General features: G+C 35.8%; 39 protein-coding genes and 3 pseudogenes (1 of these 42 running past the window's edge). 27 read left to right on the plus strand and 15 right to left on the minus strand.

The features are described from left to right. Window positions 1-316 (minus strand): annotated as a pseudogene (locus ACP6PM_RS11445) (hypothetical protein); the annotation flags it as partial. A 575-nt stretch (window positions 317-891) separates the two neighbouring features. Between ACP6PM_RS11445 and ACP6PM_RS11450 the strand changes: the two are divergent. From ACP6PM_RS11450 to ACP6PM_RS11485, 8 genes and pseudogenes are all read left to right on the plus strand, one after another. Then, complete coding sequence (locus ACP6PM_RS11450; RefSeq protein WP_426584691.1) at window positions 892-1,482, plus strand: chromophore lyase CpcT/CpeT; 591 nt, start codon at window positions 892-894, stop codon at window positions 1,480-1,482. A 478-nt stretch (window positions 1,483-1,960) separates the two neighbouring features. Beyond that, window positions 1,961-3,136 carry an NAD-dependent epimerase/dehydratase family protein gene (locus ACP6PM_RS11455; RefSeq protein WP_426584692.1) on the plus strand — a complete coding sequence of 392 codons (1,176 nt, stop codon included), beginning with the start codon at window positions 1,961-1,963 and terminating at the stop codon, window positions 3,134-3,136. Between the two features lie 748 nt (window positions 3,137-3,884). Then, window positions 3,885-4,343: pseudogene (locus ACP6PM_RS11460) on the plus strand (DUF4291 family protein). Window positions 4,344-4,374: 31 nt separating this feature from the next. Further along, on the plus strand, window positions 4,375-4,542 hold the full coding sequence (locus ACP6PM_RS11465) for a hypothetical protein (RefSeq protein WP_426584787.1): 168 nt from the start codon (window positions 4,375-4,377) through the stop codon (window positions 4,540-4,542). Window positions 4,543-4,742: 200 nt separating this feature from the next. Beyond that, window positions 4,743-5,876: a glycosyltransferase family 4 protein gene (locus ACP6PM_RS11470; protein WP_426584694.1), complete on the plus strand. Its 1,134-nt coding sequence runs from the start codon at window positions 4,743-4,745 to the stop codon at window positions 5,874-5,876. A gap of 126 nt (window positions 5,877-6,002) precedes the next feature. Then, entirely contained in the window at window positions 6,003-8,603 is a 2,601-nt protein-coding gene (locus ACP6PM_RS11475) for a GAF domain-containing protein (protein ID WP_426584696.1), read from the plus strand. A gap of 167 nt (window positions 8,604-8,770) precedes the next feature. Continuing rightward, entirely contained in the window at window positions 8,771-9,496 is a 726-nt protein-coding gene (locus tag ACP6PM_RS11480; protein WP_426584698.1) for a pentapeptide repeat-containing protein, read from the plus strand. A 1,123-nt stretch (window positions 9,497-10,619) separates the two neighbouring features. Next, a complete protein-coding gene (locus ACP6PM_RS11485; RefSeq protein WP_426584789.1) occupies window positions 10,620-12,404 on the plus strand; it encodes a hypothetical protein in 1,785 nt (594 codons plus the stop codon). Window positions 12,405-12,733: 329 nt separating this feature from the next. Here the strand turns inward: ACP6PM_RS11485 and ACP6PM_RS11490 are convergent, their stop codons facing one another. Then, entirely contained in the window at window positions 12,734-13,429 is a 696-nt protein-coding gene (locus ACP6PM_RS11490; protein WP_426584700.1) for a PEP-CTERM sorting domain-containing protein, read from the minus strand. A 599-nt stretch (window positions 13,430-14,028) separates the two neighbouring features. Here ACP6PM_RS11490 and ACP6PM_RS11495 point away from each other — a divergent pair. Continuing rightward, a complete protein-coding gene (locus ACP6PM_RS11495) occupies window positions 14,029-14,763 on the plus strand; it encodes a Bax inhibitor-1/YccA family protein (protein ID WP_426584702.1) in 735 nt (244 codons plus the stop codon). Window positions 14,764-15,234: 471 nt separating this feature from the next. Continuing rightward, a protein-coding gene (gene prfB, locus ACP6PM_RS11500; protein ID WP_426584704.1) for a peptide chain release factor 2 occupies window positions 15,235-16,357 on the plus strand; the annotation gives its coding sequence in 2 pieces (ribosomal slippage) (window positions 15,235-15,306 and window positions 15,308-16,357; 1,122 coding nt in all). 462 nt (window positions 16,358-16,819) lie between these two features. Here prfB and ACP6PM_RS11505 read toward each other — a convergent pair. After that, complete coding sequence (locus tag ACP6PM_RS11505) at window positions 16,820-17,659, minus strand: transglutaminase-like domain-containing protein (protein WP_426584706.1); 840 nt, start codon at window positions 17,657-17,659, stop codon at window positions 16,820-16,822. 102 nt (window positions 17,660-17,761) lie between these two features. On the opposite strand from ACP6PM_RS11505, the gene ACP6PM_RS11510 reads away from it, so the two are divergent. Continuing rightward, complete coding sequence (locus ACP6PM_RS11510) at window positions 17,762-18,655, plus strand: YihY/virulence factor BrkB family protein (RefSeq protein ID WP_426584708.1); 894 nt, start codon at window positions 17,762-17,764, stop codon at window positions 18,653-18,655. Window positions 18,656-18,843: 188 nt separating this feature from the next. On the opposite strand, the gene ACP6PM_RS11515 is transcribed toward ACP6PM_RS11510, so the two are convergent. From ACP6PM_RS11515 to ACP6PM_RS11525, 3 genes are all read right to left on the minus strand, one after another. Continuing rightward, window positions 18,844-19,902 (minus strand): MAE_28990/MAE_18760 family HEPN-like nuclease, encoded by a 1,059-nt coding sequence (locus ACP6PM_RS11515; protein WP_426584710.1) that lies wholly within the window; start codon window positions 19,900-19,902, stop codon window positions 18,844-18,846. A 6-nt stretch (window positions 19,903-19,908) separates the two neighbouring features. Then, window positions 19,909-21,072, minus strand: coding sequence for a DUF262 domain-containing protein (locus ACP6PM_RS11520; RefSeq protein ID WP_426584712.1), 1,164 nt, complete (start codon window positions 21,070-21,072; stop codon window positions 19,909-19,911). Window positions 21,073-21,189: 117 nt separating this feature from the next. After that, window positions 21,190-26,805: an alpha-2-macroglobulin family protein gene (locus ACP6PM_RS11525; protein ID WP_426584714.1), complete on the minus strand. Its 5,616-nt coding sequence runs from the start codon at window positions 26,803-26,805 to the stop codon at window positions 21,190-21,192. A 319-nt stretch (window positions 26,806-27,124) separates the two neighbouring features. Here ACP6PM_RS11525 and ACP6PM_RS11530 point away from each other — a divergent pair, with 319 nt between their 5' ends. The 7 genes and pseudogenes from ACP6PM_RS11530 to ACP6PM_RS11560 all read left to right on the plus strand — a co-directional run bounded on the left by ACP6PM_RS11530 (window position 27,125) and on the right by ACP6PM_RS11560 (window position 35,639). Beyond that, window positions 27,125-28,099, plus strand: a complete 975-nt coding sequence (locus tag ACP6PM_RS11530) for an RpnC/YadD family protein (RefSeq protein ID WP_426584716.1) — start codon at window positions 27,125-27,127, stop codon at window positions 28,097-28,099. A gap of 642 nt (window positions 28,100-28,741) precedes the next feature. Next, window positions 28,742-28,921, plus strand: a complete 180-nt coding sequence (locus tag ACP6PM_RS11535; RefSeq protein WP_472847518.1) for a PIN domain-containing protein — start codon at window positions 28,742-28,744, stop codon at window positions 28,919-28,921. A gap of 441 nt (window positions 28,922-29,362) precedes the next feature. Beyond that, window positions 29,363-30,095: pseudogene (locus ACP6PM_RS11540) on the plus strand (IS1 family transposase). 802 nt (window positions 30,096-30,897) lie between these two features. Further along, window positions 30,898-32,277: a nicotinate phosphoribosyltransferase gene (locus ACP6PM_RS11545; protein ID WP_426584718.1), complete on the plus strand. Its 1,380-nt coding sequence runs from the start codon at window positions 30,898-30,900 to the stop codon at window positions 32,275-32,277. Between the two features lie 562 nt (window positions 32,278-32,839). Beyond that, complete coding sequence (locus tag ACP6PM_RS11550; protein WP_426584720.1) at window positions 32,840-33,778, plus strand: ADP-ribosylglycohydrolase family protein; 939 nt, start codon at window positions 32,840-32,842, stop codon at window positions 33,776-33,778. A 575-nt stretch (window positions 33,779-34,353) separates the two neighbouring features. Further along, a complete protein-coding gene (locus tag ACP6PM_RS11555) occupies window positions 34,354-34,944 on the plus strand; it encodes a nicotinate-nucleotide adenylyltransferase (RefSeq protein ID WP_426584722.1) in 591 nt (196 codons plus the stop codon). A gap of 86 nt (window positions 34,945-35,030) precedes the next feature. Continuing rightward, the gene (locus tag ACP6PM_RS11560) at window positions 35,031-35,639 is read left to right on the plus strand and encodes an NUDIX hydrolase (RefSeq protein ID WP_426584724.1); all 609 of its coding nucleotides are present in this window, start codon (window positions 35,031-35,033) and stop codon (window positions 35,637-35,639) included. A 74-nt stretch (window positions 35,640-35,713) separates the two neighbouring features. Here ACP6PM_RS11560 and ACP6PM_RS11565 read toward each other — a convergent pair whose 3' ends face one another. From ACP6PM_RS11565 to ACP6PM_RS11585, 5 genes are all read right to left on the minus strand, one after another. Then, window positions 35,714-36,718: a hypothetical protein gene (locus ACP6PM_RS11565; protein ID WP_426584726.1), complete on the minus strand. Its 1,005-nt coding sequence runs from the start codon at window positions 36,716-36,718 to the stop codon at window positions 35,714-35,716. A gap of 320 nt (window positions 36,719-37,038) precedes the next feature. Then, window positions 37,039-37,329, minus strand: a complete 291-nt coding sequence (locus tag ACP6PM_RS11570; protein ID WP_426584727.1) for a CD225/dispanin family protein — start codon at window positions 37,327-37,329, stop codon at window positions 37,039-37,041. A gap of 18 nt (window positions 37,330-37,347) precedes the next feature. Then, on the minus strand, window positions 37,348-39,258 hold the full coding sequence (locus ACP6PM_RS11575) for a hypothetical protein (protein WP_426584729.1): 1,911 nt from the start codon (window positions 39,256-39,258) through the stop codon (window positions 37,348-37,350). Between the two features lie 39 nt (window positions 39,259-39,297). Then, window positions 39,298-39,501, minus strand: a complete 204-nt coding sequence (locus tag ACP6PM_RS11580) for a hypothetical protein (RefSeq protein WP_426584731.1) — start codon at window positions 39,499-39,501, stop codon at window positions 39,298-39,300. Between the two features lie 24 nt (window positions 39,502-39,525). Then, complete coding sequence (locus ACP6PM_RS11585; protein ID WP_426584732.1) at window positions 39,526-40,488, minus strand: TRAFAC clade GTPase domain-containing protein; 963 nt, start codon at window positions 40,486-40,488, stop codon at window positions 39,526-39,528. Between the two features lie 589 nt (window positions 40,489-41,077). Here ACP6PM_RS11585 and ACP6PM_RS11590 point away from each other — a divergent pair. Further along, the gene (locus ACP6PM_RS11590; protein ID WP_426584734.1) at window positions 41,078-41,926 is read left to right on the plus strand and encodes a phosphodiester glycosidase family protein; all 849 of its coding nucleotides are present in this window, start codon (window positions 41,078-41,080) and stop codon (window positions 41,924-41,926) included. 378 nt (window positions 41,927-42,304) lie between these two features. Then, on the plus strand, window positions 42,305-43,906 hold the full coding sequence (locus tag ACP6PM_RS11595; RefSeq protein ID WP_426584736.1) for an IS200/IS605 family accessory protein TnpB-related protein: 1,602 nt from the start codon (window positions 42,305-42,307) through the stop codon (window positions 43,904-43,906). 66 nt (window positions 43,907-43,972) lie between these two features. On the opposite strand, the gene ACP6PM_RS11600 is transcribed toward ACP6PM_RS11595, so the two are convergent. Together ACP6PM_RS11600 and ACP6PM_RS11605 are read right to left on the minus strand one after the other, a co-directional pair. Next, the gene (locus tag ACP6PM_RS11600; RefSeq protein ID WP_426584738.1) at window positions 43,973-44,413 is read right to left on the minus strand and encodes a hypothetical protein; all 441 of its coding nucleotides are present in this window, start codon (window positions 44,411-44,413) and stop codon (window positions 43,973-43,975) included. Window positions 44,414-44,904: 491 nt separating this feature from the next. Beyond that, on the minus strand, window positions 44,905-45,462 hold the full coding sequence (locus ACP6PM_RS11605; RefSeq protein WP_426584740.1) for a hypothetical protein: 558 nt from the start codon (window positions 45,460-45,462) through the stop codon (window positions 44,905-44,907). Window positions 45,463-45,569: 107 nt separating this feature from the next. On the opposite strand from ACP6PM_RS11605, the gene rpsD reads away from it, so the two are divergent. Further along, window positions 45,570-46,178: a 30S ribosomal protein S4 gene (rpsD, locus tag ACP6PM_RS11610; protein WP_293106130.1), complete on the plus strand. Its 609-nt coding sequence runs from the start codon at window positions 45,570-45,572 to the stop codon at window positions 46,176-46,178. Between the two features lie 351 nt (window positions 46,179-46,529). Here rpsD and moaA read toward each other — a convergent pair whose 3' ends face one another. Continuing rightward, complete coding sequence (moaA, locus tag ACP6PM_RS11615) at window positions 46,530-47,516, minus strand: GTP 3',8-cyclase MoaA (RefSeq protein WP_426584741.1); 987 nt, start codon at window positions 47,514-47,516, stop codon at window positions 46,530-46,532. A gap of 1,269 nt (window positions 47,517-48,785) precedes the next feature. Between moaA and ACP6PM_RS11620 the strand changes: the two genes are divergently transcribed. The 6 genes from ACP6PM_RS11620 (at window position 48,786) to ACP6PM_RS11645 (ending at window position 56,319) form a co-directional block, all read left to right on the plus strand. Next, window positions 48,786-49,928 (plus strand): hypothetical protein, encoded by a 1,143-nt coding sequence (locus ACP6PM_RS11620; RefSeq protein ID WP_426584743.1) that lies wholly within the window; start codon window positions 48,786-48,788, stop codon window positions 49,926-49,928. After that, window positions 49,925-50,785 (plus strand): mechanosensitive ion channel family protein, encoded by an 861-nt coding sequence (locus ACP6PM_RS11625; protein WP_426584745.1) that lies wholly within the window; start codon window positions 49,925-49,927, stop codon window positions 50,783-50,785. The genes ACP6PM_RS11620 and ACP6PM_RS11625 overlap by 4 nt, the downstream gene beginning before the upstream one ends. A gap of 1,040 nt (window positions 50,786-51,825) precedes the next feature. Beyond that, complete coding sequence (locus ACP6PM_RS11630; RefSeq protein ID WP_426584747.1) at window positions 51,826-52,728, plus strand: sulfite exporter TauE/SafE family protein; 903 nt, start codon at window positions 51,826-51,828, stop codon at window positions 52,726-52,728. 196 nt (window positions 52,729-52,924) lie between these two features. Next, a complete protein-coding gene (locus ACP6PM_RS11635; RefSeq protein ID WP_426584749.1) occupies window positions 52,925-54,100 on the plus strand; it encodes an RRXRR domain-containing protein in 1,176 nt (391 codons plus the stop codon). 176 nt (window positions 54,101-54,276) lie between these two features. Beyond that, complete coding sequence (locus tag ACP6PM_RS11640; protein ID WP_426584751.1) at window positions 54,277-55,380, plus strand: DUF4335 domain-containing protein; 1,104 nt, start codon at window positions 54,277-54,279, stop codon at window positions 55,378-55,380. A gap of 75 nt (window positions 55,381-55,455) precedes the next feature. Beyond that, entirely contained in the window at window positions 55,456-56,319 is an 864-nt protein-coding gene (locus ACP6PM_RS11645) for an OmpA family protein (protein WP_426584753.1), read from the plus strand. Between the two features lie 1,052 nt (window positions 56,320-57,371). Here ACP6PM_RS11645 and ACP6PM_RS11650 read toward each other — a convergent pair. Continuing rightward, window positions 57,372-57,671: the 3' portion of a Uma2 family endonuclease gene (locus ACP6PM_RS11650; protein ID WP_426584755.1), read on the minus strand. The gene runs 258 nt beyond the window's last position; the window shows 300 of its 558 coding nt (coding positions 259-558); the start codon falls outside the window, past its right edge; it ends in the stop codon at window positions 57,372-57,374.

Genomic DNA, 57,671 nt, shown 5'->3' on the forward strand with positions numbered 1-57,671 from the left:
CTTCAGGACCTACAGGACCAATGGGACCAGCGGGACCAGGACCCCCAGCCGGACCAGCAGGACCTACAGGACCAGTAGGACCCACAGGACCAGTAGGACCTACAGGACCAGAAGGACCGGGTATTATTGGAATTGGAACTTCAACAAATTGATTAGGAATAATTTCAGGCCCATCAACTAACTCAAAGCCTGGTACAGTTGTTGGTGGTCCAGGTATAAGAGTGTTAATAGGTGAAGGAACGACTAAATTTTGCTCTGGAATTGGAATTTGAGATGCTTCTATACTAAAACCAAGATCTAAACCAAGATCATCCATTTCTTTATCTCAAGAAAGTAATTTTTCCAAGATTATAAGTGAGAATTTCACTTTTGAGAATAAAAATTTTGTGATCTAGCTATCAAAATACTAGGCAAATCTAATGAGTTACAAAATGTTTAAGTGGCCAAATATTTTATATCTCTCAACCTAAATTTTTGGTGAAGCAAAACTTCTAAATCATTCCAATTTAACTGATATTGAAATAGATGCCATATCCAAAAACTCAAAAACTAATTCTGCTCTAAAACCCGCTTTCCATAGTATTTTCCTAAATTCCAACCTATTAGCTTTTATTCCAGCTTATAATTACTCTTAGTCCCAATAGTTTACTTACTATTCACATCAACCCCATCAAATACTATTAACTTTTCTTTATCTAAAAAAATGCAAAATACAAAATTTGAAAAATATGACAAAAAATAACGGTTGAAAAAATATTTAACTAGCAAACAAAATAAAAAATTAAGTATAGAGACGTTAAACTTTTTATAAAGTTCCCTAATGATCAAATAAAAACATTTAATTTAAAATTTTATTTTTAACTTGAAATCCTGAATTTACACTCAATCAAAATGACCCACTCAACAGACATTACTACCTTGGCACGTTGGTTATCCGCCGACTTCAGTAACCAACAACAAGCTTTTGACAACCCACCCCTTTTTGCTCATATTCGCGTCTGTATGCGTCCACTTCCATATCAACTACTCAATGGAATTAGTCTTTATCTAGAGCAAGCTTATGACATTACCCTCAACAAACCCTATCGAGTCCGAATCCTGAAATTAGTCCCTTCAGAAGACCATATTGATATTGAAAACTACGCTATCGATCAAGAAGAAGAATTTTATGGAGGTTCTCGCAACCTTCAATGCCTAGAAACTCTCAAAACAGAACAAATTAAAAAATTACCAGGCTGCACCTTTATTACAAAATGGACAGGTCATAGTTTTAGAGGAGAAGTAGAACCAGGAAAAGGTTGTACCGTAGTCCGTAAAGGGAAAACTACCTATCTAAAAAGTCACTTTGAGATAGATGAACAGAAATTTATTAGCCATGACACAGGATGTGACCCTGAAACAAATAAACAGGTATGGGGAGCGATCGCTGGACCTTTTGAATTTGTTCGTTGGACTAGCTTTGCTGATGAAGTTACGATTTGACATTTCCCTGTCATAGGTTGCTATATCTTGCCCAAAAGTTATCATACCAATTTCATAAAGTTTTTTGCTAGTTATATTTGGAGCCGATCGGTACAAATATCTTAATGATTTGGCATCAAAAGTTTGGTATAACTATATTTTTGTAAAAATGGTATAAAAATATTGTCTAGAGTTGAATAATTAGAGAGAATCAGAAAGCATACTATAAATTTACTGATTGAATCTGAAGGGAGATAATTTCGTAATTTGATTTTAAGACTCCTTGTTTGGCGACCTGACATGAAACCTTTAGCCTGAGGTTATTAAAGCAATAATATGCTGTTAGATCGCTTTCCTGCGGAATGCTGCGCAAACGTCTCAGTTCTAAGGTCGAACCTTCGGTACTCAAAAAACCTTTGATTTAATTCAGAGAGTGTCAAAAAGTTCTAATACCTGGTACATTAACCGAATATCAGTAAGCAAGATTCAAAGTAAATTTATGAAAGTCCTGGTAATTGGTGGCGATGGCTACTGCGGTTGGGCAACCGCTCTTTATCTTTCCAATCAAGGTTATGAAGTAGGTATCCTAGACAATATGGTTAGGCGACACTGGGATATGCAACTTCAAGTCGAAACTCTGACACCTATTGCCCCCATTCAACAACGCATCCAACGTTGGAAAGACCTCAGTGGCAAAAAAATTGACCTATACATAGGAGATATCACCAACTACGACTTCCTGAGTAAAACACTACGTCAGTTTGAACCAGAATCTATAGTCCACTTTGGCGAGCAGCGTTCGGCTCCATTTTCTATGATTGACCGGGAACACGCTGTTATGACTCAGGTTAATAATGTAGTTGGTACTCTCAATATTCTCTATGCAATGAAAGAGGATTTTCCAGACTCCCACTTGGTTAAACTGGGAACTATGGGAGAATATGGTACCCCTAATATAGATATTGAAGAGGGTTACATCACAATTGAACATAATGGGCGTAAAGATACTCTGCCCTATCCTAAACAACCAGGGTCTTTCTATCATCTCAGTAAAGTTCACGACAGCCACAACATTCATTTTGCCTGTAAAATTTGGGGTCTCCGTGCTACAGACCTCAATCAAGGAGTTGTATATGGTGTTGCTCTAACTGGTCTCTTAGATGAAGAGATAATCAAAGATGAACTTTTGATTAACCGTCTCGACTATGATGGAGTTTTTGGTACAGCTCTCAATAGATTTTGTATTCAAGCAGCTATTGGCCATCCACTTACCGTTTATGGTACAGGTGGACAAACTCGTGGCTTCTTAGATATTAGAGATACAGTCCGTTGCATGGAAATAGCGATCGCTAACCCCGCAGAAGCAGGTAAATTCCGAGTTTTTAACCAATTTACGGAAATGTTTAGTGTGGCTGACTTGGCAATGAAAGTCCAAAAAGCCGGTGAATCTATAGGATTAGATGTAAAGATTAGTCACTTGGATAATCCTAGAGTAGAATTAGAGGAACATTATTTCAATGCCAAAAATACGAATTTGCTGGACCTGGGTTTAGATCCTCATTATCTGTCTGATTCTCTCTTAGATTCTCTACTCAACTATGCTATTCAATACAAGCAACGTGTTGATAAAGATCATATTCTACCGAAGGTATCTTGGCATCGAGAAAAAACTTAACAATTAGATTCTGTAAAAAATACATTAATATCCAAAACTCAGGAAAAAAATAAACAATCAGATTCTCTAAAAAGTACATTAGTATCTTAAACTGAATAAAAACTCTATCTTTAACTAGCTATCAGCTTTTAGCATTCAGCTAGCCTCCTGGGTCGGAACTGCCTCTTGCAGAGGAGCTGCCTCTTGCCTCCTCCGGAGAAGCTGCGCTAACAGATGAGCTTCACTAACGCTTTTCATGTCGCGAAGCGAAACGTTAACAACTTTGATCGGCTCAGTTTAAAATCCTCTGCTTCTATAAGCAGGATGGTTTGGGAGGGGTTTAAATTCCCTTAGTTCACGTAAAAAAAATAATCCGACTGATTGCTGAGTGCTGACCGCTTCTTTAATAGATTTATATTCAGTAAATGTAGTAATTTTACTTGTGGTTGGGATTATATATAATGAATTTGATCCTAATTTTAACCTGAGTTTTATCTACATATTCAAGCAAGAGGTAATAGATTTACTTATTACCTCTTGTAATCTTGATAAATTTAATTTAGGTAAATTAAAATATTTTGCTAATATTTGTAGATATTAAAGATGGGGTAATTTAAAATAATTTATATCGCCATATAAAGTGACAAAACTCATGCCTAAAGGTTGACCTAAAAACTAAGTTATTTTTATTGTTTTTTTCTTCAGAATCATTGAGAGATAGTAAAAAAAATTAAGATATAAAATTACTCAAGACTACTACTTAGTTAATATGCAGTTAGTCACAGAAAACTACTTAACTCAAGTTAATAATTGGCCAGAACGAGGCAAACAAATATTAGCGCAATTTAATGAAAACTCTATAGTTGTCTATCAAGCATATAGACCAGAAATAAGTGATTTTGCAGCATCAAAAGGTTATTTTGGTGGTGAGTTTAGCTTGAGTAGAATGAGTTGGATTAAACCTAACTTTTTGTGAATGATGTATCGTTCTGGATGGGGAACAAAAACAGGGCAAGAAGTCATTCTCTCTGTAACTATCAAACGCATAGCATTTGATGAAATTTTAGCAAAAGCAGTACATTAAAAATTTATCCCAGCTATATATAACACTATAGAAGAATGGAAAAAAGCTGTACAGCGATCGCCTGTAAGATTGCAATGGGACCCAGACCATAATCCTATGGGTCAAAAACTGGTAAAGACGAGCAATTCAACTAGGACTGCGTGATGAAATTTTACAAAATTATAGCCGAGATTGGATTATAAAGATAGAAAATATTACAGAATTTGTACAACAGCAGCGCAGTAATAGAGAATCAAATAAATGGATTAACTTAATTACACCGACAGAAAATGTTTATCCAGTAGATAATTCTGAGATAATACACAAACTAAGATTATCAATTCCCGATATGAAGTCTGCTTAAATAGTTGGCATGACAACGGTCAGGAAGCAATCTCTAAAAGCCTAAGAGTACTTCCTTGCACTCCATTCCAAGTCCCTGTAGAGTTGACAATAATTAATATCCAGAATTGATATGACTCAAATAAATAGGTAATAACTAAACCTGTTACAACGCCCAAAAAAAGCAATATTCTGACTAATATTTTCCAAGCTAATATACTTATGAGGATCGCCCTTTTTACCGAAACTTTTCTACCAAAAATAGATGGTATAGTTACCCGTCTGTGTCACACGGTTGAATATCTACAACGTGCTGGCGACCAAGTGCTAATATTTTCTCCAGCAGGAGGACTTACAGAATATAAAGGAGCAAAAATTTGTGGCATTGAGGGTTTTCCCCTACCCCTATACCCAGAATTAAAATTAGCAATACCAACTCCTACGATCAGAGAAGAGCTAGACAAATTTAAGCCAGATATAATTCATGTGGCAAACCCTGCGGTATTAGGTTTAGGTGGCCTTTACTATGCGAAAAAACTGAATATTCCACTCGTGGCATCTTATCATACCCACCTGCCTCAATACCTACATCACTATGGTTTAGGAATGCTCGAAGGCTTACTTTGGGAATTACTTAAATCAGGTCATAACCAAGCCGACCTAAATCTTTGTACCTCTACAGCAATGGTAGAAGAACTAAGCAACCATGGCATTGAACGAGTGGACTTATGGCAGCGGGGAGTAGATACAGAATTATTTCAGCCCCACCATGCAAGTCTGGAAATGCGCGATCGCCTCAGTCGAGGAAATCCCAACAATACAATACTACTATATGTTGGGCGTTTAGGTGCAGAAAAAGAAATTGAGCGTATTAAACCAATTCTAGAGGCCATCCCCAACGCTTGCCTAGCTCTTGTAGGTGATGGCCCGAACAGACAAACCCTAGAACAACATTTTGCCAACACTCCTACTAATTTTGTGGGCTATTTGCGTGGTCAAGAATTAGCCTCTGCTTATGCTTCTGCCGATGCCTTTATCTTTCCTTCTCGTACCGAAACTTTAGGATTGGTACTTTTAGAAGCGATGGCCGCTGGGACTCCAGTAGTAGCGGCCAATTCAGGAGGCATTCCTGATATTGTTACAGATGGAATAAATGGTTATCTATTCGATCCGGCTGATGAAAAAGGAGCCATTACAGCTACTCAAAACCTTTTAGCCGGCTCAGAAGAACGAGAAACGCTACGGAAAAATGCCAGAGCTGAAGCGGAACGTTGGGGATGGTCAGCAGCGACTCAACAGTTAAGAAACTATTATCAAAAAATTATCTCTGCCTATTCTATGCTATCAGCAGCTTAAAAATATCAAAAAAAAAAGGGTTTAAGCCCTTTTTTTTGGTAAACTAATCTTGCCACTTTGGAAAATTTAAGCAAAGCAAAATAAACTTAAGTTGGAGCCATTTAACTTTAAGAAAAAGAAGTCCAAATGACATTCTCTAACACTGCTGGCAGTATTCTCGCAACATTGACTCAAGTTGAGCGTATGGGTCTACTGGCAACTCGTGTCAAAGATTTGCCAGTAGGAGAGTTTGTTTGTCTTCTGGACTTTATTACTGCAGAGTTTCATCAATATCTATGGGCCATCGACTTAATTAATAACGAAGGTATCGAAACTTTATTAGAACAACTTTTAGATGCTTTTACCTTAAAAATTGGTCAAGTCCTGAAAGCAGATCAAACAACTATTTTTCTGGTTAACCAAGAAAAAAAACAACTTTGGTACAAGACAGTTGTAGAAAATACAGCTAAATCTCAAGAGTACCACTTACCAATTAATGTAGGTATTTTAGGTCATGTGGCTACGACAGGAGAAGCACTCAATATTGCCGATGCCAAGAGTCACCCACTCTTTAACCAAGAGGTAGACCAACCCCAAGGCTATGATACTCGCACCATCCTATGTATGCCAATTTTTAGTACCACTAACTCTCATCTACCAGTAGCAGTGGTACGACTACTGAATAAAGAAAATGATGTCCCCTTTGATAGAGAAGATGAGCAACTATTCCGCTCTTTCGCTGACTCAATGGGGATTATTCTTGAAAGTTGTCAATCTTTTTATGCTGCGGCTCGGAATCAGCGAGGGGTATCAGCACTACTAAAAGCTACCACAACTTTAGGTCAAAGTCTAGACCTGGAAAAAACTTTAAGAGCTGTAATGGATCAAGCTCGTAACCTGATGCAAGCAGACCGTAGCACATTGTTTTTACTTAGTAAAGAAACAAATGAACTTTGGACTAAGGTAGCAACAGCAGATAGAAAAAAAATGATGGAAATTAGAATACCAGCAAATCGTGGTATTGCTGGTTATGTTGCTTCTACTGGACAAACTCTGAATATTCCTGATGCTTATATAGATCCTCGTTTTGACCCTAGTACAGACCAAAAAACAGGTTATAAAACAAGAAATATTCTTTGTATGCCTATATACAATGCTAAAGGTGAATTAATTGGAGTAACTCAGTTAATTAATAAAAATCAAGGTAGTTTTACTGCTTCAGATGAACAATTTTTATTAGCTTTTAATGCTCAAGCAGGTATTGCTCTCCAAAATTCTCAATTGTTTGAAAATGTTTTAGTAGAAAAACAATATCAGAAAGATATCCTACAAAGTTTGTCTGATGTTGTAATTTCTACAGATATGCAAGGCAGAATTGTGACTATTAATGAAGCAGCTTTAGAAATGTTGGGTTGCCCTATTAAACATGAAGTAAAAGGTAAAACAAGTGGGCAAATTTGGGAAGAAAAATTGGTTGGTAGATATCTATGGGAAGTTATACCAATTGAAAACTTGAAGTTCCGTTTAGAAGACAGTCTGAATAATGGTACTAGACAATATGTTCCAGAACAAAACTTACGAGTAGGTTCATTTATCAACAAAGATCTGGAAGAGGAAGAAGAACTAATTAACATCCTAGCAGTTCCTGACCCAAAAAATCCCAATATTTATTTTGCTTGGGGAGAAAACGTATCAACAAATATCCAGGAAAATCCGATTCAAAATAATCATAAAAATATTAGCAAATCAATAGATTTATCAGAAATAGATCGAGTCTTGGAACGGAGTGTTAATTTAACAGTTAATCCCTTGACAAATCCTGAAGGTGGCGTGCGTGGTGGGTTGGTAGTTTTAGAAGATATTAGTCAAGAAAAACGCATGAAAAATGCTATGTATCGCTACATGACACCAGGGGTAGCAGAACAAGTAATGGCTTTAGGTGAAGATGCTTTACTAGAAGGAGAACGTAAAGAAGTAACTATTTTATTTTCTGATATTCGAGGTTATACAACTATTACAGAAAATCTAGAAGCGTCTGAAGTAGTTAAACTTTTGAATCAATATTTTGAGACAATGGTAGAGGCAGTATTTGACCATGAAGGTACTCTAGATAAATTTATTGGGGATGCTTTAATGGCAGTTTTTGGGGCACCATTAGCTTTAGAAAATCATGCTTTGATGGCTGTGAAAACTGCTTTGGATATGCGTCACCGTCTCCGGGAATTTAATTTATCTCGTCCTGATGAAACACAATTTAAAATTGGTATTGGTATTAGTTCAGGAGAAGTGGTTTCTGGTAATATTGGTTCCCAAAAAAGAATGGATTATACAGTAATTGGTGATGGTGTAAATTTGAGTTCCCGTTTAGAAGCAATTACTAAACAATATGGCTGTGATATTATTTTGAGTGAGTTTACTTATGAACTTTGTAGAGATCAGATTTTGGTCAGAGAGTTAGATAAAGTTAAAGTTAAAGGTAAACAAAAAGCTGTGAGTATTTATGAATTAATTAGTGCAATTTCTCAACCTATTGACTTGGAAACAGAAGAGTTCTTAGAACTTTATATTAAAGCTAGACAAGCTTATACAGAAAAGAAATTTGCTGAGGCAATTAATTATTTTGAGACAGCACAAAAAATTAGACCTGAAGATGAAGCAGTTGCGATACATATTGAGCGATCGCTTGACTATATAAAAACTCCTCCACCCAATGATTGGGATGGCAGTTATACTATGACAACTAAATAATTAATAATGGATAATTAATAATGGATAATGGATAATGGATAATGGATAATTGATAATGAAAACTATCTATAATTATCACTGTTTTTCCAACTATTCCCTATTCCCTATTCCCTATTCCCTATTCCCTAGCGCGTAGCGCTATAACTGAATTACCTCAAATACAAAATATGAAACTAACAATATTGGCAATTATTATTATTTTATCCCAAGTTGGCTGGATAAATTCAGCAAAAGCAGCTAACCGAGCAGCCATCAGAAGACTATTAGAAACTAATGAATGTCCAGGATGTGACCTCCGTAGAGCCAACTTATCTAATGCTAACTTGATTGGAGCTGACCTAGCAGGAGCAAATCTCGAAGGAGCAAATTTGTCTGGTGCTAACCTGGCGGTAACTATTCTTTCTGATGCTAATCTATCTAATACTAACCTTTCTAGAGCAACAATGAATGATGCGGATCTTCGAGGTGCAGATTTAACAGATGCTTATTTAGGTCATGCCAATTTATCTAGAGCTTATCTAACAAAGGCAAATTTAGAAAATGCTAATCTATTTGAAGCAAATTTGATTGAATCTCTTGCTAGTGGAGCTAATTTATCTAATGCAAATTTACGTCAATCATATTGGTTTAGAGCTAACTTAGAAAATGCTGATTTGAGTGAATCCGATCTTTTTAATGCTAATATGCATCAAGCAAATTTGAAGGATGCAGATTTTTCTAATGCTAACCTGACTAAAGCTAAATTAATGGAAACAAATATCACTCTTGCTAATCTCAGTGGAGCTAATTTAGAAGGAGTTAACTTGCGTGGTACAAGTATAGGTCCAACTGTATGTTTAATCAATAATTTTATAGAATGTGCCGCGCCAAAAGTAATTCCTGAAATCCAATAAAAATTCTGGCGTTGCTCAAACGCGGGTATGATTTTCAATCTTTGGAGGTAGGGAGCAGGGAGTAGGGAGTAGTTTTAATCAATCTCAGTCAGGGATGACTTCTGAATTCTGACTTCTGAGCTGCGCGTAGCGCTGTATATGCTCAACTGAAAAAAGTAGAAATGATTTATATGATGTCCGGATCATAAGCGATAAAAAAGTTTTTTTTGTAGTAGGACTTGAGCAACATGAAATATCTATCTTTTTGCTCAAGCCCTACTACGAAGCTTTAATTATAACTATTTAACCGGACATGATATTACTTATAATTCCTACTTTTGATCGCCCTGATAATTTTTACTTTTTCTTTGAACCATGCGATAGTATCAAATTCAGATGATTAGTTATTGTAGTCATTGCAACTGGAACGGAGTCGAAGCAAGCAATATCATGGGTGGCGCGAGATTGCTTCTATTTTGTCGCTGGGGACGACTTTTCAACCTGATTCTATATCACCAACAAATATTTATGATCGGCTCCCAATTTAAGAGAATTTTCAAAGGTTACTAAAATAAAGTGATATAATACCATTTCTCAAAAAGAATGCTATACTTGATACTGCTATCACACATATATAAAAAAATTACTACTTATATATGCGATACTGCTGACGCAACGCTCCGCGAACGCCAAAACTATGCAGAGCATTATTGCCAACTTGTTTACCCAGCCGGAGCAGACCAATGAAAATTTTTAAGTATACCTACTTTTTTTAAAGCCTCAATGATGAACTGCCATCCTGTTAATGAAGCTACAAAATCCTGGTTAATATTTAGTAGAATTTTGTCAAGAAATTCTCTTAAGTCTGATAAATCTCTAAATATTATCCAATATGCGTTTTTGTTTGATGGCTAACCATAGCCACTAAGCTCGGATTAATTTCTCGACTATAACTTGGTTGAAATATGAGAATAATATTATCAGGAATTGTTAAGTTCAATGATTGATGACATCCGGCATTTCTCAAGCGAATTATATGTAAATCATCTGGGTAATTCTCTGAAAATATCTCCCAAAATTTTTCAAAGCATATTGTATCTAAATTACTAAACTCATAAAAAAAGCTTTCTCCTGAATTGAGATTATCACTGGCTATGAACAGGCAAAGACAGCTGGTGATAATGTGATGTATGGATTTGCAGGCAACGATGAGTTTTTTGGTGGAAATGGTCATGACCGTATTTATGGTGGTCCTGATGACGATACATCCCACTATAGCGACGATGACACTCCAAAAGGCATTATAGTTGACTTAAGCAATAGAGAACCAGTCTTTGATAAAGATAAGAAGATAATTGGTTACTCTGTTGAAATCGAAGACGACGGATTCGGTACCCAAGACACGTTATTCGATATTGAGAATATCGTTGGTAGTAAGCATGACGATCTGATTGTTGGAGACGATGAGGATAACGTTTTAGCTCCTTTACGAGGAAACGATACTTTAACTGGTAATGGTGGTAAGGATACTTTCATCCTCTCTCCATATGGTGGTACTACACCAACACTTCCAGCAGGTGATTTCGGAACAAAAACCATTACAGACTTCAATCCTGCTGAAGATAAGATTCAGATTGATGTGAAAGCATATTACGACTATTACAACCACGCAGACTTCAAGCCTACTTATAATGTAAGTAATAATACTCTCAATATTTCTGTTTATAGTCACCATCTTGCTACTCTAGAAAATATTACTCAAAATCAACTAGCAGATGTCTTACAACAAATTGAGTTTACTGGAGAAGATGAAAAGCTCATACAAACTTTTGATAATCTTATCCAAAAGACACAGATAAAGATAGTGTCAAAGATTTTAACAGGTACTGCTGGTGCTGATACCTTTGATTTAAATGAGCCATCGTTTTCTGGAAGTGCCTTAATTAAGGACTATACTGCTGCTCAAGGAGATGTGATTTATATCGATCCAAGTGCCTATGGTATTAGCGATATTGATGATGTTACCTTTAATTCCTCAACTAATGAATTGTCAGTCAAAGACGCTGTAATTGCCAATCTGGAAAATCAATCTGGCTTTAGTGTTGAGAGTAGTGTTGTTCTGACAAAGTCAAATTTCGTCGGTACTGACTCTAATGAAAATATCATAGGAGACGATGAAGCTAATATTTTAGTTGCTGGAAAAGGGAATTATAATCTAACTGGTAATGGTGGTCAAGATACTTTTGTCCTCTCTAGTGGAGAAAAGACAATCACAGATTTCAATCCTGACGAAGATCGGATTCAGATTGATATTAACGATTATTATAATGCCTCTAATAATCAGGCAAGTTTTGATGTTAGTCACTCTAATGATACTCTGACTATTTCTGTGTCCAATCAGAAAATTACCCTGAACAATATCTCTAGTTCTCAAGTGTCAGATGTGTTAAAAGAAATTGAGTTTATCGGAGAAGTCAACATGACCGGTAGAGACAATACTGTTGATATTCTCATTGGAGACGATAGCGGTAACTATATCTATGGTAATGGTGGTAATGATTATATGTATGGTGGTCTTCGTGGTGATGCTCTCCTAGGTTCACGCGGTAATGATGTGTTACTTGGAGGAGACGGTGATGACTATATAGCAGGCATGGAAGATAGTGACATTTTAGTTGGTGGTGCGGGTGCTGATAGCTTTGGTTTCCAGTACTATGATTCAGTGTCTGGTGTTGACAGGATTCTTGACTTTAATCCTTCGGAAGGAGATAGTATAGTCATTAGTAAGAGTCTATATGGTATTAGTAGTCTCAATGATTTGAAATTAACTTCAGCAGGTGAATTGATGAGGACTAATGATTCCAGAGTTATTGTCATTCTCGAAAATCAATCTGGCTTTGATATTAACAGTCACGTTTCTTTGTCCTAGTAGTCCTGTAGATGTAGTGATATTTAGAAGTAAAATCCTTTCACCGTAAGGGGTAAAAATGCAAAAATCACTACTTGTACACCACTACCGATTTCTTAATCCTCTTTATACCATTTTGGATGCTAGTAGATGTTTGTTAATTATGTGTAGATACCAAAGTCTAATTTAGAGTTAATGGTAAAATTAGCGATCAGTATAAATCAAGTCGAGGCAAATTAGGTAAGGAGAATGCGATCGCCTATTTTTTTTATAGACTTGTGAGACTCTGACTAATATCACTATGATTAGTTAGAGTAGAGCGATCGCTCACCCTATTACCTGACTTTTGCTTAGGAGCTTTTCTTGCGACGGCTAGCAACTAAACCTGTAGCAACTACACCGAGACCGAATAATGTTGCAGGTTCAGGAGTAGCAGCAGTAGGAACGTTATCCATATCAACGTTTGTTACTGAACCACTGAATCCTCCATTTGCTTCTACATTAACTTCACCTATTGCAATACTTGTTTGTGCAAAATTGAATTCAGTAGCATCTACACCAAAATAGTTACTAATTGCTGCATCCATGGTATCAACACCAAGACCAGTAAAAACTGCAGCACCAATGTTTGGCATGAACTCAGTAGCAGAGCCAACAATATTTTCACCAAAGTAACCTTCGAGAAAAGTACCACTAGCAATAACAGTATCTCCATCCTTAACGGTTCCTTCAATAGTAACTAAACCTCCAGCAGCAAATGTATAGGGATCTTCTGAGATATTTGCTCCTGTTTCAAAGTTCAATTTACAATCTTCACAAAAGAGATGAGAGCTAGAGTTCTCAGGAGTATCAACTCCGAATACTGTATCTAGCAACAGGTCTGTACCAAATAGAGCGCCACCCTCACCATCATAGGAAAGGATACCACCAGTCACATCAACATCATCAAATTGAATAATTTGAGCATTAGCAGCGCCAGTACCAGCAAATACAGCACCTAAAGCGAAAGGAATAGCAGCGATGGAAGCAACGATTTGGTTTTTCATTTTGAAGACTCCTTGTAATTAGTTATGTAGATTTTTACTCAGTAATTAAGAGGTTAATACTTAGTTTCTTTACCCATTATTCTAGGTAGAAGCTTTAAGTTCTTCTCCGTAGTTTTAGCGGTTTGTGAACCTCTCTTTCCCTCACAAATATAATCTAGCTAACCCCACTTAAGTATTGCAAGTCTTTTTCCAAGTCTTTACCGAATCTTCAAGAAAATCTGCTGGAATTTCACTCAATTCAATGCTGTTTCACCAGAGATATTTTTAGCATAAGCTGTAATTTTTTTTACATTCAACCGGGTATTTACTATTAAGCCCATTACTATCTCACACCTACGCTATATGTATGGAAAATGAAGAAAAAATGATTTATATAGATTTTCAAGCACAATTCTACCGATTGTACCGAAAAATCAAGTAATGTTACCCAGGGATTTATAATGAGTGAAAACAGAATTTTTTAGCTAAAATGAAGTTATTGGAAAATATGTACAAATTCATTTACAAATAGTCGGTAATCTGGTATATGCACAAAATCCACTCAGGTGTCACAATATATATATATAGAAATCCTTTTTGATTAACGAAGAGAAACTATCATGGCTAATACCAGTAATTTCCGTCAAGCAATGCGTGAAGCCCAAGGACAATCGTTAGTTGGCCCAAACGTGATTGCTAATGCTTTACCTTTTGTAGGGGGTGGCCTGGTCCTCACAGCAGTAGGTACATTTGGTGGCCTAGGAGTCCTAAACTCTAACCCGGCTATATTTATGACTACATTCTGGATAGCACTCATCGCAGAATTAGTCTTATTTTTTGTTGCCCGTGGAATTGCTGAAAAAGGCAATAACAACGTAGCTCTACCTTTATTGGCTACTTATAGCCTGCTATCGGGCTATACCCTGAGTGGTTTAGTATTTGTAGCTTTAAGTACCCAAGGAGTAGGTATTGGGGGAGTAGGTTTTGCAGCCCTGGGTTGTGGTGTCACTTTTATTGCAGCTCGTCAAATAGGCTCAAATTTGTCTGAAGAAGATGGCATGGCCTTGACAAAAACTGTTAGCCTGGGAATAATGGCACTATTAGTAGCAGTTGTTGGCCAAGTTATTTTTAGCTTTTTCGGTATTTATACAGCAGGTTGGTTAGAAATTGCCATCTCTGGCATTGGTGTATTTCTATTTGCTGGTGCTGCAGTAGTAGATTTCTACATTTTGCCCCGTACTTATAGAGACGATCAGTATATTCCGGCAGCTCTCTCTATGTACTTAACTTACATCAACCTATTTATCTTTATTCTGCGACTGATAATTGCAATTAGTGGTGGTGGTCGCGACTAGGTTATTAGTAGCAGTGAGCAGTTGATGAAATAGCCCTGCTCTTGTGTAGGGGTTTGGTCACCAAACCCCTACTTTTAGTATTTTCCCTAAAACCTAGAACTTTCTGGCGTACCAGCAGTAATTCTGGTTGTATAACACTGCCCATTTAGGTTAGGACATTTTTAACGAAGTCAGAAGTTGTTTTTCTAACAGGGATGCGTGAGCAACCCTCTAAAAACATTTCTCTTGAAAAAGCAGGGTTTTAGACCCAATTATTTGATAATCTAAGCTCTGAAAGCTACTTAAAAATCCCTGTTTGGGATAAGCTTCCACCCTGTCGCACCATTTTAAATTTGTCAGTATTGTAATATCATGTTTGGTAAAACACTTATAATTAGGCGCGGTTAGTGCAAAAACTCGCTATAAATATATCTGGGAGGCGCGGTTAGCGCAACAACAAACAAAGACTTTTTTGATTAGGAGACGATCGCCATGGAAGTATTAGACATTAAACGAGAAATAGAAAATTTGTCCTCTCGCCTGGGAACAACCCAGGACTATCTTTGACATTCCCGCACTAAAAGCAAAAATCGAAGATTTAGAACAAATTGCAGCTCAACCGGAATTTTGGGATGACCAAACTACGGCACAAAATACTCTGCAAGAACTTAACGATCTGAAATCCCATCTTCAGCAATATCAACAATGGCAAAGTAATCTGGAAGATACTAGGGCGATCGTTGAGTTATTGGAATTAGAAACAGATGAATCTTTGCTGGAAGAAGCGAATTTGACAATTTCTAATCTCAACCGCGAGTTGGATCAATGGGAGTTGCAGCAATTATTATCTGGTTTGTATGACCAAAATGGAGCAGTTGTGACTATTAATGCTGGTGCAGGAGGTACAGATGCTCAAGATTGGGCAGAGATGTTACTGCGAATGTATACCCGGTGGGGAGAAGACCATAAATATAAGGTGCAGTTAGCCGAAATTTCTGAGGGAGACGAAGCAGGTATTAAGTCTGCAACTTTAGAAATTATTGGTCGTTATGCTTATGGTTATTTGAAGGCGGAAAAAGGTACTCATCGCTTAGTCAGAATTTCACCTTTTAATGCTAATGGCAAACGACAAACCAGTTTTGCTGGTGTGGAAGTGATGCCTATATTAGACCATTCTGTAGAGTTGGATATTCCAGAGAAGGATTTGGAAATTAGCACTTCTCGTTCTGGCGGTAAGGGCGGTCAAAATGTGAATAAAGTAGAAACGGCGGTGCGAGTAGTTCATATTCCTACAGGTCTTGCTGTACGTTGTACTCAAGAGCGGAGTCAGTTACAAAATAAGGAAAAAGCTTTGGCATTACTCAAAGCTAGGTTACTGATAATAGCTCAAGAGCAACGCGCCCAAGAAATTGGTGAAATTCGGGGTGATATAGTAGAGGCAGCTTGGGGAAATCAGATTCGTAACTATGTTTTCCATCCTTATCAGATGGTAAAAGATTTACGGACTCAGGAAGAAACTACTGCTATTACAGATGTGATGAATGGTGAGTTAGACTCATTTATTGAAGCTTATCTACGCCAGGAAAATCAAATGGTCGAAAGTCAGTCAGCTTAATTTAGGTTTCAAAACGTACACTACTTGCGGGCAAGATGCCCGCACTTGAGAGGTTTAAATATTAATATTTGTGCATCAGATACCTGGAATATGCTGTAATGGTCTGTCAATATTCAATTGTTAGGTAGTGGGAGCATCTTGCTCCCGTGCGTGAGTTAGTTCTACCCAACCTACAATTATTTACCGAAAAATTAAGGTACAAAGCCTCTCCATTCATGGAAAAAAAAGCGGTTGTTTGCGGAGCATGACCTGGTAGATGGGATGGCGAGGTCTCCCGAAGAGTGCAGAGCCGCGAACGCTTTTCATGTCGCGCAGCGTTAACGAAGTTGTGCGGAACGCTAAACGCCATATCCAATCAACCAAGAGAAGAAAAAAAAATCCTTTTAGCAAATCCTATTATTTAGTAAAGAAGAGGTAATTATTAATTATTAATTGTTAATTCTTGAAAACCTACCACTTTATTCAATAAATAGCGATCGCCTCAAAATCCTTTACTTTTTGATTATCTTTAAAATCAGAAATATCTTCTACAAATAAATGCTGATTATTCATTTCAAATATGCCAAATAAAGTCGCAAAAGAAACATCCGTAGCATCCCGACCTGTACTAATTCTAATAATACCTGTAAGTGGTACTAATTTAGTCGGGTCGAACAAATACCAATGATTACCTAAATAAGCTTCAAAACAAGCATGAAAATCTGGTGGATTAAGATTATAAGCATAAGCAGAAACAAAACGAGCTGGAATATTTAATGCGCGACAAAAAGCAATTCCTAAATGAGCAAAATCACGACAAACTCCGGCTCTCTCTGTAGCAGTATCAAAAGCTGAAGTTTGAGAATCTGTACTGCCAGATAAATATTTTACTTTGTCATAAATCCAGTCACAAATCATCATAACTCTAGAATAACCAGGGTTTAAATTTCCAAACTCTGATTCGGCTAAACCAAATAACAAATCAGATTGACAATAACGACTAGGATAAAGATAAGGAAGTGTTTCTACAGGTAAATTAGCAAGTGGAACTTCTAGAATATTACTAGAATCAGCATAATAATGAAATAATTCTACAGTTGCTTGATAAGAAATTTCAATTTTTCCAGCAGGGGCATTAACTCGAATAAATCTATTTTTTTCAGTACCACTAATATATTTATCTATTGCTAAAGATGGATTTAATTGTAGTTTTTCCTGTAAAGTATTTTGACAGTGATTATTAACGACTTGAAGATTAAATAGTAAAGTTGTTGGTTGAGAAATAGTATAATTTAATTGACAACCGAGTTTAAATTTTTTCATAAATAATATTTAAGACTTCTAATGATCGATAATAGTCGTGATTTAGTCTACTAGCTTCTAGCTTGAAAGATCAAAATTAACTATATCAAGGAAAGAGAATTTGTGAATTTTAGAACTATCTTGGGACTACTCAAACAAACTGTTCAAGAATGGCAAAAAGATAAAGCACCTATTCTAGCAGCAGCTTTAACTTATCATACATTGTTTTCCATCGCACCATTGTTCGTTATTGCAGTGGCGATCGCTGGTTTGATTTTTGGCAAGTCTGCTGCTGAAGGAGAGTTAGTCACACAACTAGAAAATTTTATGGGTGAGCAAGGTGCACAAACTATTGAAGGACTGGTAATCAATATTTCTCGTCCTCAGTCGGGTATTATTGCTAGCCTGATCGGTATTGCTACTCTATTTTGGGGCGCATCAAATTTATTTGCCCAACTCAAACTCGCCTTAAATATGATTTGGAATGTTTCACCTCCACCAGAGAGTGGTATTGGCCAGTTTATTCAAGATCGGTTGTTGTCAGTGGTGATGGTGTTAGGAGCGGGTATAATTTTAATTTTGTTATTGGTGCTTAGTGCTGTATTGACCGCAATCAATCAATGGCTTAATAATATACTCAATACCCCAGATGGTCTTTGGAGTGTGATTGATATTTCTATTTCTTTTGGGATAGTAATGTTATTATTTGCTGGAATTTATAAGTTTTTACCAGATGTAAAAATAGCTTGGAGTGATATTTGGATTGGTGCTGGAATTACTGCTATATTATTCACAATTGGCAAAAGTTTAATTGGGTTATATTTAGGTAATAGTGGAGTTGGTTCAGCTTATGGTTTTGCAGGTTCTTTAGTAGTATTACTATTATGGATAAATTATTCTTGGCAAATTCTATTTTTTGGAGCAGAATTCACTCAAATTTGGGCTAATAAATATGGTTCTAGAATAGAAACTAAACATAGAAAATTTATTAGGAATTATGAGAAAAGTCGCTCTTAAAATTATGGTGTGCAGACCTCTTATAAATAATATTATGTCAGATAAAATTCGCTGGCTTCGGAGGGGCGATTTCCTGCGGAATGCTGCGCAAACGCGAATCGCCCGTACATAAGAAACCGAGTTTATGGGAGGTAGATGTTAGTATGGTGAGGTATTTAATGCTATATCAAGGGCATTTTTCATGGTTTTTATTCTCCTGAATCTTCAACTATTATATAAATTTTTAATCCTTTTTTAGCATCTATATCAAACTTTAAACCAACTTCAGTTTCACTGATTATTTCTATGCTTTTTTTGGGAATCTTATCAAGCTGAATACTCTCTATTTTAGCCAAACGACAATATGAAGATGTTTCGCTGACTAAAAAAACATTCGTTCCTATAGACAAGTTACTATTATTAATTTTTGCTACTGCTGCCTTTGGTTCCTTAAACCATTCTGTTATTTCACCAATTTCTTTGGCTTTACCTGTAGCAGTTTGTAGTTGAATAATCTGATAAGTTACTAATTCTGCTAAAGCTTGACATAAAGCTTTAATAAAATCACCTAAATCTAGTAATTCTTGAGTGCCTAATATCTGATCGACTACTCCATGAGCAGCTTCATTTCTATAGGAAATTAATTGATTAAGTTCTCCTTCAGCAGTGTTCTGATTTCCTCTAATTTCTTCGATAAAATTTCTAATTTTTCTATGTTTGACTACCCATTGCCAAGTATTACCTATTCCTGCATCAGTGAATAATTTTTCTAATATATCTTTCCGTAAATTCTGATCGTGTAAAAGAAAAGCTTCTGGCAATAGCTCATAATTTTTGTTCTGATTTGTTGTGCCATAGAATAGACCTCTAATTACCTGATTTTCAGAAAGGTCTTTAAATCTATCTTTTTTAAATTCTAGTAGAATACGCCCTACACCTTCTCGATGAGTATTTTGAATTTTTTCATCTAATTCTAAATAATTTTCCACTAGCTGTGGTAAATATTGTAGCCAAGTTGATATTAATTCTTTTACAAAACGTTCATAAATAGCATACAAGCGAGTTACTACTGCACAATGTTCGTATAATTCCCACTCCTTTTCATTTGGAACTCCCTTTAATAATTCAATAATTTCTTGATTATCCTTTGGTCGCTGTATATCTACTATTCCCTCTTCTACAATTTTTCTGAGTCTATCATTAGTCTGAATAATTGATTTAATACTATTAATATTTATATTGACAATTTCCAGGAGATTCTCAAACATTTTGAATTATTCTCCAATTACTCGTAAAAGCATATTGTCAAAGAGTTCGATTCTTTGTTGAATATCAGCTTTGGTTTTTCCACCACCTGTTAAAAGGCGTAATTGATCTTCTTCAAGTAATTTTTTTGTTTCCTCTATAACCATATATTTTTTGGAAATTAATAATTCTGCGTTTGATAAATGTTTACTTAATCCAACCATTACAGCATCATAATAAGCTTTATAAGAGATTGGCTTCTTTGCGTTAAAAGGTTTAAATAAAGTTTCTTCATAGAGTTGATTAGCTAACTCAATAGTTTCTAAAAAAATCTCTCTTAGTGATTCAATATCTTTATCGGAAAATTGGGTGCTTTTGATCATATAAAAGTTGAGAAAATCCTCCATTTGACCACGGAAATAATCCTTATTTCTCAAAGCAAAAAAACGCAGCACTAATTCAGCATCTTCCATTTTTTTGTAGAGATTATTTTTTTCTAAGTCAGGGTCATCATTTTGTGTAGGTATTCCCCAAGCTTCAGCAAATATAGGATTACGCGATAATTCAAGTAATAGCTCATCAAATTTTCCATGATACAAACAATGTCTTACTTCCTGTTTACTTAAATCTACTCCCCCAGTATTAAGACGTTCAAAGGTCTGCTGTTTTAAAAACATTGCTTCTTCAGGGTCAGTTGTTGACTCTGTAATAATTACAATAGTTGATATAGAGCGACGGTCTATTCCTGCCCGAATTATTGGATTAAGTTCTTGATAAGTAAGTCCATTTAATTCTGACCACAGTTCTAATCCTGTTAACTTTAATTGATTTTCATAAAAATCTTTAATCGCTGTAATTCTTTGTTGACCGTCCATAACTTCATAGGAGTTATAGTTTTGTTCGTAAAGAATAATTGGAGGTACAGGGATATTAACAAGAAATGACTCAATTAAACGGGATTGCTTTTGTTTATCCCAACGGCTTCTTCTTTGATAAAATGGTTGTAATTCCATATACCCAGGCTTTTTTAATGCCTCAACAAAACTCGGAAGTTTTTCTCGATTAATTTCAGTAAGTATTCTTTTTTCTCTAGAATGATATTTAGCAACAATATCAGTTGCATATTTCCCATTTTTTGTTTTTGATGTTGCTTTTTCTTCCCACATTTTTTGTTCAATTGGTAATAGTGACATTTCTAATATTTCCCTTACATTTTTACTCTAATTTATTATTGTAGAACTAATTTGCTATTTATTCCAGTCAATGAAAAACCCGGCTTCTTGAAGAAACCAGGTTTTGAAAATGAGAGACTACTTCACAACTAACGTTGTCGTCGCCGATCGCCCAAATTCTTCGGGTGCATATTGTAAGCGTGCTTCAGCTCCAGGCCATATAAATGTTCCGGGAGTCACGGACCTGACTAAATAATGTAAGGTATACACTCCTGGGTTTAAACGCTCTGCATAAGCTTCGACGCGATCGCGATATATCTGTTGATGTCCTATTTGCCAACTATCTGCTTTTGCCTCCACAGCAGAAGTGGAAGTTTGGAAACTGGTGTCAACTGCTTCTAAACCTGCTGGCAGTGGATCGCTTATTACTACATGGTCTACGGGGCGGTCTGTAATAATTTCGATTCCAATATCAAAGACTTGCCCTGCACTGACATCTAATGTTGATGGCACTTCTGATAGATCCATTCGTTGCAAGACGGACGTTTCATGCAACGTCCCTACTGCATTTGCCAGACGAATTTCCCGCGCTATTCGCAAACCGTTATACCTTCCTGGTTGGTTTCCTGGGAGGCGATAACTGTATTCAACTAAGTAGTGCAGTTTGCCTTCTCCTAATTTTTCCAATACTAAATCTGATTCACCTTTTGGCAAGCTATCCATTGCTACATTCAAAGATAGATTTGGATTTTCATAACCTTGAAAACGAGCTGCTTCTAATTGTTTACCTGATAATTTGGCGGTTGTTACAAAGTCTGGTGGAGCGGGTTGGGTATTGCTATAAGTAACCAACGCTGTCAATGCTTCGGCATTATCATAAGTTGTGCGCCAGGTGCTGTCGCGCCGTAAATTGAGCAGACTTTGTAATAGTCGGTCTAATATTTCTGGTTTGGCGTCGCGGGTAATAAATAGTCGCAATGCTTGAGACTGAGTTGCCGTAGTCGAATTCATCCATCCCCAGGTGGGCGGTAAATTCAATATGGCACTACGCCCTGTTTCATAGACGCTTTCCTGAATTTCCTCATACATTTCTTTTGACTGTTTGCGCCATTCTGGGAATGTCGAGAGGTAACGGGCGAGTTTTATCTGGTCTACCTGTGACAGTTTTTCCCGTTGTTGATAAATATCTGACAGAAAACTATTACGGGTATCGCCTAATTCCGATAATGCCATCAACGTATCTAACCGCACTTGATTTTTACAGAGTTGTTGACTGCAATAATCATATTTACCTGGGTCTGCTAATAGGTCGTTTAAGTAACTCCGCAGACTCTTTAAAATTGATTCATCCACTAAATTTGGGAATGCTTTCGATGTTTGAGCGATCGCTTCTGCAGCATAAGGAGTCAAATAAGGATTAGAATCTTCTCGCCCTGGATAATAACCAAAACCACCGTCTGGTAGTTGCAACTTTTCTAATTTTTCTAATGCTAGTCTTGCCTGTTGTTTAGGGTTGAAGTCTACAAATGCTTGCTCATATTTTTTACCTAAAATTTGGAGGTTAGAGGCGATGGCTAATTGACTTGCCACAGGTTCGAGAAATGGTAAGTGGTCTTTTTGCAATACTGCTTTTGCTGGAGCAGTAATTTCTGGTATCAATGTACTCGCCAGAGAAATTTCCAGACCTCCCACATCTGGCATTACATTTTCGGTAATATTTAGAGGAATTTGTACTTGAGTGTCAGTTGTACCTGACTCCACCACACTTTCACTTGCTGCCAAAGACCGCACTGGCAAAGAAACTTGAAACCCATCAGTGTCGCGGTTATTCAGGTCAGTCGTAAATTGCACTTTTGCCTCGCCCGGTTGTTTTGCCTCCATCGGGAAACGGTAAGCATTGGTGCCGGAGTCTGCTTTTGTTTTTAGAGTTTCCGTAGTTTGGGAATTTTCAGCAAACAAAATATTCTGACTAACTTCCCCATCTATTTTTAGACTTCCTTTTTTGCCAGTATTATTCGTAACTGCTACGCCACCCTCAAATTTATCGCCGATACGAGCAAACTGAGGCAAAACAGGATTTGACATTAAAGGTTGAGTCGTAATAAAAGTCGCCTCTCCATTACCAAAATGTAAATCTCCATCTGTGGCAACAGTCATTACGCGCCAAGTTGTCAGATCGTCTGGCATCTTAAAACTTACCATTGCCTTACCTCGCTCGTCCGTAATTACAGACCCATTGTAATAAGCTAAAGACTGAAAATCTTTGCGGATGCGAGTGCCAGCAGTACCAGAGGATAAACCACCGCCGAAACCCCAACCTTTTCTCAAGGATGAAGAAACTTCTGCCATTGTTACTTCCTCCCGGTTATCGTTGAAACGGGTAGATATTGGTTGCTCCGCGTAGACAGTCTCAACTAAATCTGGTGGTCGATGACCGCTCAGTTGCAAGACCGCTTCATTCACAACCATTACGGTAAATTGACCTTTTGTCGGTTGCCCTTGACTATTTTTTACTGTCAATTCCAGATTTTCCATTGCCCCTGGTTGCAACTCCAGACGTTGGGGTGTCACTTCTACGTTTAAGTATTTGTCTGCCAAATTAATATTGAATGGAGTAAAACCAACTTTCATCAAATCTTCTACACTTCCAGGTTCCAATTTTTCCAGTGGTTGACCTTGCCGCACTAATACCGCCTCCACCGCAGCATTGGGCAACATATCCTCAGTGACTTTAAATTGAATTTCCGGTGCGCCACCCGTAACTTTTGTAATTTTTTCGTAGAAGGGTTTGTCGCGCACGATGGCAAAATATAATTCCCCTTCTGCATAGGGCGACTGAATTAAAGCTGTCGCAGTTTCCCCCACTTGATAGGTGTCTTTATCAAGTTTTATTTCTAGACGGTCTTTGTTACGACCTCCCCAATAAACTCGCTCTGCTCCAGTTGCCCAAATTTGAATATCAGTGGAAGTAATATCATCTTCGGCATTGGCAAAGTTGGCGCGAATACGATAACTACCTGATTCTGGGGGGGTGAGGTTGACGGTTTTGGGTTTGTTGTCGGTTTTAACTTTTTCCGTGGCAACTGTTTTGTATTCGATCTGATATCTGGGGTTGCGACTACCTGCGACTACCTGGGTGACAGTGCTGTATTCCATTTTTTGTAATTCCAGCAGAATATTTTGCCCAGAAAGCGCTTTTCCTTGAGAGTCGGTGACAATAACTTCTACTGGAAATTTTTGATTAGCTTCGGCAACAAATTTACTTTTTAAACCTATTAACTTCTCACTTGGTAGAGCAGTAAATGTTTGACTATCAGCTACAGAAAGATTAGATATATCTGTCACTTCCACATCTACTTGATAAGTCATTGGGTAAGGTAAATCTTTTCCGACTGTAAATATTTGATTATTCCCACCGTTATTATCTAGCACTATATTTTTTTGCAGCACATTATTAGGAACAGTCGGCGCTTCTTCCGGCCAAAACCATTGGCGACCAAAATCAAATTCTTGCCAATCTTTGGGAATAAATTCTGTTTTTTGGCGAGTCACATAATATTTAGCTTTTGCTCCTTGCACTGGGGAACCAAACAAATAATTACTTTCAGCTTCCGCCCCAATTTCTTCACCAAGCAAAGTAATTTGTTTATCAAGTTTTAGGTCTACTTTAAAATTAGGTGGTTTAAATTCGGCGACGCGAAATTGCCCGTAAATTTCTACATCATTTTCTCCTTTCGCCTCCACATTGTAATAACCCAATGGTTGATTACTATCCAGAGGAATTTCTAGAGAAAAAGTACCAAATTCATTAGTCGTTTGAGTACCTAAATTTTTCTTATTACCATCTGGATTTTCTAGAGTAACTTGATAACCTGTATTTTTCGCTTGTTTCAAGTTACCATCTTCCAAATAATAAGCAGCTCCAGTCAACCAAACTTTTTCCCCTGGTTGATAAAGTTCTCTATCTGAAAAAATAGTACCTCGCGATTCAGCTTTGCCACTATCCCAACCAGAATAAATGCCATAACCATAAGTACCACTATATTCTTTAGTGCTGGCAAATGCCCAATCTTGATTTTCTTTGGCAATTACTAATAATTCTGGTCCTTCAAAAAAACGCTGACCGTTCATACATTTGTCTAAGTCTGTATTACTCAAATTTAACAGACCAAATTCATTAGTTTTTCCAGTAGCACAAGCAGTAGGTTTAGGTTGAGATTTGGCATTTAATTGAGATTGATAAATCTCCAAATCTGCCAGTGCTGGAGAACCATCATCCAAATGATTTACTTTAATAATTCCCGACTCTGGAAACCACTGAGCAAATACTCCCAAATTCGTTAGTTGTACTAATCCATAAAATTTTGGTTCCTGCCATTTTTGCTGACCGTTTTGTTCATAAGAACTCGTCCGCGCTTGTACTCCATAAGCTAACATTCCGGTCTGACTGCCAAGTTTTTCTCTCAGGGGAACTGCTACTTCTGTTATTTGATTTTTTTCTCCAGAAACAGGATATTTTTCCCATTTTTCATTTGCAGGTAATAAGTTCTTCCTATTTTTTCTAGGATAGGCTGATTCTGTGTAAACTAAATCTGTTGGTTGTACAACTTGATAAGCTGCTTTGTATTCTGATTCTGGCAGATTTACTGTAGAAATATTTAGTTGTAAATTTTGACTAGATGGAAAAATATTTAAGCCAGCAGGCACAGAAATATCGGCGGATAAATCTCCTGTTTGATAATCTAATACAACAGGCTTTTCTAATATTTGCCCAAATTTATCTTTGATATTAGCACCGATAGTAATTGTATAGTTCGTATCGGGTTCTAATAGCCAAGGATTGAGACTAACAATATTATAGTTTTCGTAAGCTTGAATCAGATTTTTAGTCTCTTTTGGTGCTGGTTCAATAGTAATATTTTCGACTGCTGAACTAGGCACAATTCCATGATTAAATTCCAACGTGGGATTACCTTTAACAAATCTACCGCTTCCCTGGGAAAATTTGAGTTGGGAAAATTCAAAATTAGAGTAGGTTTCTACTTCACTAACAAAAGGTGTTTGACTAGGTAAATTACCTTTCAATGGCTGAATACCAGAGTCAAATTCCAAACGATATTTAGTACCTTTTTCCAGAGTTACTTCAGGAGTAATCAGATAATTCCACTGACGTAACGAAGAGTCAAATTCTTCTATGGGAGGTTGTTCTGGTTCAGAAGTTTCTAATGTTTCTAAACTAACTGTAAAAGGTAAGCTTTCTGTATTACCATCTGGCAAAAGTTTTATTTTTTTTGTAATCGAATCTAAATCCAATTCTACATTTGATGTAAATTTTAGAGTCGGATTTAGATCGATTGGTTCTAGTCTTCTATTTTTCTGTTTGCTAGTTGGTAAATTCGTTAGTTTGACTGGTTCAGTATTGAAAGTCCAGGCTAAATCTTCATCTAATTGATGATTTTTTAGGTCGGATAAACCAGCTTTCAAAGTAACTTTGACTCTGGTAGATTTAGGAAAAGCTTCCGCTGGTTGAAACCCTACCATTTTCGGAGTCAAAAATCGGAATTGACCTGGTAATTCTGGGAAAATTTCAAACTGGTTTAATTTTTCCTGTTGTTCTGGAGAATCTAAAGTTTCCAAAGGAATTAAAGGATCTTTAAACCGAATCCTAATTTGATTTAAAGAAGCAGTTTCTGCTGTCGGACTAATTTGCTCTATCCACTCCGGTAGTGTCGGATTAACTATTAAATCTACCATAGGTAATTTTTCCTGTTGTGAAGTGGTATTAAAAATACCGCAGGCTCCTATTACCAATGTTAGGAGTAATCCTAGTATAAAATGTTTCCAATATTTAAGAACCATATTTATTTGATTTGGTGATAGTTTTCATCTACAATTATTAGGGATTGATTTCCTGAATCTAATAGACTGTTTAATCTATTTATAGTAAAATATTATATCTCTAATAATGTAAATTGACAATTTCAAAAAATGATAATTATTTCTTTTATAAAGCCATAGGGACGTTTCATAGAACCTCTTAGAGAATTAACCATTAATATTAATTCACAATGAAATGACAGAAATAACAGCTAATTATGATGAACCGTGGAAAGCAGCAATTTCTGAATATTTTGAATCTTTCCTCAGCTTCTTTTATCCAGAAATTTATGTCTCTATTAACTGGCAAAAAAAACCAGTTTCCCTAGATAAAGAATTAGAGCAAATTACAGCCTCAGCTACAACAGAAAAACGTTATGCCGATAAATTATATCAAGCTTGGTTATTAGATAATCAAGAAATCTGGATATTGATTCATATTGAAGTGCAAAGTCAATATGACCGAGAATTTAGCGAACGAATGTTTATCTATAATTATCGAGTATTCGACCTTTACAATAAACCAGTAATTAGTTTAGCCATACTAGGAGATGAAAACCCATCTTGGCGACCAAATTCCTATCAATATGGTTTAGAAAAAAGTCAAATGAGATTAGATTTTGCCATAGTCAAACTCTTAGATTATCAATGGGAGGAACTAGAAGCAAACAATAATCTATTTGCTATAGTAGTAATGGCACACTTGAAAACTAAAAGTACCACAAGCAACCTCACAGAAAGAGAGCAATGGAAATGGCAATTAGTGAGAAGCTTATACGATAGGGGATTAACCAAGTTTGATATTATCAATCTGTTCAAATTCATTGATAAAATGATGACATTACCCCCAGAATTAGAATCAAACTTTCAAACCAAAGTTAATCAATATGAGGAGGAACAAAGAATGGAATTTTTAAGCACTATAGAAGAGTTAGCTATAGAAAGAGGTCAAAAAATAGGTCTGGAAAGAGGAGCAAAAGAAACTTACCGACAAAATATTCTTGATTTACTGGAAAGACGCTTTAATAGTTTGCCAGAAACTCTGGTAAAAGCTGTTAATGAAATTGATGACTTAGCTTGGTTAAAACAGTTACACTTAGAAACAATTACTGTCAGTTCAGTTTCCGAGTTTGAGGAATTACTCAGCAGGAGAAACTCAACAAATATTTAGATTAAAATATGAGTTATTTTTGGGTAGAGCTGTCACTTTTCATGTTGTACAGCAAAACCCAATCTACAAATAATTATCTCTACAATTAACTGTGAAAATGACAGAAATAGCTGTCGCTTAACCCAACTTACAACCAATTTTGTACCTCACTCCTTATGGGAATTGCTATAATTTCGGCAATATTTAATTTAAGCGATCTAAAAATTACAACAACTAATGCCAGCAAACTATACTGAACTAGAAAAAAGTCTCTGGGATGCTGCAGAGCAACTGCGGGCAAATTCTAAACTTGAACCTATAGAATTTATCAAGTTAAATTTAGATTGCTAAATATTCAAAGCCAACAAAAAATAGCAGCCATCCTCTCCGCTTACGACGACCTAATAGAAAACAACACCCGACGCATAGAAATATTAGAATAAATGGCCTGGATGCTCTATCGGAAATGGTTGGTAAATATTAAAACCGAATAAACAACCATACTTTTAGGGAGCTGCTACTTGGCTACAAAAATCATCATCTATACTAAATATTTCCCCCCTACTTTTTAACTCTCTCGACCGAGGAGAAGCGTCAGTAATTCAACTTGCTTTAAATGAAAATATTGAGACAGTTTGTATTGATTAAATAGTCGGTAGAAGAATTGCCAGACTAAGCGGTCTTTCTGTTACAGGTTCAATCGGAATTTTGCTCCGGGCAAAACAGGAAGGCTACCCTTTATCAATAAAAATAGCCATTCAAAAAATGCTTAACCGGAATATTCGTTTAAGTGAAACAGTAATTAATTTTGCCCTCAAACAAGCAGGAGAAAATCCAGAGTAGAAAACTCAAAAAATTATGTAAAAATAGAACTAGAGGAACATAAAATGGAATTTTAGAGATTGCTTCGGGGGGTTTGATAGCTGGAGTTTAGACTAATTAAAGGTCGCCGGAAACTTACCAAGGGAGAATAGTGAGCTCGGCCAACTAGACTGAAACTCTCTGTGAATCAGCATTGCAACGACTTTTAAGTCAATTATCCACAGCCTGTGCTATGGGGTAATTGTGCCTTGGCAAGACTTTTTGAATAGTTTGAATAATGTCAACCTCAGCCAAACTATTCAAAAAAGAAAAATAATCACTCAAGATCACAAACATCTGCACCCCTTATATTCTCCAAGGGTTCTAAGTTTCAAGTCTTCATTGCTTGTGAGCAAATTATCTGAATACCCCAAAATTTGGTGTTGCACAATAGAGAATGATATTCTAGAATTTTATTGAGAAATGGACTGTCCTTATTGTCAAAGCCATAAAGTAGTGAAAAATGGTCATCGTCAGGGAAAACAGAGTTATCTGTGCCGTGACTGTGGCCGTCAATTTCGAGAAAGTCCCTCTCCTGCGGGTTATAGTTCTGATGTTAAAGAGCTTTGTGTGAAAATGTCCCTTAATGGCATGGGATTCCGAGCCATTGAGAGAGTGACTGGTATTTCCCATAACACAGTGCTTAACTGGGTACGGCTTGCAGAAGCACAGATACGCTTTGGATAACTATGAAATACCTGAAACTGCTCAAATAGATGAACTGCAAACTTTTATCGGCTCAAAAAAAACAAAATTTGGGTCTGGACAGTCGTGAATAGCCAAATGCCAGGAATTCTTAAGTTTGTGATAGGCGTTAGCGAAGCTCCTCTGTAAGAGGCTCGCTCCGCCGTTACCTTTACAATATTATGGCAGATGATTCACGGTTGGGCCTGTTTTCTCTACATTACAGATGGATACAAGGTATATCCTTGCTTAATTGACGATTGCGTTCGCGTTAGCGGTGCGGAGCACTATCACCTAGTAAGTAAAACAGCAATGACGAGAGTAGAAGGAGAAAACTGCCGTCTGAGACACTACGCACGCTAGGTTACATCGCAAAACTTTGTGTTACTCCAAGTCCATTGATATGTTGTACAGATCAATTAACTTGCTGATCTATTATTTGAAACATAAGCAAATTCCTCAATTCTCGTAATCATTCGTCACTGTGCAACGCCCAAAATTTAGTCTAAACTCCAGTTGATAGAAAAAATAGAAAAATAGGAATTAACTATTTTGTCATACCCTCTCGCAATGACACTTTATAGAAGAGTGAATCGCCCGTACAGGAGTAGTGAAGAATTAGGATGAGCAGGGAGTTGTAGAAGAGGTAGTCTTTCATTATAGCCACTTAAATTTTCTGCCTCACGTTACTCCAAAATGCTTAATTTTTCAGCTTTATTAACACAAAAGCTGGTACTTTTTCCATACCATTAGTTTCTCAAACCTTGATCTGTAAATGCTTTTATCTTTAATCAGTAAACCCTACTTATCATTGCGAGCAGATGGTTGATAAATATAACTCAGAACAAATTCATACCCTGAAGCAATCTTTTATGATTCTAAATTATTTATGAGATTGCTTCAGGGAGTTTGATTTGAATCATATCTTTTATTTTTTTCAGAATAGTTACTAATCATTTTTCGGGAAATTATCAAAAGAATCTAGACATATATGGTAAAAAAATACTATAATATAAATAACAGCCTTTTAACAAAGTTAGAAGTTGTTTTTGTAACTGGAATTTTCAGCAACCGTACAAAAAACATTTCACCAACCAACACAGGGTTTTAGACCCAATTATTTTGATAATTAGGAAGTTATATTACACCCTTTGGTATGCTCCCGTATAAAAGCTAGGGAAATATCTACTATATTTCAGGTTTTATATTCCCTTAAAGCTTCTTCCAACTTTTGCTAAAGTGCTGCGGGTGTTCAAACTATTGAGGATTTTTAAATGGCACAAGAAGATAAACAACTTTCTTTATCCCCAGAAGATTACAGTCTATTAACAGACCTCTATCAATTAACAATGGCAGCTTGCTACGTCGGGGAAAAAATTGACCAACGGCAAGCCAGTTTTGAGCTATTTGCGCGAAGACTGCCTACAGGTTTTGGCTATCTCATCGCTATGGGTTTAGCACAAGCATTAGACTATCTGGAAAAATTTCGATTTAGCTCTGAGCAAGTTGATGCTTTAAAGTCAACAGGAATTTTTGCTAATGCTCCTGATAAATTTTGGTCGTTGCTAGCAGAAGCTAAATTTACTGGAGATGTATGGGCGGTGCCAGAGGGAACAGCTATATTTCCTAATCAACCTCTACTCCGAATAGAAGCGCCACTTTGGCAAGCGCAGTTAGTGGAAACATATTTATTGAATACAATTAATTACCAAACCCTGATAGCAACAAAAGCAGCAAGAATGCGGGATATTGCTGGAAATGACACCAAATTATTAGAATTTGGTACTAGACGCGCATTTAGTCCCCAAGCTAGTATTTGGGCAGCTCGTGCAGCTTTGGCAGGGGGAATGGATGCTACTTCTAATGTTTTGGCAGCCTTGAAATTAGGTCGGAAACCAGCAGGAACAATGGCTCACGCTTTGGTGATGGCAATATCCGCAGTGGAAGGAAGTGAGGAGGATGCTTTTAATGCTTTTCAGCGATATTTTCCTCAAGCACCTTTATTGATAGACACTTACGATACTTTGGCAGCTACCCGCTTGTTGGCACAACGAGTTAAAGAGGGTGAAATGCAGCTCAGTGGGGTAAGATTAGATTCGGGAGATTTAGTTAAGTTATCCCAGGAGGTACGATCGCTACTGCCAGAAGTGACGATTTTTGCTAGTGGAGATATTGATGAGTGGGAAATAGCTAGACTTCAGAGGGAAAATGCTTGTATTGATGGGTATGGTATTGGTACTAAGTTGGTAACTGGTGTTCCTGTGAATGGAGTTTATAAACTGGTAGAAATAGACGGCATTCCTGTTATGAAAAATGCTACTGGGAAAGTGAGTTATCCTGGTCAAAAACAAATATATAGATGTCTGGAAAATAGTCAATTGAAACAGGATTATTTGGGATTAATGGATGAAGATGTATCGAATCAAACAGAACCTCAGACTGATTATTTTATAAAATTAATGGTACAAGTAGTTCAGAATGGGAAAATACTGCAAAAATCAGAAAATTTAGAAGCGATCGCTAAACGTACTGCTATTTCTGTTGCTAGTTTGCCCCCTGAAACTCGCAGTCTAGAAAATCCTAGTTTGCCACCAATGAAAATTTCTAATAAATTACAAGAACTTACACAAAAAACTAAAGCTCAAAGAATTTAGAATTCAGAATTCTAAATTGATCGACTTCTCCAAAAATAAAAAATTAAAGCAATTTTTATCTATAAATCTATAAACTGTCAATTATTTATTCCTGTTCCCTGTTCCCTCTTTTATCGAAATGTCTAATAATTACTTTTTCTGTAATAGAAGGATTGGTTAAAAAGATATTTTTTTCTCCCTTAAAGGAGAAGCTTAAAATATTAGTTTTCCGGTATAGCAATGTGCGCTGGCATATTTACAAATTATTTTTTGTACGCCTTTTCTAGAAGGCACTTTGAGCTGGGTCTTGTAAATACCTGACAGCTCATTGCTATAAAAGAGAACAGAGAAATTTTAGAATTAAAATGTCCTTAAGCAAGTATATCTTTAATTCTTACTTAATTGATGATAAAAAAATTCGCGTCGCGTGTTTATTGTTGCGCTTTAGCACTATATAAATATTTGCCTCCCTAAAGCGCAATAACGATAGCTACTATTATAAGGGTTTGACCCAATATGATATTTTTGATTAAAAAAGTTGGCTTTAAACAATTTAATTTCAGTTAATTATCAAGATTAAATTATGAATAATTCCCAAGTATTATCAGGTTTAATGGGTGTATGTATTGGAGATGCTTTAGGGGTACCTGTAGAATTTTCCAGTCGTAACGAAAGAAGAATGAACCCTGTAACTGAAATGGTTGGTTATGGCGCACATAACCAACCAGCAGGCACCTGGTCTGATGATAGTTCCATGACATTATGTTTAGCTGAATGTCTATGTGATGGATTTGATTTAGAAGCGATCGCTCACTCTTTTTATAGATGGCGTTATGAAGATTATTGGACTCCTTGGGGTAAAGTTTTTGATATTGGAGGTACCACTGCTGCAGCTATTTCTCGGATTAAAAAAGGTAGACCAGCAATAGAAGCTGGAGGTAGGGACGATCGGAATAATGGCAATGGTTCTCTAATGAGAATTTTACCCCTAGCTTATACTTATAAAAACACTAATTTTGCCGAATTAATTCAACAAGTTCACGACTGTTCTTGTATAACTCACGGTCATTTAAGGTCACAAATGGCTTGTGGTATTTATATTAGTATAGCTATTTGTTTATTAGAAGGTTTAGAAGCAAAAATAGCTTACTTACAAGGAATTGAAAATATTAAACAAATATACTCACAAGAAAAGTATGGATCGGAGTTACATCGTTTTCGGAAAATATTTAGTGGAGAAGTTCAAAATATACCTATTAGCAGAATTCATGCCAGTGGTTATGTACTAGATACATTAGAAGCTTCTTTATGGTGTTTATTAAATACAAACTCTTTTGCGGAGGCAGTTCTAAAAGCAGTAAATTTAGGAGAAGATACAGATACAACTGGAGCAGTAACAGGTGGTTTAGCAGGAATTTATTATGGTATAGAAAATATGCCCAATGAGTGGATAGAAGTTATTGCTAGAAAAGATGATATAGTCAATTTAGCGTCTCGTTTAGAAACTGCTATATCAGATTAGGGAGTAGGGAGTAGGGAGTAGGGAGTAGGGAGTAGGGAGGGGGAATTATAATTGAACCGAACATGATATAGCAATCCTAAATAGCTTGTAACATTTTATCCTAGGGTTTTGGTCTTCAGATCCTATTTTTGCCTGGGTTTGGAGACCAAACCTCTTACAGTTTTTTTCACAAATCATATCATGTCCGTTCGTATCATTTGTGTAAAAGTCGGGAAAATACAGGGCTATTTCGTTGTACAATAAAGTGACGATTTTACTTACTTTTAGAGATTAATTGATATATTTCTTTTGAAAAGCATATATTTCGTCATGCACAAAAGTCAGAAATTAGAATGAAATAGCCATGGAGAAATATCTACCATTATGTAAGATGTAAGATTTTCCTTCTCTTAAAGCTTATTACTTCTTACTTTTTACTTCTTACTTTTTACCGAATAATTAAGGTATAAAGCCTCTCCTTTAAAGGAGAAACAAGAAAAAATTTTCCTTTGAATCAATCCTCTTCCTTTTCAGGGAAAAGTAATTATCCATTATCCATTAATGAATTCTTCCTTCTCTAAAAATTTACAAAATAAATGACAAAAATAGCCTTATTTGGAACAAGTGCAGACCCACCAACAGCAGGACATGAAACGATTATTAAATGGCTCTCTCAAAATTTTGATAAAGTAGTAGTTTGGGCATCAGATAATCCCTTTAAATCCCATCAAACATCTCTAGAACAACGTTCGACAATGTTATCTATTTTGATTGAAAATATTGACTCAAATCTAAACAATATTTATCTACATCAAGAATTAAGTAGTCGTCGTACTTTAGAAACCATTGAACTTGCCAGAAAAAAATGGCATGATGCCGAATTTACCTTAGTAGTAGGTTCAGATTTAGTCAAACAATTACCAAGTTGGTATCAAATAGAAAAACTTTTACAGAAAGTAGAATTATTAATAGTACCTCGCAAAGGTATTACAACAAAAGAGGCAGATTTACAGAAGTTAAAGGAACTAAGTACAGGAGTAAAAATAGCTTCTTTAGAAGTTCCAAATGTTTCCTCATCCGCATATCGCGAACAAGGAGACGAAATGACTATTACGCCTCCTATTAAGGATTATATATATCAGCAGAAGTTATATCAATGCCAGAAAGCGAGTACAGAAAAAATGTAAATAATAAAGCAGATTTTAAAGTAGGGGTAGATAATGTAATTTTTTCCGTTGATACTCAACAAAACTAAGAGGCAGTTTTGTTAGTAATGCGACAAAAAGAACCATTTATTAACCACTGGAGTTTACCAGGTACATTAGTAATAAAAGGTGAATCTTTAGAAGCAGCAGCATACAGAATTTTAGCGGAAAAAATTAAGGTAAAAAATCTATATTTAGAGCAATTATATAGTTTTGGCGGTCCTGGTCGCGACCCCAGAGAATCTATTTATAATTGTCGATATTTATCAGTCAGTTATTTTGCCCTAGTGAGATTTGAAGAAGCAGAATTAATTGCCGATGGAGTAACAGGTATTGCTTGGTATCCTATTGAACAAATTCCTCAGTTAGCATTTGACCATAAAAAAATTATTGAGTATGGATATTCTAGATTACGCAATAAAATTGAATATAGTCCTATTGCTTTTGATGTTTTACCAGAGCAGTTTACTTTAGGGGAATTGTATCAACTTTATACAACTATTTTAGGAGACAATTTTTCAGATTATTCTAATTTTCGTGCCAGACTATTAAAGTTAGCTTTCTTATCTGATACTGGAGTAAAAACATCACGAGGTGCTGGTAGACCAGCTAGTCTTTATCGATTTAATTCTGAGGCATTCGCGTTAATCAAAGATAAACCTTTAATATTTATTTGATAGAGGTATGAAATTCAGAAAAAATTGATACCCCGAAGCAATCTCTTCAACTGTAGGGTATCTATGAGATTGCTTCAGGAATTTCTTTTACATTCCTTTCTATTTATAATTTTTGCGCTGATATTAATGTACTCAACAATTTCCTGGTTGCTAAGTTGAGCGATCGCTAAATCAAGTGGATGATCTTGTAGCTTTAAGATATTTCCATAGAGGTTAATGGTATAGTTTTCTAATTCATTGAGTTTTTCTCTTTTTATCAAATATTGCCATTGTTCGTTGGATTTGAGTTCTAATTTAGCATCAAGGAGTATTGTTGCATCTGGGTACTCTTTTTGTAGATTATTGAGAACATCATCTATATTATTTTTACTCTCTAATCTTATATTTTTATACTCAATAGTGGTGCAGTCATATACTATCTTTGTTCCCCAAATTTCACTTCTGTATATCCACCCAAAAGCAACCATTACTGCCAAAATTATAGTAAGAAAAACAACATAATTAACGTTATTACCCCAAGATTTAATAAATCCTACGCTTTTTTTTTCCTGATTGTGGTTAGAGATTGGAGACTCAACCTGAAATAGTTCTATTTCTTCAAGTTCTAAGGGTCTACTAGAACCATCCATACTTAAAGATAATTTATCAGAAGGAATGGCTGGATTTGGGTCGCGATGCTCCCAAAATTCTGTGTATCCTTCTATCAATTTCTGATGAATTTCTTCTATATTTTTCTGGGAAATAAAAACAGCTTCTTTACTTTTAATTTCTTGAATAACCACTCCTTCAATTAGAAGTATTTCTCTCCCAAATTGGTCTTTAAGAATCTCATCTCCTACTTGAGAATTCAGGTCTTTTTGTGTAGCTTTTAAGATTCGATAAACTATGGTGAAATCTCCTACTTTTGAACCAAAAATTTGTCTAATAAATCCCTTTCCTGGTTCTGTTAAATCTCCTGTCGTCACTCTTGCCAATAAGTTACCAGTCTTAGCTTCACAGATGAAATCAGGAGCTACTACTGTTCTGTAGTCAAGATAGCGGTTACGACTTACTAAAAAAGGCCAAACTTCAATACTCATAGTGATAATTTAATAAATCTAGATTTGGGGTGTTATAAGAAACCGGGTTTATGGGAGAGATATGTGATTTATTTTATATAAACCGAGTTTCTCTGCTTTATTTATACCTACACTACCGGATTTCATATCACGGAAGACAAAAGTTAAAAATAAGATTTGATAAATAGAAAAATTTGACAATGCAGTAATTTCAGGAGTTATAAGTTTCCCAATATTTATGACATTTTTAAAGTGAGTTAGTATAACCCTTCTATGTTTAAGTTATTGTTAGGAATAGATTATTAATATTATTAGTATTAAGTTCTATCATTATATTATTATTAGTCATAATAATAATTATTATCAGCCATAATATTATAATATCCATATAAAGCCATAATTATTATCGCTACTATTAAACCAAACCAAAACCATTTCTTAGCTTTTTTTGATGCTGTAGTTGCTCCTAGTTCGTCTGTCAATTCAAGTCGTGTCTTGACTTCAGTTCCATAAACAATTGTGACAATTCCGAATGGCAAATAAAAAACTGCCCATCTTCCAAGTACCAAACAGCATAGAAAAGTTAGTAAAATTGCTCGCATTCGATAGTTACGAATATTATTAGTTGTCATATTTACTTAAGCTATATTTTATACAATTCGCCAAATTTTAATCGTTTTGTCATCACTACCACTAGCTAAGGTCTGATTATCTGGACTAAAAGCTAGGGTGGTGATAATACCAGTGTGCCCGGTTAAAGTAGTTTTTAAAGTTCCGGTTGATAAATTCCAGACCTTTATTGTGCAATCATTACTTCCACTGGCAAGGATGCGGTTATCTGGACTAATCGCCAGAGACCAAATTGCTCCGCTATGTCCTTCCAAATTATACTTGAGATTCCAGGTTTTCGTATCCCAGACATAGATAGTTTTGTCTCCACAACCACTAACCAACATTTTATCATCTGAACTAAAGGCTAAAGCTTTGATAAAACTAGGATGCTTTAGGGTAAGAAATTTCAGAAATTTATCATCTTTAATGGGCAGTTCCCAAATCAGCATTTTCTTGTTTGTACCAGCAGTAGCTAAAGTTTGCCCATTGGGAGAAACAGCAAGAGCATAAACATAGCCTTGATGTTCGCTTAAACTGTGTATGACTCTACCGCCATTAGTTTCTAATTGCCAGATTTTGACAGTTCGATCTCGACTACCACTAATCAGTGTGCTCCCGTCAGGACTAACAACAAACCCATCGATCGGCTCGGAATGTCCCTTCAACGGTTTATACAAGAGTTTTCCTGTATTGGCATCCCATACCTTAATGCTTTTATCTGCGCTGGCAGTAAACAGGAGTTTATTGTCTTGACTAATATTTGCTAGTACCCAATCTGATTTTTCCTGCACAAATTTTTTCTGTAAATTTCCCCGTGCAACATCCCAAAACAGAACTGTTCTGTCATCACTGGAACTGAAAAGAGTTTTACCATCAGATGTGAAACCAAGCGAACAGACTACTTTTTCATGTTTTGTGAAATTATGGATGGGTTCAGGAGCAAAAAGAACTTCTCCTCCTAAATTAGCTTTGGGAAATCTCTCCTCAAAATCCTTGAGATGCTTCAAGAAACTAATAACCAAGTGCTTAAGCGCTGTTTCTCGATCTTTGACTTCTTGTAAAGATTTTTCTTGGTCTACATGAGCTAGTTCTTTTAATTTTTTAACTAGATCCAACAGGAGAATGTTTTCTGAGGATGGTTTTAAGGCTTTAAGATCAGATTTTACCCTATCAATTAATACATAAGCAATAGGAATCTCTAACTGGAAAGGTTTAGGAATTGCACCTGGCTTCTTTTTCATCGAACCATCAGGTTGGAGGGTTGCAAAGTCCATACCAATAGAACTTACAGGAATTAGACGTACTGGACAACCAGCTTTAACTCTACTATGAACTACATTTTTAAAGTCAGGGACTTTTTCTAGCAAGCGTTTTCTTACTTCTGAGAGATCGTCACAACGACACTCAACAAGCAAATCCCACTTACTGATAATAAAATGAACTGGCGTGTCTCTGTTACATTTATGTACCAGTTTCATCATGTTGGGTAAATGTTTCTGTAACCAGCGATTAACATCTTCAGTATTTAGGTCTTTGTCCTGCATGAATTTCAACAATTTTAGACCATCAATCATCACCAACACTGCATCAGCATTAGGGACATTTTTGTCAAAATCCAAAACTTCGTATTCACCTGGCAATATGTCTGTAATTATTCCTCCCCCATAGTCAATATAGGTAAACTGACAAACTGGAAAGTTTTCAAGACTAGGATTCTTAACACAACAAGTAAATGTGTTCTTCGTTAACTCCCTTGTTGCATAAGGCCAAGGACCTTTAGCAATAATTTGTGCATAAATTTCATTCAGTTTGATACATTGCTGATGATCGGGGACTTCCAGGAAAAGTCCTTCCCTGGTTGAAGTAGATAATTGCCTAAAAAGACTAGCTACAAATACTGTTTTGCCTGCTCCAGATGGTCCTAAAATAATAATATTGTAATTTTTCATACTTATTTAGTTTTAATTTTCATCTTCATAATGATTACCTTATTGCTTTAGTCGATCTACGATGATTTTAGAGTCAGGAAAATCTTGGCTCAGTTTATTGCTAATATATAAAAAACTTTTTAAAGCACTTTTAAAGGCTGTTGTTTTATCATTAATTTTGCCGATAGATTCATCTCTTATTTGACGTAACTCAGCTAAATTTTTATCGTTTTCTTCAATTTTTTTCTTGGCTGCTCCTAACAATAAGTTGTCAACTTTTTTGAGTGCTTATTTTATAAATTTTATCAATAATTCTTCCTCAAACTTCTCTTCATCTAAGATAATTGAAACTAAAAAATTAACAGTTATATCAATCAACATCTTGAATTTTAATGTTGCTCGTAATAATTGATTTAATATACTATCTTCACCAATACTTTCGTTGCTAAGAGTAATGAGTTGGTCAAGATTTACCTGAATCTCTTTCTCTAAAAGATCGGGTATAACACAAGATACAGGAACTTCCATGTGAAAAGGACGTGGAATTGAACCTGCAATCTTTTTCATACTGCCATCAGGTTGAGGTGTTGCAAAACCAGAACCGATTGAACTTACTGGAATCAGGCGTACTGGAGAACCTTCTTGATTTCTATTAACAACTAATTCTTTAAACTCAGGAATTTCTAGGAGGCGATCGCTTATTTCTTTTAAACCAAAATTATCATTTTCCAGCAAATCCCATTTACTAATTACGAACTGAATAGGTGCTTGACAATAGGACATCCATTTAATTATTGGAGGCAAGTCAAACTTTAAAAATTGACTATTTTTTTCTTGATTACTATTATTAATTAAGGCTTGAATTTTTTGACCATCTAAAAGACCCAAAATTGCATCAGCTTGTTTGATTATTTCTTGTAGCTCATAATCATCTTCCTCCATCTCCGCGAACCGTGCGCCAGCATAATCAAAATAAATAAACTGACAAATTGGAAAGTTTTCCAGATTAGGATTCTGGATATAACAAGTAAACTTCCACTTTGATAACTCATCACGTCTGGTTGATTCAGGCCATTTTCCAATAATCAAGTTTGTGTAAATATCATTCAGTAGTTTCTGTGATTCAAAATCCTCAGCTTCAAGATAGAAACCATATTCTCCTTGGGTTGATAACGATCTAAACATACTGGCCAGGAATACAGTTTTGCCTGCACCAGAAGCTCCTAAAGTTAATATTTTGTAACTTTTCATTGCCTACATTTCCTCTGAAAATATAACGATGCCAAGCGTAATGCTACTAGAGCAATTTCAACAGTTTTTTTGGATATTCTGAGTCTAGCATTACTTTTTAAGCTGAGGAGAGAAACTGCCTTTCAATAATTGATAATTGATAATGGATAATTGGTAATTACCTCTCCCTAAAAGGAAGAAGATTGAAAAAAAGGAAAATTTTTTCTCTCTTGGTCGATTGGATATGGCGAGGAGACCTCGCCATCCCATCCTGACGGACTGCTCCGCAAACGACCGCTTGTTTATCCTTTAAAGGAGAGACTTTAAGCCTTAATTATTCGGCAAGTCTCGCTCGAAGATAATTTTAGGGAAAGTTATATTGAAATAATTGAAATAGGGATACTTAAGTAAAAATATATTAAATTTTTCAAACTTTTTTTGATTTGGATAAATTTAGATGTTTTGAAGAAGGATATTTACAAGGAATTGAGATTTTAGCCTTTTACAACAGTTTTCAAGTCAATGAACCACATAAAAAAATGATAATTATGTAGGGACATTGCATTCAACCTCCCTACCATTTGTCAAAAATATTTATCAAATTGGTATAATGAATAAAAAAAGTCTAACTTTAACCGGATTATTTTTAACAACTATCCTCCTAATAACAATAAACTTATTTTCTGCCCAGAATGCCGAAAGTAAATCACAAAACCCTCTATCTCTTGGTTTTCAAATCATTAGTAATTCTCAGGGAACAACTCTTTATCAAAAAGATTTAGATTATCTACAAATTGTCGATCTAACTCAAGGCGCAAAAATCAATTTTATCTACGGAAATATCACAGACTTAGGTACTCAAAAAGGAGCTTACGGCGGTAACGATCCACAATTTGAACGTCAGACAATATCACAAGTATGGTCTAACTTATATTCAGAAAATTCAAGTTTATTTTGCATCACTAACGGTCAATTTTTTAGAAACGATAAAAACTCCTCTACAGGGTTAGCATTTCCTGTTAAGTCAGATGGAATTATAGTTAGTGACGGTTATGCCGGAGAAATAGAATTTCCCGATGAAAAGTTAATCCTAGAAGTCTGGAATGATAGAGCATTAATTACTAAATTTCAGCCAAATAATCTCCAATTATCAACAGCACCTAATCTTATTGTTGGTTTACAGGAAAATGCTGATAAAGGAATTGAAGATAAAACAGGTAGAACATTTATTGGAGTTAAAGACAAAGATGGCGATCGCCTTAATGAAACAATTTTAATTTTTACTTCTAAACAAGCAACTCAACTTCACGCTGCTAAAATTTTGAAAAGTTTCGGTGCAACTCAAGTAATCATGTTAGATGGTGGAGGTTCGACACAATTAATTTGTCAGGGAAATAGTTATATACATTCACCAAGAAGTATCCCTCAAATGATTGCTATTTTTAGTGGAAATGAATGAATAAAGAGGGAAAAAGGAAAAAGAATTTAGTAATCTAGGAGAGCCGGATTAAATAGGGTTTGCGCTCAAAAGTTTTATGAGTGAGGGTAGGAGACAGGAGAAAAGGGAATGAGCGAGGAGGTAGGAGTAAGAATTGTCCCTTGATTTTTCTGCCCAACTATGCGCCTAAAATACTAACTTTTTGAGCGTGAAGAGCTGAAAACCAGGCACTTTTTAAGGGTAAAAAAAAGGCTAAAACCTTTATCTGTAAATACTTTTAGATTTAATTAGCCAGCCCTAAATATTAAAAAACAAAGACTGCTGTTGACTAAACGTCAAAAATATAGACTATCCTAGACAAACCATGCTAACCTTGAGTAAAATAATTCAATCTTAGGAATGGCCAAATCTCATGGTTCCTTGAGAGGGATAGAAGCCAAAATTGAATATCATCCTGTCTTTGAGGAACTCGGATCATTGTATGAATCCTGGAAACGGTCTGCTCTCAACTGGATGCAAACTGAGAAGTTGTCAGAATCTGTTGTCGAAAAACGTTTAATGAAGCAGTTTAATATCCAATGGGCATGGGCTGATTCAATCGCCACTGAAGCTACTCAATGCTTAAGCCAATTAAAGACAGCTAAAACTAACAACATTGCTAAACTAGAACTACAAATTCAAGCTAAGACAAATGCTGCTAAAAAACTCATCACTAAACTAGAAAAAACTTTAAAATTAGCAACGAAAAAAGGTTTCCCACATATACAAGCACGAAATAAATTTGCTCATCAATTACTAGGTTTAAAAAGTAAAATTCAGTATTTGCAGCGTCTGAAACGAAAATTAAAGAAGTTAAAAAATACAGAACGTTTACACGTTTGTTTTGGTTCAAAGAAATTATTTAACGCTCAACATAATTTAGCAGAAAACGGATATCAAACCAGACAGGAATGGGTTTTTGATTGGAGAAAGAAACGTTCAGGCAGGTTTTTCTGTGTGGGAAAATCTCAGTCAGGCGGTGGAACTATGATGAAAGTTTTCCCATTACAAGAGGATGGATTGTACCAACTACAAATTCAAGTACCTAGACCATTACAGGATAAATATGCTCAGAAAATACAGTTAGTTTTTTCTGTTTATGACAGGAGTGGTCGATATAGAAGCTCAGACTTAGATTATGCTTTAAATAATTTAAAACCCATCACAATTTCTATTTTTCGTCGGGAACACAAACGAGACAATTGGTACATACATCTTTCTACTTATGTACCAGAAATTCCAGTAGTTCATACTAGAAAAAATGGCTGTATAGGTGTTGATTTTAATGCCGACTCCATTTCAGTTACTTATGTTAAATGGGATGGCAACATTGAATACTTAAAAGAAATCCCCTATAAGTGGAAAAATAAAACTACAGGACAACGGCAAGCATCCATGAGAAATAGTGTTTCTCAAATAGTCGAATTAGCAGAGTTTTTTGAATGTGCAATAGCCATTGAATCTCTAGATTTTACCAAGAAAAAATCCAAGATGAGTGAGGAAAGTAAAGTTTATAATGATATGCTTTCTAATTTATCTACAGGAATGTTTAGAGAGGCTTTAGAGTCACGTTGTAGAAGATTTGGAGTTGAATTAATCAAAGTTAATCCAGCTTTTACCAGTGTGATAGGAATGATTAATTATATGGGTAAATACGGCCTAAATAGTGGTACTGCTGCTGCTTTAGTAATTAGTCGTAGAGCCTTAAAGTTATCAGAAAAAATCCCCAAATGTTTGTTGAAACCGGAGGATGTCAACAAACATGATTGGAGTCATTGGAGGCGAGTTGCTAGTTTTATTAAACTGCATCGTATTCAGAGGACTCAACTTTTTCAATGGAAGAAAGCCCTAGAGGGTATCCTCACCCATAGTTTATGGGCGGAACATGAACTTTCACAGCAAGTACACATTGAAACGGGTGAGCCACAAACTCATTTGCAATCACCGATGGCAAATGTCTAGCGCGTGTCTAGTTTTCAAGAAGGTGGAAGTCCAGAGAAAATTTATTTTACTTGTATGATAATCAAATTATTTTACAAGAGAAATTTCTTGATCTGCGACTACTTCTGAGTTTGCATTATCAGCAATATTATCCTCAATTAAATCTAGTTCACCACCAGGTGCTTCAGGATGCTGTTGAACAAATGTTTCTTCTACTGGTACTTCCATAGACTCATCACTAGCATCAACATTAGCTTCTGCTTTACGAGAAATATAACGAGTAGCAAAAAAAGCACCTAACCCAGTTAAACCTAGTGTACCAGCAGCGATACCAGCAATAGCAAAGTCAGACTTACCAGGAAATTTTTTGCTTAACCAAGAATCTAGTGACATTAAAGATTTTTCTGATGATGTGGAGCTTTTACCTTTGCCACTAAAAGGACAAGCTTCTACAGAATTAGCAAAAAGTACACCACTAGCGATCGCTACAGTAGAAAAGGCAGTGGCCATAATATTCAGCTTTTTCATTTTTGTTTGGTTTGTAAAGTAACTTTAGGAATGTAATGTTAACAGCAATTTCCCAAAGTTGCAACTAATACTCTTTCACGGAACTCATGCATTCAAAAGTCAAAAGTAAGCTTTTATCAGCTCAGAACTTTGACGCTACAGTAATTTCAGAAAATTATTTCGCACTTAAATTGACATAAGAAAAAAGCTTTGTTATCTCCTGCTGACTAAACTTATAAATCAATTGGTAGATACAAGTTTTTTATATTAGGAAAAAACCTATAGCAATCCTATTTAAGTTGTAATATTTTGGTGGTAGGGGCTAATAGCCATTCGCCCCTACAGGAGTTAGGTAGGAGAGTCGTCGGATTGGCGACATACAGTCAGGAGTCATGATTTTAAAGGTTTTTAGCGCCAATTAACTATTATAAAAACTATCACAACTAATTTAGGATTGCTATAACTACTAAAAAATAATAAATGAGGTTTATTCCTTAATAATTAAATTAATTTTATTCCTCTGAATCAACCTCACTTATTTCTTGATTGGGATTGAGACAAGTAGCAAATAATTCTTCTGTTGATAATTTAACATTAGCACTTAAACCAATCACACAGGAGGAAAAACTTTCTGGCAATAAACTAAGACGACAACTTTCTAATACAGTAGCTTCATTAGATGTATCTTTAACTGACTTATTAATCTTTTTCACACAAGTTCCTAATTCATCAACTCTTCTCACCCTTTGACAATTAAATAAAATTTCTTCTGCCGGAAGTTCTTCTGTTGTATTATCATAAATTTTTGTGACACATCTTGATAAATCTCTAGGCTTTAAAGCTGCACCACAAGCATTAGCTACTTCTGACTCAGATAAACCTATGCTTAATAAATCCCTAGAGCAAATTCTAAATGATTTTCTATTTGCTTGGGCTGTTGCTACTTCAGGAATAACCATCAACAAACTACAACTAAAAAGTTGTATTGCTGCTAAAAATATCCAGCGTTTACTCAAGTATTTCTTAGGTGCAGATAAGGGAAATTTATCAGAGAAATTCATATTAGCCATAACAAATAATAAAAGTTAAACTCAATAGTAGACAATTGACAAAGTAGCAATTCAATAGTATATGATATAGGATTGTGGCTAAATTTTACATTAATGAGGAAATTATTATGTCTAGATATAGAGGTCCACGTTTAAGAATAGTGCGTCGCCTGGGCGATTTACCAGGACTAACTCGTAAAAGTGCCAGACGTGCTTATCCACCTGGTCAACATGGTCAAAATCGCAGAAAGCGTTCAGAATATGCGATTCGACTGGAAGAGAAACAGAAACTACTATATAACTATGGTCTTTCTGAACGCCAACTCCTACGTTATGTAAAAAAGGCTCGTCGTGCAGCAGGTTCTACAGGGCAAGTATTACTACAATTTCTAGAAATGCGTTTAGATAATACCGTATTTCGTTTAGGAATGGCTCCAACTATTCCCGGCGCAAGACAGTTAGTTAATCATGGTCATGTAACAGTTAATGGTAAGGTAGTAAGTATTGCTAGCTATCAGTGTAAGCCAGGAGAGGTAATTAGTGTTAAAGAAAAAGAAAAATCTAAGGAAATGGTAAAGACTAATCTCCAATATCCAGGTTTAGCTAATATTCCTAGCCATTTAGAATTTGATAAAGACAAACTGGTTGGTAAAGTTAATGGTGTTGTGGAACGGGAGTGGGTGGCGCTTCAAATTAACGAACTCTTAGTTGTAGAATATTATTCCAGACAAGCCTAATTTTTCTTTTTCATAGCAAAAGGAAGTAAGGTATAGCGCTACGCGCAAGTCAAAAGTTAAAAATCAAAAGTTAAAAGTCAAAAGTAATCCCTGACTGAGTTTTAGCATTTGTAAATCTCCTAACCTTTGCTGCGACTGCTATAAAAGTTTGATTATTATATCTAATTGTTTGGGCTATTCCATAATTTTTAGTAGTTAAACAGTAAATATAGATAGGAAAAAGAATGTAGGGAGGTTCCATGGAACCTCCCTACAAAGTTTTGAGAATTTGACTTTTAACTTTTGACTTGATCAAGTCCTGCCTTTTTTTTCTTACTTTTGACTTTTGACTTTTGACTTTTAACTTTCCTTTTATCCTCCAATTTGCGACATAGTTCGACTATAAATTCCAGTAGTACCAGACTTTCTTTGCTTAAAATTAATTTCTGGTTTTATACCTAATAAATATTCGACCTGCTGCCGTAACTCTCCAACAGAAACTCCATTACGCAGACCATTTTTTAAATCTATTTGACCCATTTCATTCAAAAGGCAAGGTCTTAACAATCCATCCGCAGAAAGACGCATTCTATTACAGCGATCGCAAAAGCATTCGGACATTTGACTAATAAACCCCAGGGTTCCCTTTGCTCCAGGAATTTGAAATATATCGGCAGGTCCATTTCCTCGGACAAAAGATTCTGTTAGTCCCCATTTTTTCCTTATCCTTTGCCGTAATTCTTCAGAAGAAATCCAACCTCTATCATCAAATAATTTATCATTACCTATGGGCATAAATTCAATAAATCGAATGTGCCAATTACGGTCAATAGTTAAAGCTGCTAAATCTAAAACTTCATGGTCATTAACCCCAGGAATAACAACTACATTTATTTTTAAAGGGTCAAAACCCACTTCATAAGCAGCTTGAATACCATTCCAAACAAGTTGCCAACGACTACGACCTCTATTACCAATAATTAAATTAAAAGTATCTGAGTCTAGAGAATCTAAACTAATATTAATTCTACTTAAACCAGCTTGATATAAATCTTTTGCCATATCTGCTAATAAAAATCCATTAGTCGTCATAGATAAATCTTTTGTTTCTGGAAAAGAAGCGATCGCCTCAATCAAATCTACAAGATCAGGACGTAATAAAGGTTCACCTCCAGTCAAGCGAAACCTAGTAAAACCGACAGGAATAAACACCTCTTTAAGTAGAGTTAGTAATTCATTATTAGTCAATAAATTTTGTTTTAAGATATAGTCAATTTCTTCACCTTCTGGCATACAATATTGACACCGAAAATTGCAACGATCTATCAAACTAATTCTGAGATAATCAACCTTGTTCATATTAAAATTTATATGTTAAGACAATGTTAATTTTACTTTATTGGCTGGATATTTGCCAGTTATAGTCATTTTTTTTTATACTCCAATTTATCTAAGTAGGTAGGTCAAATTAAATAGAAAATGATTGTTGAGAGGGAACAGGGGAACATAAGAAATGTGGATAGTGATTAAAGAATTTCTCTCAGCTCACCTGGCATCTGCCTATTGGTTTTATATTTTTTTACACCCACCTACTTAAATATTGCTAGTCTTAGTAAAAATTTCGGTAGTCAACACCTAAATAATTTTAGAGTATTCCCATACAGGTTAGGAAAAAATAGGTTTGTTTAAATGATACTATAACAATTACTACCTCAGCTATTAGCTATCAGCTTTTTAATTTTTCTCTAGATGTTGACTTGAGCAGATTAGTTGCCGTACTCGATCAACATAAAAGCTGCTATATCAGTATTGGTAAGGAGTATTGTTGATATTTCAATTGACTGTATAATTTTTAGTGTTTATTCTTAGATAAGATTCTTCTTCAAATATCTAACTTTGTCAGCAGCATTCAGCTAACAGCTAAGAGCTGACGGCGATTAATTTATTATCTTTGAAAGAGGAAGTAGAATTGAAAGATTGAGCAAAAATTAAAAGTTACTCTCAAAGTAGATTAAAGACTGTTTGTCAAATAAGTATTAAGAGAGATGCGTAGTGACTAAAATCTAAAAGCGGTAGTACTTAAAGAGATTGAAATTTGGTAGATACCAGAGGTGGAAAGGTACATATATTCCTAGATTTTTAACTGACAAGTAGTTGTCTTGATTTTTTCCTCCCTCCATACCAGTTAAGTGTTAAGTTTTAAGTGTTCCCTATCTCCTTTTTATATTTCCTGATACATTCAGTCTCTTAGCTAATCTTCCTCATTAATTAAAAAGCTATTAGTGCATTATGCTCTAGAAAAAACTGACTGCTAATACTTGAATGCTTACCTAACTTTTTATAATATATAGCAATATGATTTGAGTTGTGAGATATTGGATAATTTTAGGGAACAGGCACTATTGCTACAGGCAACAGGGAAGAAGAAAAAAATGTATCTTAATTCATAAAATAATTGCTATATTCTATGCCTTTAAACGAACACCTCAATTCTCACATCTGATTCCTGATTGCTATAGCAGTTTTCATATTAATCAGGTACAGTATTTTTTTATCTTCCTTCTTCCTTTTTCCTTTTTCCTTATTCTCTTTTCCCTAAAATCGAAAACTTGTAAAATTAAGCAGATCATGTATAAATTAAAATCTCTATTTATCAAAACTCCATCCCAAGAAACTGAGAATGAACTTGATGAACTCCCAAAAAACATTACTTCTAGTTTAAATCAACAAATTCAGGCTTTACCTTGTCATTCTGGATATCTCGAAATTGTGCAATCTACTTTAGAACAAGCATTACTTCAATGGCAAAATAATCCAGAGACAAATGAACTGGTAATTCTCAGTAGTTCTATAGAACCTTTATCCCAAATTATTCAGTCAGCTTTAGCTAACTGGAATTATGAAGGTATCGAAGATATTAAGTTATTATCCTGGTCAAATAGACCTAAAGATTCCTGGAATATTGTTCCTAATTTACAAAAAGATTTAGGTCTGTCTGCAAAGTTAGATGTTGATAATAATTCTGGGAAATTTAAGGAATTGGTAGTTATTCCTTGTTTTGAGTTTTGCTTCCTACGACAAATACATGGTTTAGATGGAATTGAATTTTTAAGAAATAGAATCTTTCAAGACCACTCTCGATTTTGGTTAATTGGTTGTAATTCTTTAACATGGCAATATCTTGATCATGTTTATAATATTAAGTCTTACTTTGAAAAAACTCTATCATTACCAACTCTGACAGGAGAAGAAATTATGGAATGGTTGACTCCTGTAATTAATCAACTGGAGTTTAAAAACAACGATCGAGATGAGGAAAAACAAATTGCTAAAATCAAAGAAAATTTTGATTCTTTATCCTATGTTTCCCAAGGATTAAGTTCAGTAGCTGCTCAATTATGGTTACAATCTTTAAGTATAGCAAATCTGGAAAATATTAATACTCAAAATGTTAATACTCAACCAGAAGATACAGAAACTATTCTGGTGGAGTACAAAAAAATTAAATCATTAGATTTACCAGAATCAGAATTTACGGCTGATGACCGCTATCTTTTATTTTCTATGCTTTTGCACAAAGAAATTAATTTATATGACCTAGCTTTGAGTTTAGGAGAATCTGAAAGTATCATTCAATTCCAAATTGAAAAATTATTACGCCTGGGAATAATTCAACCTTTAAATAATTTATTTAGCGTTCATCCTGCATATTATTTAAAACTGTGTAGGCATTTAAAAAAATATAATTTTATAACTGACTTAATAGAATGACTTTATCTTTAAATTATCTAGAATTAACAATTTTTTTTCATCTTAATATACTCACAGTAGAAAATGGATTAAATGGAATAAGCATCAAGAATATAAATTTTCAGACTATTCTACAAACAGTAATTGCTCTATTTCTTGCTTATGGTTTTCTGATCAGCGTTAAATTTTTAAGTAAGTGGTTGTCAGAAAGAGTACCTTTAAGATTTCGAGCGGCAGCTAAACAATCAGAGCCTTTTCTACAAGCCTTAATTTTATTTACTACTACAATTTATGTACTAAGTTTATTCTTGCAACTTTCGACTCAAAATTTATTAGCAATAACAGGTACAATTGCTGTAGCTTTGGGTTTCGCTTTTAAAGATTATGTTAGTTCTCTAATTGCTGGAGTAGTAGCTCTATTTGAAATTCCCTATAGAGTTGGAGATCGGGTAAAAATAGGAGACAATTATGGTGAAATTGTTAGTTATGATTTGCGGGGAATTCGTTTACTAACTATTGAAGATAATCTCATATTTATTCCCCATAATAAAATTTGGAATGAGCCAATATCTAATGCTAATAATGGCGCATTAGAAGCTCAAGTTACAACTAATTTTTATTTAGCTCATGAAGTAGATTCTGAACTGGTGATTAAAATTTTATATCTTGCTGCTTATACAAGTAAATACACTCAATTAAAACTGCCGATTAGAGTATTAGTTGAGGAAAAACTTTGGGGAACTCAATTTCAGTTAAAGTCTTATCCTATAGATGCCAGGGATGAATATATTTACAAAACTGACTTAGTGAGGCGAGTGAAACAAGCTTTTGCTCAACATAATTTTACTTATCCTAAAAGTTATTTCAGTAACGAATAAATATATAAGTAGTTGTGCAAAATAAATTTCCTAGTTGAGGGAGGAAACAGGGAAAAGGGAAAAGGGATTCAATAGGATGTGTAATTAATTTTGTTTATAAACTTGATTGTGAGATATTGTAGGCTTTTAGGCAATAGCTAATATTGCAACAGAGAAGAAAAAAGATAAATAATATATAGAAATAAATAATATAAAATCTCATCTATTCTTTCTACATCTCTTTGAGAGTAGGGAGCAGGGTTCAAAGACATAATATATCTTGGCTTAATACCGATAATCGTTAAAAAAATGACTGAAGCTTACTTATTACTTAATAACTGAAGTTTTATCGGAAGTATAGCATTCTTTTTGGGAATTGGTATAACTTCTAGGATGGGAAAAACTACTTCTCCTTTTGTGTTTATAGGATTATTTTTAATAATTTATATAAGTAAAATTAAACACTGGTTTCAAAATATTTAATTGACTAAAACAAATATTTGACAAAATTTATACTATTAACCTTCCTGTGAGTAGTAAGCTTTAAACCTAATTTTCTTGGTCATCGGGATACACCGAAGTACGCCTCATACTTTTATACCGCTAAACTCAGAAATTTATTCTACTGCTTACCGACAAACCAGCTATAGAAAATAGAATGGTGGGTTGCCTGATTTTTGGTTAATAATTGACAAAAAATAAATCAAAAGATATCAATATAATAAGATTTATCAAAAAAAAATAATAAGATTTATCAAAAAAAATAAACAAAAGTAATGATTAACATTTAGCAATTAGTAATATAGCCCACCCTGGCCTAAAAATACATTTATGTAAGCTCCCAGAGCATCTAGGAGAGAATTAACAAAACTTCACTAGCTTAATAACTAAGTTGAGCATAAAAAAAAGATGATAAATTTTGCAACATTATTAAGAGGTACTAGGATTTGAAAGCCAACTTAAAAAAATTAGTTTCCTAACGCACAATTTTAATATCTATCACACTCGTAGTCTGGAGTACATGGTTAACTTTACTCGGTAATTGGCAAATAGCCCTAACAATGGTCTTTGGGTCAGCGATCGCTGGGGGGACAAGTTTGGGGGGAGAAGCTGTCGCATTTCCGGTTTTTACCAAAATTCTGCACATTTCACCTTCTGATGCTAAAATATTTTCCCTTGCCATTCAAAGTGTAGGTATGACTGCTGCTGCCGTTGCAATTTTTTTAACTGGAATTAAAGTAGAATTACGGGTAATTTTTTGGGGTAGTCTAGGTGGCTTTTTAGGAGTATTTATGGGCTCTGGTTTTTTAGCCCCTCTTATACCCCCTGATGTAATTAAAATGTCTTTCACTGTTATGCTCACCAGCTTTGCGATTACTTTATTAAAATTAAACCAACAGCCGAGAGAGTTACATACAGCTATGCCAGTTTGGACAGTTAAAGAGCAGAGAATTTGGCTAATAGCTGGATTTCTTGGAGGGATGATGAGTGGTTTAGTTGGTAGTGGTATTGATGTCTTTACTTTTTCTGTCATGGTAGTTTTGTTTGGCCTTTGCGAAAAGGTTGCTACCCCCACCTCCGTAATTCTAATGGCGGTTAATGCTATGGCTGGATTTATTTTACAAGTCTTTGTTTTCCAGGATTTTATAGATCCAGTCCGTAGTTATTGGTTTGCAGCAATTCCAGTAGTTGTTGTTGGGGCACCTCTTGGGGCAATATGTTGTAACCTTTTGCGCCGAGAAACTATTGCCAATATCCTGATTGGTCTAATTTTTATAGAAGTTGTTTCCTCTTTAATTGTGATTAATTTGACATCAATAGTAATGTACTCCAGCTTGATAGCTTTAGTCGTATTCTCCTGTTTAAATTACTGGATGTACCGCACGAAAATCTATCATCAAAATCAAAAAGAATCTTATAATTACGAGTTTTCTAAGCAAGAGTCGTCAACTTCTGCGGGCTAAAGCCCCGCAGCTTGAGCCACCCAAGGCTTAACTAAGAGTTGGCTAGACCACAGAGCCAAAAACGATAACACCTCTGGGTATTTCCCTAGCCCGGACTATTTGTTGGCTTTCTTGGGTGAAGGCATTGCGTCAATGCAAGACACAACGTTTTTGGTGGTCTTAGGGACACACAACTTGTTCTAATAGGATTATCTCCATGATTAGAGTACCGGTTCACAATCCAGACGGTTCCCCTGCAATGCCGACAAAAGCATCGCGGGCCTGCCGTTGGGTAAAGTCCGGAAAAGCTACAGAACATTGGAATGACATCGGCTTGTACTATGTCCGTCTGGTAGCTGAACCATCAGGTCGTAAAACTCAGAAAATAGCAGTTGGCTGCGACCCTGGCAAAAACTATACGGGAATCGCGGTTCAATCTGCTAAGTTCACCCTTTTTACAGCCCATTTGGTTTTGCCTTTCGACCGCGTTAAAGGACGGCTTGGCTCTGCTGTTATCAAGGAAGGCAAAGTAATTAAAAATGTTAGAAACCGAGCATTGCAACGTCGGGTACGGCGTGGTAGAAGGATTAACACAAAAGTACCTTTTAGCCTACGCGCTCATCGCCAAAAACGATTTAATAATCGCACTAAAAAAGGAAAAATAGCTCCATCTATTCGAGCTTCTAGGGAAATGGAAATCAGAATAATAACTGAAATTTCTCAAGTATTTCCTATTAGCAAAATTGTTTACGAATTGGTTAAAACTGATGTCGATTTAACTAGCGGTAGAAAAAGGGCGCGTTCAGGCCAAGGGTTTTCTCCCGTCATGGTGGGGCAACACTGGTGTGTAGAGCAACTTAAGTCTATTGCCCCAGTTAAAACTGTTTATGGTTGGCAGAAAAATAATAACGGGACCAGTCAAATCCGCCGATATTTAAAGCTGGAGAAAATCAAAGATAAAAAGGCTCAAGTACCAGAATCTCATGCAGTAGATGGGATTGCTTTGGCGGCAAGTGAGTTTGTCCGTCACGGCGTAACCCCGGGTAAAAAAAGCGATATTTGGGGATGGAAAGGTTTGATTAACATTACTCCTTGCATTTTCCGAGTTATAACCAGACCTGCCTATTTCCGTCGCGCTTTGCACTTTGATAATGCTGAGAAAGGCGGTATTCGCAAACGCAAAGGAGGGACAATTACTCCTTTTAATGTCCGCTATGGCGATAAAGTTTTAGCAAAAAAAGCAGGGTTTACTTACATTGGATGGGTTGGTGGCTTCACTGATGCTAAAGCCAAAAACATTAGCGTTTATGACCACAACTGGAAAAGACTCGGACAATTTTCTCACTCGAAAGTCCAACTTATTCGTCGTTCAAATAAACTTTGCGTTATTTAATCAGCCACGGCGATTGAAATCGCCGTTTGCCTTTCCTCCACGATGCAAAAAAGACGTGGATTCCAGGCTCTCGATTAGTCCTCTTGAAGAATTGCTATGTCAAAATATTAGAATAGTTAATTCCGTAAGGTGCTATGCACCTTGCGGGTTTCAAATTTTATGGAGAATTAAGTGCAATGACGATTCAACGTCAGTACAGTTTGCCCAACTGCAAGTTAATTTTGCAAGGCTTGAGTGATACTGGAGGAACTAACTTAAGTCCAGGGCAAGTATTATCTATATTAATGAGTGCTGAATGTCATATTAATGGCCAAGAGCCACCATTAACTGGGGGACGAGATTTTTTTGAAAGTTTGGTCAGGCAAGTTAGTAGCTATGCTCAGGAATTTCTGAGTGGCATATCTTCCCCTAGACACCATAGTGAGAGCCAAGAGTTGCTACAGTTAAATAAAATAGATGTCAATCTGCACAGGTTAACTCTTTTTGATGGCAATGTTTCTGGTGGAAATATTGCGGATCAAAAACCTGGAAGAATTATTGATTTAACTACAGTTCAGTTATTCGATCTGGTTGAGGCCATAGACCAGTTTTTTGCCGATTCTCTGACTTTACCAGATTTCTCTTTGGCAGTAAGACCTATTTCTCGAAGACAAGCCAAGTCAGGAGAGCCTGTAGCCCAAAAAGTTCTACCGGCTGCTGTGGGAATGTCGGGTTTAGCAGTAGCAGCCTTGGCTCTATTCTTTGTACCTATTCCAGAAGTACAACGTCCAAAAGATCCTCAACCACAATCAAATGAGAGTGTGGGTAATTTAGAGACATCTCCTACAAGTACCTCGGAATCTCCTTTGAATCCTACCCCAAAACCTGAAGCTTTGGACTCTTCTGCAGAATCGACTGCTATAGATGATTCAGATCAGATAGGTGCTTCTGAGGAGAGACTAGCTGAAGAAAATTTAGAGTCATTTTTGACTACCAGTTCGGAAATTACCGATCCAGCAGAGATTGAAAAATTGCAGAATTTACTCTCTGCAACAATTGATGATGCTTGGAAAATAGAAATTAGCGCAGATTTAATTTATCGTGTAACAGTGGCTGCTGATGGTTCTATTATTGGCTACAAACCAATAAATCCTGCTGCTGCTGATGAGGTGGATAAAACTCCTCTACCAAATTTACTGAACCAACAGGCAGTAGCTGGAGATAATAGTCAATCTACCGCTGAGTTTAAGGTCTTGTTTAGTGAACAAGGTTTCCTAGAAGTAGAACCTTGGCAAATATAAAGTATATTGTCTTATTCTCTCTAAACCAGTTTTTGAGGTAGGATTCAAATTGAAAGTGTCTCCAATGGAAAAACCGTGAGTAAATCTTCTCCCGATCAGATTAACCCTAGGTCTCCGGGTATGGGTCTGTTAATACTATCCTTAATATTTCGATTGTTACTGCTGGTGGTAGCTAGCGGTTTTTCCTGGGTGTTGGGAATGGCGATCGCTGTTCAATATCCCTCTACTTCTCAAGAGACACCCATAGCAGAAAAACTACTTCGTGGAGCTAAGGGTATAGTATCTAAAAAACAGTTGCCCCAATCGGAAAGCGCCACCCCTGAATCTACTCCAGAAACTCTGAAGCTCCAAGTTGAACTAACTGAGGCACAGAGACAGGAACTACAAACAGAACTTAAACAATTACAAACACAGTTAAATACTCTTATTGGTGAGACCACAACTTTAGAAAATCAATTAGGTGTCAGTAGACCCGAGCAAAATTTAGAGGCAAGATTGGATCTGATTGCTAAACAATTAGTTGTCCCCCTTTCTGCAAGTGAGAATGAACAAATAAATAAACTTTCTCAGCCAGTTTTTACTCAAGATACCAAAATGGTGACGCTTCCTCGTGATGTTTTGTTTGAGTCGCGTAGTAATACAATTCGTTCTGAGGGAAGGATTATTCTAGACAATTTAATTGGTGAATTGAAAAATTACAAAGAGGCGACCATTAGTGTTTCTGGTCATACTGATAGTCGAGGTAAAGTCAAGGTAAATCGAGAATTGTCATTTTTACAAGCTGAAGCAGTGGCAGAATATTTATCAAAAAATCTGGGTCAAAGGTATCGTTTGCTAGCTATTGGTTATGGAGAATCTCGCCCTATAGCAGAAAATGATTCTCAAACTAATCGACAACGTAATCGTCGAATTGAGGTGAAAATTAATTCTAGAAAATAGACATCTCCAGATAAAGAGGGAGTAGGGATTCATTAATGGATAATTGATAATGGATAATGTATAATTACCTATCTCTAAAACCGATTGGAATGATACATTTCTCAAAAGCTTTTCTATATTTATAGGACTTACGCACCTGCAACGTATTTTCGTCATTGCGACCGACTCTTAAGCAATCTCAAATCCTAGTTTTTCGTAGCTCATGCGTAAGTCCTGATTTACTTAAGCAGGGGAGTAGGTAGGGACGTTGCATGCTAGGTAGGGACGTTGCATGCAACGTCCCTACGGAGAAGTAAACATAAGACGGGATTAACGTATTTATCTCAACGTTGGTTGAAGACCCGCGCTCTCCCGTTTCGGCTGTCGCCGACATGAAAGGCGGAGCAAGTGCGGCAGCTATTAGGGGAGCTGAGAGATGGGAAAACCAATCAATGTTGCGGTATTTACCACTTTTGTGCTATAGTGCAAAAATAAGGCTGCTGGGCTAGCAGTGTCAGCGCCAGTCGCTCATGGGGGAGACCCCCAAGACCGCGCTGGCTTGTCTGTGGAGCGCGCCTTTAGACCGGAAAGAGGTTTGCCTTGGAGGCAGGTGCTATGTTAGCGCAGCTCCGAGGTTTGGAAATCCCGCGTTGTCGCATAAGCGCAACGTCGGGAGAATGTCAATACCTCAAGTTAACAAAAAGGTGATTTAATCTGTATTAATTACTTAATAGCTGAAGTGTTACCCAAGTATAGAATTAATGCATTGGAATTGGAATAACTTTGATAGAATTTAAGAAAATTTTATATTCTGACTCCTGACTCCTAACTCCTGGCTCCTCATTAGCGCTAAAATCTTACAACTCATATAAGATTGCTATATTTCGGTTTGTAATTTTAGATGTGGTAGTTTCACCAACCTTTCCAAAACTCAATCAGCATCTATTAATTAATAACAAAATTTTAGCAAATACTTAGCAAATTTAGATTATTCTCGAAGATTTTAAATGCTTGAATTTTGATTTTTCGTAACTATTAAAGTCTTATTTCGGACTAGAATCAATAGAAGAATATCAAGGCAAAAACATTTCTGTCAGGGATAAAGAAACTGATGCAAAATTCAAGGGATAAATTATCCCAGTATCGTACAAAACAGTTTCAGATTGATAACCTTTTGGTGTAGGATGACGATATATATAAGCTTGGCGTTTGCCTACATCTAAAACCCAATATTCGGGAATATTTGCCCGAGCATAGATAAGTGTTTTTTCTTGCCGATCTATTCTCAAGGTAGTATCGGAAATTTCAATTAAAAAGAATATTTCTTGTGGACTAGGATGGCGATCGCCATAAGCTTTGGGATCTATATGAAC

It is taken from the genome of Dapis brunnea BLCC-M229, from assembly GCF_050015995.1.
In the GTDB taxonomy this organism is placed as follows: Bacteria; Cyanobacteriota; Cyanobacteriia; order Cyanobacteriales; family Microcoleaceae; genus Trichodesmium.

Coding starts and splice junctions, on each gene's coding strand:
- ACP6PM_RS11450 (WP_426584691.1), top strand. CDS start 892: ATGACCCACTCAACAGACATTACTACCTTGGCACGTTGGTTATCCGCC.
- ACP6PM_RS11455 (WP_426584692.1), top strand. CDS start 1,961: ATGAAAGTCCTGGTAATTGGTGGCGATGGCTACTGCGGTTGGGCAACC.
- ACP6PM_RS11470 (WP_426584694.1), top strand. CDS start 4,743: ATGAGGATCGCCCTTTTTACCGAAACTTTTCTACCAAAAATAGATGGT.
- ACP6PM_RS11475 (WP_426584696.1), top strand. CDS start 6,003: ATGACATTCTCTAACACTGCTGGCAGTATTCTCGCAACATTGACTCAA.
- ACP6PM_RS11480 (WP_426584698.1), top strand. CDS start 8,771: ATGAAACTAACAATATTGGCAATTATTATTATTTTATCCCAAGTTGGC.
- ACP6PM_RS11490 (WP_426584700.1), bottom strand. CDS start 13,429: ATGAAAAACCAAATCGTTGCTTCCATCGCTGCTATTCCTTTCGCTTTA.
- ACP6PM_RS11495 (WP_426584702.1), top strand. CDS start 14,029: ATGGCTAATACCAGTAATTTCCGTCAAGCAATGCGTGAAGCCCAAGGA.
- ACP6PM_RS11505 (WP_426584706.1), bottom strand. CDS start 17,659: ATGAAAAAATTTAAACTCGGTTGTCAATTAAATTATACTATTTCTCAA.
- ACP6PM_RS11515 (WP_426584710.1), bottom strand. CDS start 19,902: ATGTTTGAGAATCTCCTGGAAATTGTCAATATAAATATTAATAGTATT.
- ACP6PM_RS11520 (WP_426584712.1), bottom strand. CDS start 21,072: ATGTCACTATTACCAATTGAACAAAAAATGTGGGAAGAAAAAGCAACA.
- ACP6PM_RS11525 (WP_426584714.1), bottom strand. CDS start 26,805: ATGGTAGATTTAATAGTTAATCCGACACTACCGGAGTGGATAGAGCAA.
- ACP6PM_RS11530 (WP_426584716.1), top strand. CDS start 27,125: ATGACAGAAATAACAGCTAATTATGATGAACCGTGGAAAGCAGCAATT.
- ACP6PM_RS11545 (WP_426584718.1), top strand. CDS start 30,898: ATGGCACAAGAAGATAAACAACTTTCTTTATCCCCAGAAGATTACAGT.
- ACP6PM_RS11550 (WP_426584720.1), top strand. CDS start 32,840: ATGAATAATTCCCAAGTATTATCAGGTTTAATGGGTGTATGTATTGGA.
- ACP6PM_RS11555 (WP_426584722.1), top strand. CDS start 34,354: ATGACAAAAATAGCCTTATTTGGAACAAGTGCAGACCCACCAACAGCA.
- ACP6PM_RS11560 (WP_426584724.1), top strand. CDS start 35,031: ATGCGACAAAAAGAACCATTTATTAACCACTGGAGTTTACCAGGTACA.
- ACP6PM_RS11565 (WP_426584726.1), bottom strand. CDS start 36,718: ATGAGTATTGAAGTTTGGCCTTTTTTAGTAAGTCGTAACCGCTATCTT.
- ACP6PM_RS11570 (WP_426584727.1), bottom strand. CDS start 37,329: ATGACAACTAATAATATTCGTAACTATCGAATGCGAGCAATTTTACTA.
- ACP6PM_RS11575 (WP_426584729.1), bottom strand. CDS start 39,258: ATGAAAAATTACAATATTATTATTTTAGGACCATCTGGAGCAGGCAAA.
- ACP6PM_RS11585 (WP_426584732.1), bottom strand. CDS start 40,488: ATGAAAAGTTACAAAATATTAACTTTAGGAGCTTCTGGTGCAGGCAAA.
- ACP6PM_RS11590 (WP_426584734.1), top strand. CDS start 41,078: ATGAATAAAAAAAGTCTAACTTTAACCGGATTATTTTTAACAACTATC.
- ACP6PM_RS11595 (WP_426584736.1), top strand. CDS start 42,305: ATGGCCAAATCTCATGGTTCCTTGAGAGGGATAGAAGCCAAAATTGAA.
- ACP6PM_RS11600 (WP_426584738.1), bottom strand. CDS start 44,413: ATGAAAAAGCTGAATATTATGGCCACTGCCTTTTCTACTGTAGCGATC.
- ACP6PM_RS11605 (WP_426584740.1), bottom strand. CDS start 45,462: ATGGCTAATATGAATTTCTCTGATAAATTTCCCTTATCTGCACCTAAG.
- rpsD (WP_293106130.1), top strand. CDS start 45,570: ATGTCTAGATATAGAGGTCCACGTTTAAGAATAGTGCGTCGCCTGGGC.
- moaA (WP_426584741.1), bottom strand. CDS start 47,516: ATGAACAAGGTTGATTATCTCAGAATTAGTTTGATAGATCGTTGCAAT.
- ACP6PM_RS11620 (WP_426584743.1), top strand. CDS start 48,786: ATGTATAAATTAAAATCTCTATTTATCAAAACTCCATCCCAAGAAACT.
- ACP6PM_RS11625 (WP_426584745.1), top strand. CDS start 49,925: ATGACTTTATCTTTAAATTATCTAGAATTAACAATTTTTTTTCATCTT.
- ACP6PM_RS11630 (WP_426584747.1), top strand. CDS start 51,826: ATGGTCTTTGGGTCAGCGATCGCTGGGGGGACAAGTTTGGGGGGAGAA.
- ACP6PM_RS11635 (WP_426584749.1), top strand. CDS start 52,925: ATGATTAGAGTACCGGTTCACAATCCAGACGGTTCCCCTGCAATGCCG.
- ACP6PM_RS11640 (WP_426584751.1), top strand. CDS start 54,277: ATGACGATTCAACGTCAGTACAGTTTGCCCAACTGCAAGTTAATTTTG.